The organism is Dyella sp. PARNA 12/25 (genome assembly GCF_055702865.1).
Genome location: NZ_JBVQCI010000016.1, coordinates 1 through 49,906 on the forward strand (window position 1 = coordinate 1; position 49,906 = coordinate 49,906).

The window sequence follows — 49,906 nt, forward strand, 5'->3', positions numbered from 1 at the left end:
TTTGGGCCAGCAAAAGAAAAGTGACTCGGCCTTCGGCAGAAGGTCGAAACGCCCGCTGCGTAGGCGGCACGCTGGCGAGATCGCTAGATTCAAGGCCGAGAGCAAAGTCGCTGGACCCCGGCCTACGCCGGGGTGACGGCGAGGAAAATCAGCGGTCTCGCAAGCCCCCAGCACAAGAACAACAACCATGTAAGCTGCCCCTTCCCTGCCCCGGATCACCACCCATGGAACGACGCCAATTCCTGCGCCAGGCGGGCGCCACGCTCGCGGTAGCCTCCACGGCCGGCCTCGCCGCCTGCACCGGGCAGCAAGTAAAACCTCAACCAGCCTCATCACGCTCAGCACTAACGCTAGCCCCCATCCGCGCCAGCATCGACCGCATCACCGGCGTATACGTCTGCACCCGCCCCTTCCGCGCCGCCGGCCCGCGCATCGAAACGCAAAAGCTCGGCAACAAAACCATCGTGCACAACTACGGGCACGGCGGCAGCGGCTGGTCGTTGTCATGGGGCTCGGGCACGCTGGCCCTGCAGATGGTGCAAGGCACGGATGTACGCGAGCTAGGTGTGATCGGTTGCGGCGCCATCGGCCTCACCACCGCACTGTTGGCGCAGCGTGCAGGACTCGCCGTGCGCATCTACGCCAAAGCCCTGCCGCCAGATGTTTTCTCCATGCGTGCCTCTGGCCTGTGGACACCCGACTCGCGCATCTGCGATGCCGCGCACGCACCAGCGCTGGCTGATCGATGGGAAATGATGACGCGCATTTCCTATGCGCGTTACCAGAGCATGCTGGGCTTGCCAGGCAATCCCATTGAATGGATCGACGGCTATTCGCTGTCCGACGCACCGTTCGGCACCTTCCATGGCGAGGTGCCCGATGAACCGGAGTACGGCGATTTCGCCGACCGCGTTCGTGACCTGACGCCACGGCCAGTCGAGTTGGCGCCGGGAAGCCACCCGTTCCCCGAGCCTTACGTACGACGCTACAGCACCATCATGTTCAACATCAGCAGTTACGCCAACATGCTGATGGCGGAGTATCTGGCGGCAGGCGGCAAGATCGAAGTGCGCGAATTCCAGCATGCGGAAGAGCTGCAAAAACTGCCGGAGCACACGCTGGTCAACGCCACCGGCTATGGCGCGCGCGCTCTGTTCAATGACGAGTCGGTGATTCCCGTGCGCGGCCAGACGGCGCGACTGATTCCGCAGTCGGAAGTCACCTATGGTCTACGTGCGAAGAATTTCAGCATGGTGCCGCGTAGCGACGGCCTGATGGTGCAGGTGATCGGCGATACCGGCAATTTCAACAATCCCGACACCACGCCGCATCGCGAAGCCTCCGAAGCTGCGGTGCAGGAACTGGCAGACCTGATGGCACACATGCGATCTGCCTGAGCCCATCGCAGCGCGCAGCTGAAAGCGCGCTGACGAACGTTGACATCACGCAGACGTTCGCGGGATCGGTTCGCGGCATACTGGCGCTTCACTTAGCCGGATTTGGCGCCACGGGAGTCCCAGCATGAACGCAGTCGCGGCAGCCATGACAAGGCGGCCCCGCCCGTGGCGACGCTGGTTGGCTTTGGCTTTCCTCGCTGCCCTGCCCTTGCACGTGGCGGCACAGATCCAGATCACGCCTATACCCGAAAGCAAACACGCGGCGGTGGCGCAGCTGGGTGCCGCCGAGCTCAGCGCCGCCGACCTGCAAACCTGGCTGGGCCCCGACATGAGCGGTGTCCTGCAGAAGGGCGCGGTGGGCGGTGCCGTGGTGGTGGTAGTGAAGGATGGCGAGGTGGTGTTCTCCAAGGGCTACGGCTATGCCGACCCGGAGACAAAGAAGCCCGTCGATCCTGCTGTCACGATGTTTCGTGTGGGAGCGATGTCCGGGCTAGTGACGTCAACCGCGGTCATGCAGCTGGTGGAGCGGAACAAGCTTGACCTCGATGCCGACGTCAACCACTACCTGGATTTCAATATTCCGCCGCGCGATGGCAAGCCCATCACGCTGCGCGATCTCATGACGAATACCTCGGGTTTCGAGGATGCGATCAGGCGCGTGTACCTCACCAATGCAAAGGAGTTGGAGGACACCGAAGGTTGGCTCAAGCACTGGGTGAGAACGCCCGCTCGCATCTATTCGCCCGGCGAAGTGCCTGCGTACTCCACTTACGGCATGGCGTTGGCCGGTTATGCCGTGCAGCGAGCATCGGGACAACGCTTCGACGAATACGCTGAGCGGCATGTTTTCCAACCACTCGGCATGCAACATGCCACGTTTGACCAGTCGTCGCCGCTATGGAAGAACATGGCGTCCAATGCTGTCCTCGGGGGAGCGGCAACGCCTTTGAGGAAGCTGGTACTCCCAACACCAGCACTCGGACTAGCCATCAGCGGCGAGGACATGGCCCAACTCATGATCGCCCACTTGCAATACGGTCGCGCAGGCAATGCACAGCTGCTTGAGCAGGCCACCGTCCAGGCGATGCAGAACTACCATCGCAACGCCATCCCGAGCCTGCCCGGCATGGCTTTGGGCTACGCACGCATGGACCGCGATGGTCAGACCATTCTTGGCCAGAGCGGTAATTTCAACGGTTTCCACAGTCTGCTTGCACTGTTTCCAGAACATCACAGCGGTATTTTCATCGCCACGGCGGGCGGCGATGCAAGCCAGCTTTTACGGCCCTTGTTCGAACATTTTTCCGACCGCTATTTCCCGCCGCTGCCCCAGCTAAAGCAACCCACACTCAAGACGGCGACGGTCCATAGTGCGCAGCTGACGGGCCGCTATGGTTCCAGCATCACCTCGCAAAGCAGCGTGCTCGCGCTGCGCAACCTGTTCCGGCAAAGCACCATCACCATGGCGGCCGACGGTTCGCCGGTCACGCCCATGTTCGGTACGGCGCACTGGCGCGAGGTGAAACCGTATCTGTGGATCGATGACGCGACGGGCCGGCAGCTCGGTGCGGTCGTTCGCGATGGCAAGGTACAGATGCTGTCGATCAACACCCTGTCGCCCACCGAGGTGTTTCTGCCCGCCACCGGCACATCGCCCGCGACCATCAAGAGCATCATCGTGCTGCTGCTTGTCGTGTTCGCGCTGATCACGCTGTCGTGGCCGATCACGGCATGGTTGAGCCGTCGCCATGCCTCGCTGGTGCTGCCGGAACAGGACGAACGCTGGTATCGCCTGAGCCGCCTCACGGCGGTGCTCTATCTGCTGTTTGCCGGTGGCTGGTGTCTGCTGTTGCCCCGATTAGGTGGGACGCATCTTGAAATGCGTCAGCTACTGCTCTTCCTGATCGGTGTACTAGCCGTCATCTGTACGCTGGCCGTCGTGATGGAGAACTGGCGGGCATGGCGTGGTGGCAGCTGGTGGCGACGAATCAGCGGTGCCCTTCTGCTGCTGGCCTGCCTTGGCGCCATCGCGTTCATGATCTGCTGGCATCTGTTGAGTCTTGACCCCAACTTCTGAGTCACCTTGTAGGAGCGCACTTGTGCGCGACCGCGGAACACCCGTATGCCCCGGTCGCGCACAAGTGCGCTCCTACAGTAAAAGCCTCGGTGGTCCCGGGCCGGTACAATAGGCAGGATGGATGTCTCCCACCTGATCGATAAGCTCAACGACGCGCAGCGCGAAGCCGTGTGCGCTACTCCCGGCCATTACCTGGTTCTGGCTGGCGCCGGCTCCGGCAAGACCCGTGTGCTCACCCACCGCATCGGCTGGCTCACCCAGGTCGAGGGCGTACCGCCGTGGGCCATTCTCGCCGTCACCTTCACCAACAAGGCCGCCGGCGAAATGCGTGCGCGTCTGGATCAGCTGATCCCGGGCGGCACGCAAGGCCTCACCGTGGGTACCTTCCACGGCATCGCCCATCGTCTGTTGCGCCGGCACTGGCGCGAGGCTGGCCTGCCTGAGGGTTTCCAGATTCTGGATGCGGACGACCAGCAGCGCATCATCAAGCGCGTGGTCACCGGGCTAGGCCTGGACGAGGCGCGTTTTCCGCCGCGTCAGGCCACCTGGCAGATCAACCAGTGGAAGGACGAGGGCAAACGCCCGGACAACATCGAGCATCGCGATCACCCGATGACGCGCACGATGGTGCAGATCTACCAGGCCTACGAAGACGCCTGCCGTCGCGCCGGACTGGTGGACTTTGCCGAGCTGCTGCTGCGCGCGCACGAGCTTTGGCTGAACAACCCGCTGGTGCTTGAGCATTACCGCGAACGCTGGCGCTACCTGTTGATCGACGAATTCCAGGACACCAACACGCTGCAGTACGCGTGGATTCGCGTACTGGCCGGCAACACGGGGCAAGTGTTCGTGGTGGGCGACGACGACCAGGCCATCTACGGCTGGCGTGGCGCCAAGGTGGAGAACGTGCAGCAGTTCCTGCGCGACTTCCCGGGCGCGAAGACCATCAAACTGGAGCAGAACTACCGCTCCACCTCCACCATCCTCAAGGCCGCCAACAGCGTGATCGCCCGCAACGGCGGTCGCCTCGGCAAGCAGCTGTGGACGGATGGCGGCGAAGGCGAGCGCATTGCGCTGTATGCCGCGTACAACGAACAGGACGAAGCACGCTTCGTCATCGAGCGTATTCGCGAATACATCTCTGAGCACGGCGAAGCGCGCGACTGCGCGATTCTCTATCGATCCAACGCCCAGTCGCGCAACTTCGAAGAACAGTTGATGCAGCGCGATGTCCGCTTCCGTGTCTATGGCGGCCAACGCTTCTTCGACCGCGCGGAAATCAAGGACGCGTTGGCCTATCTGCGCCTTTCTTCTAATCGCCACGATGACGCCGCCTTTGAGCGCGCAGTGAACACGCCGCCGCGCGGCATCGGCGATCGCACGCTGGATGTGCTGCGTCGACGCGCCCGCGCCGAAAACAGTTCCATGTGGGAAGCCACGCTCAATGAACTGAGCGGCGGCAAGGAATTGGCTGGCCGCGCCAAGAATGCGGTGAAGGCGTTCCTGGTGATGATCGAGGATATGGCGCGTTCGTTTGCGGGCACCGATACCGGTGATGCGCTGGCACTCGCCGAGCAGATCGACCACGCCATCAACCACACCGGCCTGCGCGACTTCTACGAGAAGGACAGCCGTGGCAACGCTGAATCGCGCGTGGAGAACCTGGACGAACTGGTCAATGTGGCCAGTCGCTTCGAACTCACGCCCGACGATATCGAAGCGGGCCTGAGCGAACTGGCCGCCTTCCTTTCGCATGCGGCGCTGGAAGCGGGCGAAGGTCAGGGCGAAGCGTGGGATGACTGTGTACAGCTGATGACGCTGCATTCCGCCAAGGGCCTGGAGTTCCCGGTGGTGTTTCTGGTTGGCATGGAAGAAGGGCTGTTCCCCAGCCAGCGCTCGGTTGAAGACGAAGGCCGCCTCGAAGAAGAACGCCGCCTCGCCTACGTGGGCATCACGCGTGCACGCGAGCGGTTGTTCATCACCTACGCCGAGTCGCGACGCATGCACGGCGTGGAGATGCTGGCGCGCCCGTCTCGCTTTTTGTCGGAGATTCCGCCTGAGCTGATCGACGAAGTGCGTCCGCGCGTGCAGGTGAGTCGCCCGCTGTATGGCGGCCGTTCGAGCGCCAGCAGCGGGTCGATATCGCTGGAAGAAAGCATGCCGCTCAAGCTTGGCCAACGCGTGAGTCACCCCAGCTTCGGCGAAGGCACCGTGGTCAGCGCGGAAGGCAGCGGTGCGCATATGCGCATCCAGGTGAATTTCGCCAGCAGCGGCAGCAAGTGGCTGGTTTACGCCTATGCCAACCTGTCGCCGTTGTAAGCGCCTTCACCATGAGACGTCGACAGCCAGTACGCGACAACCTCCGGCGCCTGCGCGACGTCGAGCAACGCCTGGACTGGTTCTATCAACGGCTGCCGTGGACGCAGCGAACCCTCAAGGGGCTATGGCAGGCATTGCTTGCCTTGGTGGCGGCGAGCGCCGCCTACGGCCTGGGTCTGCTACTGCATAGCCAGCAGGCGTTCTGGGCAGTATTGACCGCCATTGCGGTAACCCAGCAGAGCTATCTCGACACACGTGCCTCGTCGCGCGACCAGATCATCGGTGCCACCGTGGGTGGTGTGGTCGGACTGGGCACGGCCCTGCTCTGGGGTGAGCACTACGGTGCTTACGCCGGGGCCATCGTGACTGCCATCACCGCCTGCTGGATGCTCGGCGTGGGTAGCGCCGGACGCCTCAGCGGCACCACCACCACCATCGTGATGCTGGTGCCCCACACCGGCCCGTTCTGGCTGATCGCGTTGACGCGTATCGGCGAGGTCGCCCTGGGCATTGCCTGCGCCCTGGTCGTGGTCGGCGTGGCCGAACGCCTGCAACGCCGCTGGGTGCAGCGCGCCGAGCCGGTTGACAGTCCCGTCGCTTAACGCAAGTTCTGGCTGCGGGAACCTGCGCCGAACGCGCGGGCTCCATGTTTTCATCGGTTCACTGGATCAGGCATGGTTATGACAGCGCAATCTCTCGAGGACGCCCCGGAGCGCCCCCGCACGCGGTTGGATCACGATATCTGTGTGCACATCTTCACTGCCTCGGCCGCCATGGTCGGCGTGTGCCTCACCGTCATCGGCATCCTTCGCGTGGTGATCTCGCTGCGCAAGGAAGACCTGCTCGGCGACGACCTGCTGGCGGTGAATTCGATGCTCTATCTGGCTTCGTGCCTGCTGTCGTACTGGGCGCTGCGTACACGCAGCGTCCGACGCAATCATCGGCTGGAGCAGATGGCCGACATCATCTTTCTCACCGCATTGGTGTTCACCGCAGTCAATGCCGGTTTCATCACCTGGGCGATTTCAGCGAGCTGATCGAGCGAATTCGGCAGGCAACAGACGAGCGAATCTGACTCATTCGGTCAAGAGCGTGTGGTGCCAGCACGAGTGGATATCCGCGACCCATATCGCGAGAACAGCGCCTCTCCTTGGCACACCTCGCTCGGGCTTGACCTCGCGACGCCACGCACGCTTCCCGCTATGGGCCAAACCTGAAAATCTTGAAGGCCTTTGACGCCCTGGTGAATGGCTTGCATCACCACGCACCCGGGCAACCTATCCTCGCCACTTAATGAAGCCGCAACCCCGCATCAGGGCGCAACCGGCAACCATTGTGAGTGAGGTGACCGAGCATGTTTCGCTACATCCTTTTCGACTCGTGCCAGTACGTAAGATTTCACCAGCGACTACAACAGTGGGGCGCACCCTATGGCTCCTTGTTTGGCGGCCATGCCGAAGAAGCATTTCCAGAATTGGCGCCATTGCTGATTGACGTCAGCATCGAGAACGAGACCACCCGAAAAGTCATCGCGGAAACAGCGCGCATCGGGCAACTGAAACCATGCGTGAGCAAGCTCGAAGCCACCTTGCCGCTGCATGAGCTCACGAAGCAGCTTGCGGCTTTCCACCTGATCAACATGCCAGATGGCCGAGACATGCTGATGCGATGGTATGACACGCGCATCCTGCCCCTGTGGCTGGATGTGCTGCATCCAGAGCAGCGCGCCTACTGTGCGCGAAACATTACGCGCTGGATCAGCATTGATCGCTTTGGCGTCGAGCAGGAGCTGGATATGCCGAGCGAGTCTGCGTGGCCATCGCCAATCGCGGGTGCGCCTCTTAGCCTTGACCAGCACCAGGCAGAGCAGCTGTTTATCGGCACCGAACCGGATGCCTTGATCTATGACCTGCGTAAAACGCTCCGCGAAGAGATGGATCGCGTAGCGCATGGCACGCTCTATCCCTTCGTCCACACCCACTGGCAGATAGCGCGACAGCATGGTCTGAGCGAAAGGATCGACCAATCCAGGTTCGTCCGGTTGGCACTACATACCTCAGGTTCCTTCATGGAAGACCCCAAGGTATCTGCGCGTCTGGCCTCGCCTTCGTTGACGCATGAACAGTCGTTTGCAGAATGGTTCCGATCCTTACCGGAAAGTACATGGACTCTCGGCAAACCGCTTTGGGACACGCAGCTGCTGGAAGCCGACGAGGCCGCGTCGTAATGCTCAATCCTTTCGCAAGGAGTGCGTCATGCGATTCCCCCTGAACCCTCCCGAGCCGCTGTCTGCTGAGGGCTACCGCTCCATGGCGCGCGTGCAGTGGATCACGCGTGTCTTTGTCGCCACGCTGCTATGTCTGCTGCTGTCGAGTTGCCACGCTGGCGAAGAAACCATGGGGCTCGATGTCGTGGGCTATAACCACACCGATCAGGATATCGGCAGATTCTCCGTCGCTAACGGTGGCGGTGGCTTCCTGATCGAACACGGGCAGGGTGGTTTTGCCTGCTGTGCAGTTATCCCCCGCATCTACAAACCTGGCATGACTGTGACAGTGCGCTGGGGCGGAATCGCCATGGGAAGGGAAGAAGAACGCACCGTCGTTGTTCCGCCCTATACCCCTGAAGACGGCGGTGTGCTGGCCGTCCATTTTCTGCGCAATGGCGACGTCAAGGTTTTCGTCACCATGTTCGGGTTACGACATCCCAATTACCCCCTGAAGGGCGACGAGGCCAAGTTATGACGCCCTTTTATTTCGCAAGGAGTGCGTCATGCGATTCCCCCTGAACCCTCCCGAGCCTCTGCCCGCTGAGGGCTATCGCCCCACGTTGCGCTTGCCATGGCTCGTCCGTGTATTCGTCGCCACGCTGCTATGTCTGCTGCTGTCGAGTTGCCACGCTGGCGAAGAAACCATGGGGCTCGATGTCGTGGGCTACAACCACACCGATCAGGATATCGGCTCCTTCACCGTGGCTCATGGCGGCGGTGGCGTTGTGATGAAACACAAACAGAAGGGAGCTTCCTGCTGCGCAATCATCCCCCGCATTTACAAGCCGGGCATGACCGTCACAGTGGGCTGGACCGACGAGGCCGGCGAACACCCGCAAGAACGCACTGTCGTTGTATCGCCCTATACCCCTGAAGACGGCGGTGTGCTGGCCGTCCACTTTCTGCGCAATGGCGACGTCAAGGTTTTCGTCACCATGTATGTCTTTCTAAGTCATCCCAATTACCCATTGAAGGGCGACGAGGCCAAGTTGTAACGCCCTTTTATTTCGCAAGGAGTGCGTCATGCCATTCACTCTGAACCTTCCCGAACCGCTGTCTGCTGAAGGCCATTGCCCCACGTTGCGCGTGCCATGGCTCGTGCGTGTACTCGTCGCCACGCTGCTATGCCTGCTGCTGTCGAGTTGCCACGCTGACGAAGAAACCATGGGGCTTGATGTCGTGGGCTACAACCACACCGATCAGGATATCGGCAGATTCTCCGTCGCTAACGGTGGCGGTGGTTTCCTGATCGAACACGGGCAGGGCGGTTTTGCCTGCTGCGCAGTTATCCCCCGTATCTACAAACCCGGCATGACAGTGACCGTGCGCTGGGGCGGAATCGCCATGGGTAGAGAGGAAGAACGGACCGTCGTCGTTCTGCCCTACACGCCTGCGGATAGTGGTCATCTTGCCGTTCATTTTCTGCGCAATGGCAATGTGAAGGTCTTCGTAACCAAGTATTACCCGAGACACCCCAACTACCCCCTAAAGGGCGACGACGCCAAGTTGTAATGCTCGTTTATTTCGCAAGGAGCGCGCTATGCCATTTGCTTTTAGCCTTCCCGAGCCTCTGCTTGCTGAGGGCTATCGCCCCACTTTGCGCGTGCAACGGCTCGTGTGTGTACTCGTCGCCATGCTGCTGTGTCTGCTGCTGTCGAGTTGCCACGCTGGCGAAGAAACCATGGGGCTTGATGTCGTGGGCTACAACCACACCGATCAGGATATCGGCTCCTTCACCGTGGCCCATGGCGGCGGCGGTTTCCTTATCGAACACGGGCAGGGCGGCTTTGCTTGCTGCGCGGTCATCCCTCGCATCTACAAACCTGGCATGACTGTGACGGTGCGCTGGGGCGGAATCGCCATGGGCAGGGAGGAAGAACGCACTGTCGTCGTACCGCCCTACACCCCTGAGGACGGCGGTGTGCTGGCCGTCCACTTTCTCCGCAATGGCGAAGTCAAAGTCTTCGTCACGATGTACGTCTATCTAAGTCATCCCAATTACCCATTGAAGGGCGACGAGGCCAAGCTGTAACGCCCAATCATTTCGCAAGGAGTGCGCTATGCCATTTACTTTGAACCTCCCCGAACCGCTGCCCGCTGAGGGCTATCGTCCTCTGTCCGCGCGCGAGTTATCCATGCGGGCCGACGCCATGGCCTGCATCCACAGCAAGGCATCCACCCAATGTCAGGGCCAGGTTTTTGCAACGCTCTTTTTCGATGGCACCGGCAACAATATGGACTGGATCGGGCGCCACGCCCAGAAGACCCAGCAAGGCCTCGGCAAACACAGCAACATCGCCCGGCTCTACCGCGCGGCCATCGCCGAACCGGAGAACGGGTTCTTCCCCTATTACGTCCCCGGTGTCGGCACGCCGTTCGACAAGATTGGTGATCTGGACGGCGGCTATGTGCTTGGCAAACCGGCGGGTGACATTGGCGGCTATATGGGCGCGGACCGTATCAATTGGGGCATTACGCGCATCTACAACGCAGTCCATGCGTATGCAACTCAAGGCGCGGTGCTGATTAATAACGACCAGGCCAAAACCATTGTCAACAACATCAGTTCATCGGTTGGTGCGCTTTCATTCGACGGCAGCTATCGACAGATGGTGTTGCGCAACTGGGAGACCACGCTTGCCTCCGTCGTGAAGAAGAGCCAGCGCCAGATCACGCAGATCAATGTGGCGGTGTTCGGTTTTTCGCGCGGTGCAGCGCAGGCACGCACGTTTGCCCACTGGCTGACCCAGCTTACAACACAGAAGGACGGCACCTACGCGCTGGCCGGCGTGCCCTTGCGCATCTATTTCATGGGACTGTTTGACACGGTGGCCTCGGTGGGCCTGGCCAACATGGTGCCGGGCATTGAGGGCCATTTGGCGTGGGCGGATGGCAACATGTCCATTTCCGACGCGGTGGAACAGTGCGTGCACTACATGGCACTGCATGAGCAACGCGCCTGTTTTCCGTTGGAGATGGCGGCAAAGGTCCGTCAGGTGGTGTACCCCGGCATGCACTCTGATGTGGGTGGCGGCTATCTGCCCACCGAGCAGGGCAAGAAGGCGCAGTTGTCGCAGATTCCCTTGAACGACATGCACAACGAGGCGTTCAAGGCTGGGGTGCCTTTGTACTCCTACAAGGAGATTAACGATCGTGCAGACTTGGAGAGCGACTACTTCATCCCTCCGGATCTGATCGAAGCCTATAACGCTTACTGGCGCGACTGCGGCATTGGCGCAGCATCCGGCAAGGCGGCTGCGCTGGACACGGTGCGCCAACATACCCGGCAGTACCTGCAATGGCGAGGCGAGTTGCTGGAGCGCTGGCGCAACCTTGACACGCGCACGTTTTACCAGCGCGCGAATGCCAAGGACCAGAAGGAGCTGGCGGATACTCAGGAGGATTTCGCGCAGCAGATGACCGAACTACACCAGCGGTTGCGTCTTGAGGCGGAAAGCGTCAGCCACCGGCCGCTGCTCACGCCCTCGATGGCTGACTACCCCCTGGCCGATCACGACATGACGCTACCGGTGGACACGACCACTCGTGAGTTGCTCGACGCCGTGCAGAGCCCGCGCGATGTGCCAGAGGCCGTGCGCCGGCTGCTGGACGATTACGTGCACGATTCGCGCGCCGGGTTTCGCGACGACCGCAAGCATGAGCTGGTGGAGTCGAGTCGCTTGACCGGCGGTTATCTGCGTTACCGGAACGTTTTCCAGAATGAACGCAAGGCGCCGAAGGTGGCCTCGGCTGCTGTGGCGCCTCCGGCATGAGGAAGCTGGACGTTATGTTGCCCCGATGGTGCGCGGCGCCACGCGGGGCCTGCATCCAACGCATTGGCACGCCTGCCACCCCGGGGGGCGCCTGCGACTTCAACTGGCTACGTGGCCAGATCCCACCAAGTTCGGCAAAGCCCACCTTTGGCCCATGATTCCCGCAAAGGTGGGAACCCAGCGCCTTGGTATTTTAGGCGCTTAAAGACACTGGATTCCCGCCTTCGCGGGAATGACGCTTGGTACTGTTGGTAGCTTTCCAAGTTGGAATGGGTTCTAAGAGCTCACTCCGGCAGGCGCGGTACACCGTGTTCGCTGCGCTCTTCCATCGCAATGGGGCGCGTGTCCAACCGCCCGGAACGCGCACTCTGCGGCAACTCCTGAATCGGTTCGCCACGTGCCAATGCTAGCGCGTTGCGATAGCAGCGCTGGGCGAGCGTGGCATCGTTTTGTCCCGCGTACACATCACCCAACGCTTCCCAGGCACCGCTGCTGGGCGTCAGTGCCAGTGAACGCTCCAGGTACTGCGAGGCCTTGCCCCACAGGCTCAGCCGTACGCACATGCGGCCCAGCGTGAGCAGCAGGTTCGCGTCATTGGGGTGGGTATCCAGCCAGGATTCGGCGCGACGCAGACGCGCTTCGATATCGTCGCCACCCAGTGCGCCGTAGGTTTCAATCAGCAGCGGCGACCATTCGCGACGCAGTGCCGATTCCACTTCGTCCATTGCCGGCAGCACCATGCCGAACGAGGCAGCCTGGCGCGCATACGCGTCGATGGCGGCCGGCACGCGACGTTGCGCCTTCGGGAGCTGTGACCACAGCGTGTTGAGTGCGGCCGCATCAGGTGCTGCACGCAATGAAGCAGACAGCACCTGAGCTTCCAGTGCAGCAAAACCGCGTGAGCCAAGGGCGCCACTCTTCTGCAGCGGCTCCAGCGCCTGACGTGCGCGACGCATGTCACCAGCGTCCAGCGCAGCCAGCGCGAGTTCGCGCCAACCGCCCGGCGTGAGGTGACCGCTTTCGGCATCCGCGGCCAACAGGTTCACTGCATCGCCGGACTTGCCTTCGCGTCGTAGTACACGTGCGCGCAGTACACGTGCTGCACGTGGTGACACCTGCCCCGCTTCGTCCAGTGTGGCGAGCGCGCGATTGTGTTCGCCACGACGCGAGGCCGCTTCGGCGGCGGCGAGCAAGGCCGGCCCGCGCAGTACATCCAGGCGAGAGGCGCGGTGCAGGTCACGTTCGGCGTCGCCGTGGCGGCCTTCCATCAACGCAACCAGGCCTTCGCTCATTTTCTTCCGGCTGAGCCGGCGATGACGGCGCGTCAACGCACCAAACGGCCAGCGCACGGCAAACCACACGGCTCCGAAGATGGCCCAGGCCAACAGCAGGATGACCACGGCAGCGACCACGGTGGTCTCCGCCTGCCAGCCGCGCAACTGCACCAGCACGTAACCCGGATCTTCCGCCACCCAATGCCAGCCGAAGGCGGCTAGCGCAGCGACGATCACCAAGAACAGCAACCAGCGCCACAGCTTCATGACTTGGCCCCGGCCGAAGTGCTGCTGGCAGGTTTAAGTGCATGCACCGCGCGCAGATTGCGCAACTCGTTCAAGGCCGCACCCAATTGCACCGGGGTGGACGGCTGCTGCGCCTTCAATGTCGCAAGCTGTTCGCGCGCCTGTTTCACGGCAGGCGCATTCACATCGAATTGCGCGGCAATACCTTCATCGGCGCGCTTGAGCGCCGCAACGTAGGCGTCGCGGTCCGAGGCCAGCAAGGCCGCCTGGGCCTGGGCCAGATCGATCGCCGCCAGTTCACGGGCGAAACGTGCATCGGCCACTGACAACGGTGCGCCGTTGGTGCGTTGCACCTTCACCACGTTGTTCAATGCCCCGACGACACGCGACCAGCCGCTGGCTATCTCGCCTGTCGCGGAAGGCTCATCGAGCGGCTTGAGCGGCAGTTCCATCATGGAGGCACGCAGATTGGAAAGCGCTGACAGGGTGGTGTCGAGCCCCACCGGCTGGCTCTTGGCCAGCGCTTCACGCTCGGCGCCGATGCTCTGGCGCAGGCCGGAGAACGCGCCGTCGTTCACCGCCGCGAGTGTCTGGTCGGCCAGCCCATAGGCAGTCAGCGCGCCTTGCGCATCGTGGAACAGCTCGTAGCGCTCTTTGGCCATGCGCAGCAGCGATTCGGTTTCATCGAGCAGCATGGCGTCGTGGCCGGACAAGGTCTTTTCGGACAGCTTGGCCACGGCATCTTCAAGGTTGCGCGTGCGCTCGGCCTGACTCAGCAGTTCTTCGCGCAGCGAGCGATTGACCTGATCGGCGTCACCCAGGCGCTGACGCAGCAGATTGCGTTCGCTTTCGCTGGAGGTGGCCAGCGTTTCCAGACCACTGACACGCTGCTTGAGTGCGTTGAGGTCCGCACTGTCGACAGCGCTGCCCTGCTCGTGCTGCCACTGTCGCCAGCCCACGTAGCCAGCGCCACCGACGGCGACCAGCGAAAGCAGCAGGGTGACCGCCAGTGTGCCGCTGCCACGGCGAGCCGCCGGGGCCGGCCGGGCGGTGCGGGTGGAAGAGGCGTCGGGTTGCGCGTTCGTGGACGCGCCGGTATCGGGGATGGAGTCGTCGTGGCTCATGCACGACATGCTAACAGCCCTCGGCGGTGGGCTCGCATCAAGCGGACGTGAAGAAGCGGCGTTATGTGGTGTCAGGCTTGGGCTTATCGATCAACGTGCTGCGGCAGCCAACAAATCGGTAGACAACGCCGAGGCCGCCACTACCACTTTGCTGAACCCGCCCGCACGCGCCGCATCGGCCAGCCGCTCGCTGCTCACCACGGCCACGGCCGCATGAAGTCGCGCATAGCCCGATGCAGGCAAGCCTTGGCGCAAGTTGTCGAGGGCCTCGGCACTGGACAGCAACACACGCGCATCAGGCGGCAGCTGTGCGAGCGCATCAAGCTGATGGCGTTGCCAACGAGGCGTGCCGCGTCGATAGACGTGGATCTCGCGCAGTTGCGCACCGCGCTCGGCCAGTTCGGTACGCAACACACCGCGTCCGCCGGGCGCACCAATCAATGCAACGCGACGGCCCTGCAGATTAGCCAAGGCGTGGTGATCGAGCAGGCCTTCGCTGTCCTGTCGTTGCACCGGCGCAAGCGGCTCGCCTACGCCGTGGCGACGCAGGGCACGAGCGGTGCCTTGCCCCACGGCCAGCACCACGGCCTTTGTGCGCAGCGGAGCGAGGCGGGCCGCGAAGCGCACGGCGGCGGGGCTGGTGAACACCAGCAGCTCTTCCCCCAAGGCGGCCCGCAAGGCGTCGGCAATCTCCTCCGGCCGATCAGCGCCATGCAGCGACAGACCCGGCAGCAGCAGTGGCACCCCGCCGAGCCGGCGCACCTGCCGCGCCAAGGGCGACCCTGTGCCCGCCGGGCGCGTGATGACCACGGTACGGCCGTTCAGGGCTGGCCCGGCAGTGGTCGTGGATCGCGTGGTCATGGGCCTCTCCGTGGGAACGGGAGCAGTGTAACGGCGACGGTGGCAACGGTCCTGCGCATCGGGGGTGCGTACACTACGCATTCCCCAACCGTACCCCACACCGATGAGCAACACCGAACGACAAACGCTCGCGCGCAAGCTGGTCACCTTCATGCGCGACGAAATTCCACTGGCGCAGACCATGGATCTGGGCCTGTACAGCTGCGACGAACGGCAGCTCTCCATCGCCGCGCCACTCGGGCCCAACATCAACGACAAGGGATGCGCATTCGGCGGCAGCCTGGTGAGCACCATGACGCTGACCGGCTGGGGCCTGGTCGAGCTGGAGCTGCGCATGCGCGGACTGGACTGCGACGTGTTCGTGGGCGAGTCGACCGTGCGCTATCTCGAACCGGTCTGGACCGACTTCATCAGCGAAGCCCGCCTGGGCGAGGGCGCAGACTGGGCCACCTTTTTCGACACGCTCGCCACACGCGGCCGCGCCCGCATCGAGGTGGCATGCCAGGTGCCGGGCACGGGCGAGAAACCGGCCGCCACGCTGACCGCCCGATTCGTCGCCAAACAGCGCTCGCCCGACGCCGTATGAAAACGCCGCGGCCCTTGGGCACAATGCAAACCTCGTCAAGGGGAACTTCTATGCGCCGCATCCTGATCTCGCTGGTCACGCTCTCCATGCTTTCGCTCGGCGGCTGCGCCACCGACCAGCGCAATGACTTGCTCACCACCACGCTCAACTCCTACGCGCATACGATGCGCTGGGGCGACTTCAATGCCGCCCAGCAATTCGTCGACCCCAAGGTGCGTGACGCCCATCCCGTGTCCGCATTGGAGATGTCGCGCTACCAGCAGTACAAAGTGAGCGAGTACGACGAGGGCAAGGGCCCGACCCACAACGGCGAGTTTGAAGTGAGCCAGGACGTGCAGATCAACCTGGTGAACGTGAACACCCAGTCCGAGCGCAGCGTGACCGATCACCAGAAGTGGCGCTATGACACCGAAAGCAAACACTGGTGGCTGGTGAGTGGGTTGCCGGATATCAGTCGGCAGTAAGGTCGCCTCATCGAAGGCGTCATTCCTGCACATTTAAATGGCGAGGCTAGATTGGCCCCTCACCCCAGCCCTCTCCCCGGAGGGGAGAGGGGGAAGTGCAGTGCGTCGCGCGATCCCTAACCACCAAGGCGAGTGACCGCCTTAAGTCCTCTTCGCGATGGCGCGTTGCGGTGTAGCCGTACCACGTGTCGTGCGATCGTGACGATCCGGGCTTCATCAGCGCCAAGGCTCTTATTCAACACGACGCTACGGCAACCTCGCTCTAAAGGCCGTTTTCTTTGGGTTACTTTTCTTTTGGGCCAGCAAAAGAAAAGTGACTCGAGCGTCGGCAGACGATCGAAACGCCCGCCGCGTAGGCGGCACGCTGGCGGGATCGCCACGTTCAGGGCCGAAAGCAAAGTCACTGGATGACCAGCTTCGCTGTTGTAAAGCGCCTCCCACTTGACCAGCCGTCGGCTGTTGAAGAGCGCCTCGCGGGGATGACGGTGAGGGGGTATGCGACGGTGAGGGGAATACACGCTTTCGCGAGCACTAGCTTCTTCGGTGCCGCCCTGCAGGCGTTCTGCGCGCTTCGTGCTTGTCCGGGCCGCGCCGGGTGACGAGCCACCCGGCGAGATGCCAGAACGAAGCCCCCGGCAGCGCGCCACCCCACCACCCCGTATAATCCCCCGTTCACTCCAACCCACGCGGGCCCTGCCCGCGCCTGCGGAAGCTTTCGAATGAGCGATATCCTGCACAAGCTGCCTGAGTTCATCGGCAACCATCTCGCGCTGGTAGCGCTGTTTTTTGTCCTGCTGCTCGCCGTCATCGTGGTGCAGCTGATGTCGCTGTTCCGCAAGTACAAAGAACTGACCCCGGCCGGCCTGACCCTGCTGATCAACCGCGAAAGCCCGCTGATGGTCGACCTGTCCGCCTATGCGGACTTCGAGAAGGCACATGTGCCGGGTTCGCGCCACGTGGCCATCAGCCAGTTCGATCCCGAGCAGAAGGACCTGGCCAAGGCCAAGGACCTGCCGGTGGTGCTGATCGACAAGGACGGCCGCGGCGCCAGCGACAAGGCTGCCCAGCGCCTGGTCAAGGCCGGCTTCGCCAAGGTCTACACCCTGGGTGGTGGCGTGGCGGCGTGGCAGCAAGCGCAGCTGCCGGTAGCCAAGGGCAAGAACTAAAAAGCAGAAGTGAGAAATGAGAAGTGAGCAGTGAGAGAGAGCCGGGCACCGCCACTCTCACTGCTCACTCCTCTTCACTCACTTCTCGCTCCAAGATGCCTGCGCGACCGCCCAGGATCTGCGCCAGCACGTCCGGCGCGTAGTCGAACGAGTCGTAGTAGAGCCGGTCTTCCGGCAGGTTCGCGTCGATAAACAGCTTGCGGCCGGCATCGATCATCGCCGGCGGGCCGCTCATGTAGACGTCGTAGCCTGCGAGATCCGGCTGGTCTTCCAGCACCGCTTCATGCACCAGGCCGGCGCGCAGTCCGCTGTTGGCGGCCTGTTCGGGGTCGGAAATCACCGCGTGAAACAGCAGGTCGTGCGCTGTGCGCGTCCAGCCCTCGGCCATCTCGCGAAGGTAGAGGTCGGCGATGTTGCGCGCGCCCCAGTACACCCGCATGGGGCGTCGGGTGCCCAGCGCCAGGAAATGTTCCACGATAGCCTTCACCGGCGCGAAACCGGTACCACCGGCCATGAAGATCATCGGCCGCTCGGAATCTTCGCGCGGCACAAAAGTGCCCAGCGGCCCCTCGATACGCAGCGCATCGCCTTCCTGCAGCGCGTCGCTCACCCATGAGGTAAAACCGCCGCCAGCCACGTGCCGCACGTGCATCTCGATGGTGCCGTCCGGCTGGGGATGGTTGGCGATGGAGAACGGGCGCCGCCGCCCCTCGTCCAATAGTACGTCGAGGTATTGACCCGGCAGCCAGGTGAGCCGCGCCTGCCCCGGCGCCGGTTTCAGCTGCAGGCCCACTACATCCGGCGCCAGCATCCATTTGCGCGACACCACCACGTCGAGCTGGCGGCGCACGATGTCTTCCACCGAGGTCACCTCACGCGCTTCGATGCGAAGGTCGCCACAGGGCACGGCCTGGCACAGCAAAATGGCGTGCTGCGAGGGCGCGGTGCCACTCAGTGCCAGCGGTGGGTTGCGTGGATAAATGCAGTCGCCTTCCAGCAGCGTGGCCTTACAGCTGCCGCACACGCCGGCGCGACAGGAGTACGGCAGGGCAATACCGGCCCGCTGCGCGGCTTCCAGCACAGTTTCGCCGGGCGCCACGGGGAACTGCCGGCCTGAAGATTGAATAGTCACAGTAAACACAGACACATTGTCGCGGCTACAACGGTCGAACGACAATGCGGTCCCCTTTGCGAGAATCAACCGCCATGGCCATTTGGAAGCAGGATCAGTCGCTCGAACGCCTCAACGCTATGAGCGCCAATACCATGATCGAGGCGCTGGGCGTCCGCTTCACCGAAGTCGGGGAAGACTGGCTGCGCGGCACCATGCCGGTGGACCACCGCACCCACCAGCCCTACGGCCTGCTGCACGGCGGCGCTTCGGTGGTACTGGCGGAGACGATGGGCAGTATGGCGGCCATGCTGACGCTCGACCCTTCGCAGGAAGCGGCGGTGGGACTGGATATCAACGCCAACCATATCCGTGGCGTGCGCAGCGGCACGGTGACCGGTACGGCGCGCGTGGTGCATCTCGGCCGCAGCACGCAGGTGTGGGAAATCCGCATCGAAACCGAAGCTGGCGAACTGGTGTGCATCTCGCGCATCACCATGGCTGTTATTCCCTCTCGCGTGGTGGCGCCGCGTTGAGTATCGAAGCCCCGTACGCAGCGCTCGACCCTGATCGCGTTCTCGACGCCGTCACCGCGTGCGGCCTTTGGCCGGACGGCCGCCTGCTTGCACTCAACAGTTACGAAAACCGCGTATGGCAGGTGGGCATCGAGGATGCTTCACCCATCATCGCCAAGTTCTATCGCCCCTATCGCTGGAGCGACGCAGCCATTCTGGAAGAGCACGCCTTTGCGCTCGAACTGGCCGCCGACGAGATACCCGTGGTCGCACCGCTGGTGTTCGGCGGCCGCACGCTGCTGCACCACGGCGGCTTTCGCTACGCCCTCACACCACGGCGTGGCGGTCGTGCGCCTTCGCTGGAATCTGCCGAGCAACTGGAATGGCTTGGACGCCTTATTGCGCGCATTCACAACGTCGGCGCAAAGCAACCGTTCCAACATCGCGGCCGCATCGATCGCGCCACGCTGATCGAGCAACCGATGAGCGCCGTACTGGCGTCATCGCTGCTGCCGCCCTCATTGCATTCCGCGTATCGCGCTGCCGCCGAACGTTTGGACCAGGCGGTTGCAAGTCGCATGGAAGCCGTGGGCCCCGTACGTCAGCTGCGTTTGCACGGTGATTGTCACCCCGGCAACGTGCTGTGGACCGACGCCGGCCCGCACTTCGTCGATCTCGATGACGCACGCACGGGCCCTGCCGTGCAGGACCTCTGGATGCTGGCGAACGACGACGCGGCCATGAATGCCCTGCTCGATGGCTATCAGCAATTCCGCGAATTCGACTTCGGCGAACTCGCCCTGGTGCCCGCCCTGCGTGCCATGCGCCAACTGCACTACGCCGGGTGGATCGCCACCCGCTGGCACGACCCTGCCTTCCCCGCGGCCTTCCCCTTCGTGGCCGAGTCGCGCTGGTGGGAGCAGCACATCACCGACCTGCACGAACTTGCGGACGATTTGTAAGGCAGCGCCGCGCCGGGTATCAGCCGATGACCCGGCCAACGGAACCTTCCGCTATCGCCATCGATTTGCCTCAATTCACCCCTTGTTTGTTCGCCGGCTCTGCCTAAGATGCGCCCCTACGCCCTCACTATTGCAGGAAGCAGTTATGGCATTTGGCAAACGCTTGCCCTTGTTCGCGCTGGCGCTCCTCGCCGCCGGCTCCGTCTACGCCACCGATTCCCGGGTCCAGGTGCTCAGCGCCACGGTCAAAGACCAGAAGATCGCCGGCGCCTCGATTACCCTTCAGAAAAACGGTGAGCAGTCCGTCACCAGTGTCACCGACACACAGGGGCAGGCCAGCCTCGACCCGGCCCAGCTGACCGACAGCTCGTCGCTGATCATCATCAAGAAGGACGGCTATTCGAACCTAGTGGCGAAGTGCCCCTGTGCAGGACTGACCTACGCGCTGAGCCCGGTCATGCACAATCTCGACGGCTTGCGCGTCGTGCTGACCTGGGGCAACACGCCCCAGGACCTGGACTCGCACATGGCGTATCCGGCGAGCCATGTGTACTGGCGCAGCAGGCGCGGCGCCGACGCACTGCTCGATGTGGACCAAACGCAGGGCTATGGCCCGGAGACCGTCACCCTCGAGCGCAAGCACCAGGGCGAGACCTACGTGTACGCCGTGCACGATTACTCCGACCGCGAGCGCCCCACTACCTCCGCGCTTTCCGCCAGCCAGGCCAAGGTGTTCGTCTACGTGGGTGAGTCGCTGGTGCGCACTTACTACGTGCCGCAAAACCAGCCGGGCAATCTGTGGACGGTGTTCCGCATCACTGGTGAAGGCGAGTTCCAGGACATCAACACCATGCGTGGCGTGACGGTCGACGCGGGCGACGTGCTCGGCACGCTGAGTGAAGTCAGCAACGAGCAGAATCGCATCGTGGCCGCCAACCAGGCGCCGGTGGACACTACGCGTGCCCGTTCGCTCAACCAGTCGGGCGAAAAGGCCTATCACGCCGGCCAGCTCGACGATGCCATTGCGCTCTACGGCCAGGCGATCGAGCAGGATCCGAACTACGGGCAGGCATACAGCAACCTGGGCCTTGCCTACCAGAAGGCCGGCCGCAGCGCCGAAGCAATCTGGGCCAATCGCAAGGCCATCGCGCTGGCCAGCGGCGCCACCGCCGCCACCGTGCGTGCCAGCTCCTACTACAACATCGGCAGGATGTACGAAGACGCCAGCCAATTCGGCAGTGCACTGGAAAGCTATCAGGCGGCGAAGCGTGAGAGGGCTAACCCGGTCTACGACAAGGCCATCGAACGCGTCAGCGGTCGCCAGTAATTCATCAAAGCCCCCGTCGAGTACGGGGGCTTTTTTTGCCGGGACATTCCTATGCGTAATACGCTAGCCCTGCTGGGTCTCCTGCTGGCGGCCAGTACCCCACTGCACGCAGCCGGCCCCAGCGCCGTCGCTTCCATCGATCGGAGCCTCTGGCCGGAGAACATCGACCAGAAGGCATCCTTTGATCGCGCCTCGCGCGCTGAACTGCTCGCTTTTGGTCACGCGCTCGCCGAGAGCGAGCAGATGAGCGACGACGCGCTTCGCGAAGAGCTGAAGCTGAAGGAACTCGATCGCGCCGCGGTCGACCACATGCGTGCCACCTATTGGCATCGCCTCGCCGCCAACTACCAGCTCGCCTCGGTGGGCTGCCGTGCAGGAGAGGCTTTCTGCGGGAAGGTGGCCAACGAAGCCGACTTCCGCAAGGCTGCCGCCGGCTTCGACGTGGCAGCCAGCGATGCGCACGCCGCATGGTTCCAGTCGGCGCGCGTCTTTCACCACACCTACCTCAACGAGCAGCTGCGGCTGGCCTCATTGTTTCCCAAGATCAGCAGCGAGATTGATACTTATACGCCGCACGAACTCAGCGGCAACGAACTGGCCGACCGCCACTTCCTGCTCACTTTCGATGATGGTCCGACCCGCGCCGACGGCAACACCGACAAGCTGTTGACTGTGCTGCGTGAGCAGCACCTCAACGCGACGTTCTTCCTGCTCGGTGACGCCTTGCTGCAGCGGCTTCAGCAGACGTCGGCGGAAAGGCTGAGTGCCAGCTACGCGGGCATGTGTGTCGGCGCACATGGCTGGGAGCACAAGTCGCATAGCGCGATGCCCGACTGGCAGGGCTCCATCCAGCGCAGTATCGCCCTGGTAAAAGACACCATGCCGGCCAGCTACACACCCTTGTTCCGCCCACCCTATGGGCAGCGTCGCTCCGACAGTGAAAGCTTCTTCCAGGCGCAGGGTCTGCGGGTGGCGTTATGGAACATCGACTCACAGGACTGGAGCAGCAAGGTCGATGCCGACCAGGTCAAGCAGCGCGTGCTGACCCTGATGCTGCTCTGGCGCCACGGCGTGATCCTGTTCCACGACATCCATGCCAAGGCTCAGACCGCCGTGCCCTGGCTCGTGTCCCATACCCAGGGCACCGATGTGCAATGGATCGATTGCCACGATTTTCCCTCACGCTGAGCGCTTTATGACGGGGCCGGCCGCGCCTGTCGGTCCGGCCTCATTCCAGCACGGGCCAATCCGCTAAGCTCGTGGCTTTGGACTCCGGGGCCTGGCACGTGCGCAATTTCCTCTTCCGACTGATCGGCATCCTCGAAGTGGCTGGCGGCTTCTTCGGCATGGTGGCCATGCTGCGCCGGCTGCTGCCCTTTGGGTCACACGATTCGCTAGTGGCGGTGATCGGTCTGGTGCTGTACGTGTTCGTGATGGTGGCGGGCGTGTTGCTGCTGGAGGGCAGCGAGCGCGGCGTATCACTGTCGGGGTGGGCGCAGTTGCTGCAGTTGCCGCTGATCGCGACGCCGATCCTGAGTTATGCGTTGTATTCGGGTGGCTTTGTGAATGTCTACGCCACGCTGCATTTGCCGGTGAGCCTTGGGTTGGACTGGCACTTTGGCAGCGAGGGTTTCCTGCTGGCGGTGGCAGGGCCCTCGACATCGAGGTTGGGCATCAACCTGCTGGCGCTGCTGTCCTGGCTGGCGTTGCGCATCCGTTGAGCTGTCGGCCGCCTGCCTTTCTGTAGGAGCGCACTTGTGCGCGACCGCAGCGCTAGGTTCTTGCTCCTGGGGTGGTGGGCGCGATAAGCGGGCACCGCGGCAACAACATGGCTCCACGGTCGCGCACAAGTGCACTCCTACAGTGGGGCATGGGCCGTAATCGGAGCCCCGGCGAGGCCACAGCCCCACACCGGTTATCATGGGCAGATGAGTACCCCTGATTCCCCCCTCCCCGTCATCCGCCTCAAAACCGACCGCGCCCCCGGCCACCCCTGGGTGTGGTCCGCCCAGGTGCACAAGCCCGAAACCCGCCTGCCGCCCGGCTCCGTCGTCGATGTGGAAGACGCGAAGGGCCGTTTCGTGGGCCGCGGCTTCTGGAACGGCCACGCACGCATCGCGCTGCGACTGCTGACCACGGACCCGACCGAAGCCATCGATGCCAGCTGGATCACCGCCCGTATCGACCGCGCCGTAGCCTTGCGCCAGGAGTTGTTGCAGCTGGATCGCGTGAGCGATGCGTGGCGCGTAGTGCACAGCGAAGGCGACGGCCTCTCGGGCCTGGTGGTGGATCGCTACGCCGATATCCTGGTGATCGAATACTTCGCCGCTGGCATGTGGCGTTTCCGCGAGGCGATTCATGCCGCGCTGCTGAGCCATTTCCCAGGCGCGCGCCTGTACTGGTTCGCCGAGACCCATGTGCAGAAGCAGGAATCCTTCGACTGCCGCGCGGCCGAAGCGCCTGCGCCGGTGGAGGTGCACGAGCATGGTCTGCGCTTCCACGCCGCGCCGGGCTACGGCCACAAGACCGGCTTTTTCGCCGATCAGCGTGAGAACCGCCACCACTTCGCCCGACTCGCCAAGGGTCGCCGTGTGCTCGATCTGTGCTGCAACGCCGGCGGTTTTGCCGTTCACGCGTTGGCCTCCGGCGCGCGCGAAGCGATCGGCGTGGATATGGACCCGGGCATTCTGGAAATCGCCCGTGCCAACGCCGCCGCCAATGATGCACCTGCGCAATTCGAGCAGGCTGACATCTTCGAGTGGCTGCGCAACGCCGTGGCGCGTGGTGAGCAGTTCGACGCGGTGATTCTGGACCCGGCCAAGCTGACGCGCGATCGCAACAAGGTGATGGACGCGCTGAAGAAATACTTCGCGATGAATCGCCTTGCGCTCGACGTGATCCCACCGGGCGGCCTGCTGCTGACCTGCTCGTGCACGGGCCTGGTCAGCGAGGCGGATTTCCTGGAGATGCTGCGCCGCGTGGCGCTCAACGCGGGACGCGAAATTCAGGTGCTGCACGTCGCCGGCGCGGGTGCCGACCACCCGTTCCGCAGCGATGTGCCTGAAGGGCGTTACCTGAAGGCTGTGTTCTGCCGAGTGATGTAACCACCTGCCCGTGGAGGACGTGACATGATCGATGTCGTCGAAGCCATCCGCAGTTACAACGCCAAACGTGATCCCGACCGTTTGCAGCGCAAGTACACCGCGATGCGCCACGATCCGTTCACGTTTCTCCGCGGCACCTGCCATCTGTTCTACGCACAGCTGCCCGAGGCCAAGGTGCTGGCCAAGTCGCCGCGCACCTGGGTGTGCGGCGACTTGCACCTGGAGAACATGGGCAGCTACAAGGGCGACAACCGGCTCGTCTATTTCGACCTCAACGATTTCGACGAGGCGGCGCTGGCCCCCTGCACCTGGGAGCTGGTCCGGCTGCTGACCAGCGTACACATGGCGACCGGCGCCCTGTCGCTGAGTCGCGATCAGGCCAACCAGCTGTGCCGCCATTTCCTCGACGCCTATGTGAGTGCCCTGCGTAACGGCAAGGCGCGCTGGGTCGAGCGTGACACCGCCACCGGCATGGTCGGTGACCTGCTGGGCGGCCTACGTGGTCGCCTGCGGCCACATTTCCTCGACAGCCGCACCGAACGCAAGGGCAAGTTGCGCAAGCTGCGCCTCGACGGCCGTCGTGCGCTGCCAGTGACGGACAAGCAGCGCGAAAAAGTCACCACGCTGATCCACAAGATCGGCGCGCGACAGCCCGAGCCGGATTTCTACAAGGTGCTGGACGTGGCGCGGCGCATTGCCGGCACCGGCAGCCTGGGCGTGGATCGCTACGCCATCCTGGTGGAGGGCAAGGGCTCGCCGGACGGCAACTACCTGCTGGACCTCAAGCAGGCCATGCCGTCATCGCTGACGCCGCACCTCGACATCGTGCAGCCGGAGTGGGCCACCGAAGCAGAGCGTGTCGTGTCGGTACAGCGACGCATGCAGGCCATTTCACCCGCGTTCCTCCAGGCGGTGACCATGGGTCGCAAGAGCTACATCCTGCGCGGCTTGCAACCCACCGAAGATCGCGTGGCGCTCACCGAATGGCACGGCAAGCTGGAACGACTGGAAGGCGTGCTGGAGACCATGGGCAAGTTGGTGGCTTGGTCCCAGCTGCGCAGCAGCGGCCGACAAGGCTCGGCGACGACCGACGAGCTGATCGCTTTCGGTGAGAAAGCCCGCTGGCCCAGGCAGTTGCGGGAGGCCGCCCAGGAGAGCACCAAGCAGGTGCGGCGTGACTGGAAAACCTACTGCAAAGCTTACGACCAGGGCGCTTTCAAGGTCTGATACCGTCGCGCTGCCGAAAATCCCGGCATCTGAGACGTCAACGCGTACACTTGGCCCCCTGTGCTGCCAGGTATTGCCATGTCCGTCACCGAGATTCTTTTGATCGTGCTTGTTCTCGCCGTACTGGCGATGATCGCGTTGCAGGCGCTGAGCTTGCTGCGCCAGCGTGACGACGGTGGCCTTACCGCCAGGCTGGACGCCCTGAAGGACGACAACCGTCACCTGCGTGATGCGCTGGCGCAGGAGCAGCGTGCCGGGCGCGGCGAAATGAGCCAGTCAATGGGCCAGTTCCGCTCGCTGATGCAGGAACAGCTCAGTGGCATGAGCACGCAGCAGCACGAGCGCATTGCCCAGTTCGGCCAGCGGCTTGACGTGCTCACCGAACGCACCGACGGCGGCCTGCAGCAGCTTGCCCAGCGCCTCACGGAAGACGCGCGCCACAGTCGCGAGGAACTGACACTCACGCTCAATCGGTTCGGCGAGCAACAGCAGCAGCGCCTTGCAGCGCTCACGGCGGACAACGAAAAACGCCTCAACGAAGTGCGCGCCACGCTGGAAACCAAGCTCAAGTCGATCCAGGACGATAACGCCGCCAAGCTGGAGCAGATGCGCGCCACGGTGGACGAGAAACTGCAGGCCACGCTGGAAACGCGACTGGGTCAGTCCTTTGCGCTTGTCTCCGAACGACTGGAGCAGGTGCAGCGCGGTCTGGGCGAAATGCAGAACCTCGCCACCGGCGTGGGCGATCTCAAGCGCGTGCTCACCAATGTAAAAACTCGCGGCATCCTGGGTGAAGTGCAGCTTGGCGCACTGCTTGAGCAGTTGCTCACCAACGAGCAATACGAATCGAATGTCGCCACCATTCCCGGCAGCGCCGAGCGCGTGGAGTTTGCCGTACGCATGCCAGGCCCCGGCGATGAAGCCCCACTCTACCTGCCCATCGATGCGAAATTTCCGGTGGAGGATTACCAGCGTCTCCTCGACGCTCAGGAAGCGGCTGATGCCGATGCCGCCACGACTGCCGGCCGTGCGTTGGAAGCCCGCGTACGTGAAGAGGCAAAGCGCATCCGCAGCAAGTACGTGGCACCGCCGCATACGACCGATTTTGCCGTTCTGTTCCTGCCCACCGAAGGCCTGTATGCGGAAGTGATCCGCCGCCCGGGTCTGTTCGAATCACTGCAGCGTGATCATCACATCACCGTGGCCGGCCCCACCACACTCACCGCCCTGCTCAACAGCCTGCAGATGGGCTTCCGCACGCTGGCCATCGCCAAGCGCAGCAGCGAGGTGTGGACCCTGCTCAGCGCGGTGAAGTCCGAGTTCGGCAAGTTCGGCACTGTGCTGGAGAAAACCCGCAAGCAGCTGGATACGGTGCGCAACAGCATCGACAGCGCCGGCCAGCGCACCCGCGCCATCGAGCGCCGCCTGCGCAGCGTGGAAACGCTCTCGGGTGAAGATGCCAAGCAATTGCTGGGTGACAGCCTGCCAGCCATCGAGGATGCCGATGAGGACGACGTCGAGGTTTAACGCATGACGTCGCGGCTCAGGCCGAGGCGCTGACCAGCGCGCCGCTACTGGCGTTACCTTCGGCCAACAGCGCTGCGGCCAGCGCATTCACCGCAACCATGAGTTGACCGTTGGTGGTCGTCACCGCGGACTGCAAAGCGGAGATTTCCGACATGCTTGCCAGGTCCGAGCCTTTGTTTCTCTCGGTGGCAGCGCGCAGTGCCTGTTCCTGCAGCTTGAGCAGCTTCTGCAACTGGGCGATCTCGCGTTGCAGGGCCTGAATTGTCGGGCTCGCGCCCTGGCTGCTTTCGCTGCCGGAGCTCCCTGACGCTGCGGCATTTCCGCGGACGCCTTTCACGATAGTCGTTGTGCCCTGCACCGCCGTCGACGATGAGGCCTCCGTGGTGTCCGAGGTCGTGGCGGATAGACCGCCGATGCTCACCGGTAGGGTGGAGGTATCCCGATGGATGCCGATGCTCACGCGAAATCCTTTTTGAGTGATCCACATTGGCTTCGGCCGCTACCGAAAGAACTTGAGGCGGTCCGACTGCCTCTTCGCCTAACCCCATTCGTCGCCTTGCGTCGTTCTACGTAGGCATCGGTTATCGATGCTTGCCAGGGTCGTCGCCATGAACATCGTCGGAAAAGTGGTTCTAGGACTCGTCGTGCTGGCCGGCAGCGCACAAGCTGCCGCTGTTGGTCAACTGGTGGATCTGGCCGTCTACGACCGCACCACGCAACAGGAGCTGCCCGTATATCGCTATGAGGGCCGCTACTACATTGCCGGGCAGCCCGGTCACCGGTATCAGATCCAGTTGCGCAACCACGAAGACAACCGCGTGCTCGGCGTCCTTTCCGTGGACGGCGTCAACGTGCTCTCTGGCGACACTGCCGACTGGTCGCAAACCGGTTACGTGCTCGATCCTTACGCGGCATCCGATATCCGCGGCTGGCGCAAGAGCCTTTCGGAGGTGGCTGACTTCGTGTTCGCCGATGCCTCGCGCAGCTACGCCGCACGCACCGGGCGCCCCGACAACGTGGGCGTGATCGGCATGGCGGTTTTTAGCTCACGTCCCTACCGACCGATCCCCCTTCGGCCCATGGCCGTGGCACCGACCGGCCAGGCAGCGGAACGGATGGCCGCACCGGTCCCGGCACCAGCTGCCCCGGTTGAACCATCGGCAATGGCACAAGCGCGCGCGGATCTTGGCGGCCCCATAGGCACCGGGCACGGGCCGCGCGAGACATCGGAGGTCAGCTATACCGACTTCCAGCGCAGGTCCTCCGCCCCCGATGAGGTCATCACGCTGTATTACGACACGCGCGAGCGCCTGGTGGCACAGGGCGTGATCCCCGCGGCCGACCACACGGCATCGACGCGACCCGACCCCTTCCCTGGTGGCCATTTCGTGCCCGATCCAAGATAACGCCAGCGCGTTCAACTTCCGGCAGGCCGGCGCATGGCAGCATTCGTGTGGTGCGCCATCGACGGAATCCCCTCATGCCGAATGCTTTGCACAGCCTGATCGGCGATCTTGAGAATGATCGCTCGCTGGAACAGCCCACCCGATGGCGCGAGCGCATCGATGCGCTCGATCGCATCGAGGATCTGCTCGTCTACGCGGCGGAAGAAACGCCTGCAACGGCCGCCCTGCATGAACGCGTGCGGCTTCTGCAGGCGAGGCTGGAGAGCATTCAGCACCGCTTGTGCGAAGCCATTCGCACGGCGATCGTGCAAGGTGCCGGCGCACAGGCCTTGCAGGGCTGGGGTTCCACTTGCGATGACGCCGATCCGCAGAGCTATGACCACCTGGATGCGCTGATCAGCGACGTGTTGTCGTTCGATGAACCCTCGAGCGACATCGCCGCTCTGGACGACGAAATGGTGTTCTACCAGCCCACGCCTGCCCGTCATGTGTTCGACCTGATCGAACGTGCCGGCGTCGGCCCGCACGATGTGCTGCTCGATCTGGGTTCGGGCCTGGGGCATGTGCCCTTGCTGGTATCGATCTGCACCGGGGCGCGCTGCGTCGGCATCGAGCGAGAGGCTGCCTATGTCACAGCCGCACGCCTCAGTGCAGAGCGCCTGAAGCTGCGTAACGTGACTTTCATCGCGCAGGACGCACGCGAGGCAGATCTGTCACTAGCCACCGTGTTCTACCTCTACACGCCCTTCACCGGCAGCATCCTGCGCGAAATGCTCGACCGGATCAGAATCGAAGCGGGCAAGCGCGCCGTTCGCATTGCCACGCTGGGGCCATGCACGGCCATGGTGGCGGCCGAACCCTGGCTGGTACCGGTTGGCGTGCAGGACGCCAACCGCATCACCCTGTTCAAACCACTCAGAGAGTGACAGCTAGTACGACGCCTAGCTGCCGCTCAACGTGGTTTTCAAGCGCAGGCTTGCGTTCCCGGTGTGCAGCGCGCCGTCTGGCACCGCGTCGGGTGCCTCATGCGCCAGGTCGGGACTGACCCAGGGAGCACTTTGGCGGGATCCAGGGATATACGCACTCCAACTACCGTAGGGCGTTACTTTCTCCGGAGTGCCCCACTGGCGGAGATTGAAGTTCACCGGTACGCGAACCACCCAGTAAGGATCATCAACAGCCTTGCCTCGGGTAGGCAGGTCGTAAGTCCACTGTTTGGCCGCATCGATGGAGGCGTCTGCCAGCACCTTGCGATACAGCTTCATGGCCTTTTCATCGCCGTACTGATCGAGATTGACCTGTTCGGTGAATACTTCCTGCACCAAACCGTCGCGGCCAATGCGCAACAGCAAGTACACCGTACCGCTCACTCGCGCATCAATCGCCTTTTGCGGATAGCGCGGCGTTGGCAGACGCGACTTGAAATGCACGTAGTCGCCAGTGTTGCTTCCATCATCGCCAAAAGAAGCACCTGAGATGCTGATATTGAAGGCGTCGCTTCCTGCCGGCTTTGCCAGGATACGGAGACTCATCTTGCTCTTCACCACTTCGGCAGTGGGAGCGGAGAGGGAGAATTCCCAGTGCGCCAGATTCTTTCCAATGACGTCGATGACTGCGGGGGCAATTTTCTCGGAATGATCGAGGCTGTAACCGTGCAAGCTACCATCCGGATTGACCTCCACCATGCCCGTCACCAACATGCTGGCCTCGGCAGTCTTGCGAACCTCGGCAGCCCCTGCTGTCCCCGTGGCTTCTACTCCCCCTGTTGCGCAACCCAGCAGCGCACAAAACCAGACAGCCGTTCCAAGCTTCATGGGTATGCCCCTCCAGTGACGAGTAATGAAGTGTAATGAATAGCCTTGGCTCGGCAATCCGGCATAGCTGCCATCCTCAGGGAACTGCAGACAACTCATTGACTGCAATGGGTCTTTACTGGCGGGTCGGCTCAAAGCTTGACGGTAGCGTTACACTGGCGCGTCTGTGCTGTAAGCCCCCGAAGGAACCCGCATGAGCGAGCGTCACGAACCGACCGAAGTCACCCGCGAACAGGCCGAGGAGGCCGTGCGCGTCCTGCTGCGCTGGTCGGGCGAGGATCCCAATCGCGAGGGTCTGCTGGATACCCCTAAGCGCGTGGTGAAGGCGTATCGCGACTGGTTCTCCGGTTACCAGATCGACCCGGGCGAGTATCTGCGCCGCACTTTCGAAGAAGTTGCCGGCTACGACGAAATGGTGGTGCTGCGCGACATCGAGTTCGAAAGCCACTGCGAGCACCATATGGCGCCGATCATTGGTCGCGCGCACGTCGGCTACCTGCCGACCAACCGTGTGGTGGGCATCAGCAAGCTGGCCCGTGTAGTCGACGCCTATGCACGCCGCTTCCAGGTGCAGGAGAAGATGACCGCGCAGATCGCGCAGTGCATCCAGGAAAACCTGCAGCCGGCCGGTGTGGCCGTGGTGGTCGACGCCAGCCATGAGTGCATGACTACGCGCGGCGTGCACAAACGCGGCGTGTCGATGATCACCAGTCAGATGCTGGGTGCATTCCGCGACGACGCGCGCACGCGTTCGGAATTCCTGCAGTTCATCGGCATCCGTGGCGGCAACCGCTGACGCCGCCTGTTTGATGCATTCCATCGCTAGCGCAGACGCCGACGAGCGTCTGCAAGACGTACTGCGCGACGGCGTCACCGCCGAAGACCTTCCTGCCGTATTTCCGCTACTGCGCGGCCGCTCGCTGCTGCGCGCCTTCAGCGCCCTGTTCCATGGCGGCGAAACGCAGGTGGTGCTGCGCCTGCTGGTGCTGCGCACGTTGGGCGCACGCGCGCATGCGCCGGAGTGGACGCCTGCCGAGATCCGCGACCAGCTCGCCTTTGTCGAGCCGGTGAAGCTGGAAACCGTGGTGCAGCGCCTGAAGGAGCACGAGCTGCTCACCTGGGACAACGAAACGCTGCGCTATCGCGTAAGCCCATTGGGCCGCAAGGCACTCGCTGCCGTCACCACGCTGCTCGAATTCGAGCGCGATGACGAGGATGGCCTGGGCTACATCACCGCCCAGCTCGCGGCCGGACAAGCGGTAGGCCGCATTTCCGCCGACGAGCTGGGGCACCTGCTGTCACGCCTGTCGGAATTGAAGGAAGACTTCGACCGCGCCGTGCTGTCCGGTTCCGAACACCGCATTCGCCGGGCAGCGCACCGCCTGGAATCGGTGTGGACCTGGGTGGAGAAAGGCACTGAGGTGGTAAGCACCATCGCGGACAGCGAAGAACTCGATCCGGCCACGCATCACCTCGCGCAGGCGGTTGGCCGCGCACAGAGTGCGCTGCTGCGTCAGGCGGGTGTATTCCAGCGCGAGCTCAACAAGATCGATCAGCACCGTGTCCATCTGGGTCGCACTGGTCTTTCTTCGTCGGACCTCGTGGCCTGGCTTCGCTCGCTGACGCCCGATGCACTGGCGCAACACGCCGACGAAGCCGCGTTAATGCCGTTTCAGCCGCCCTTCCTGCAAGACCAGATTGCGCTGGACGTGGCCGAGTACGAGCTATTGGAACGCGAGCGCGCCGCCACCGAAAGCACCGCGCTGCCATCAGCAGAAGACACGCCGACCACGCACGACCTGCCAATCGACGAGGAAGATCTGTCGCCACTACTGGCCTGGCACAGTGAACTGGCATCTGTGCGCGAGCCACTGGAGTTGACCGATGCACTTCGCGGCGACGACTACGCTTTGAGTGCCTATCGGCTCTCGCTGCTTGGTTTGCTCGGCGATCCCGAATCCTCCGCTTTGCAAGGGGCGACCGCCGATCTCGCTCGGTTGCCGCTGAAGCTGGAAATTGAACCACGCCTGATCGACCCGGGCCTGGCGACGATCGCGCTGGTCAGCGCGGGTCGCCTGCATCCACGCAAGGAAAAGACATCCGATGCATGACGAAACCGCCGCGCTAGTTGCGCGTCTTTTGTCACAACGCTGGCTGCCGCGCGATGACGCGCAGGCACGCAAGGCGCTGCTCGACGAAACCTTCCGCGAAGAACTGGATCGCCGGCTTGCTGCCGTTGGACTGGAACTGCGCGAACACCCCTACTCCGCCTATATCGGTGTCGCCGCGGCGCGCGCCAACGAGAAACACGTGTTCGGTGGCAGCGACAGCTGGATCTCCAACACACTGCAATTGGATCGCGACGCGGTGGCACTGCTGGTGGTGCTGTGGGCGTTGATCGTGTTGCCCAAGCGCCAGCGCCAGCTCGAACGTCAACAGGCCGAAGCGGATGCCTCGCAGACGTTGATGTTTGCCGAAGCCAAGCCGATTTCGCGCGATCCCTCGCTCTCGCCGCTGGTCGCCGAGCGCACCCTGCTCGCCGACTTCGGCGACAAGCTCGGCGGCAAGACGCGCGTGAACTTCAACCTCGGCCTGCTCTCGCGCCACGGTTTCATCGTGCGCCGCAAGGGTGAGCTGGCCGAAGGCCCGCTGCTCGACCTGGTGTTCGACTACGAGCGCACCGCACGCCGCATTCTCGACGGCGCGCTGGGCGATCTGCTCGCCGGCCTGACCCCTCGCGAAGACAGCAACGACAGCAATGAACCCTTGTACGACGATACCGACGAACTCGAAGACAGCGAAGTGACCGACGATGTTTGATTTCCGCAGCCTCGAAGTCATTCACTGGGACTACTGGCAGCGCTTCAGCCTGCCGCTGGATACCAACATCGTCACCGTGGTGGGCCCCAACGGCTCGGGCAAGACCACGCTGCTGGACGCGCTGCGTACGCTGCTCACCATCGATTGCGCCGGCAACCGCGACTACAAGAGCTATCTGCGCCACAACGGCAAGCCGTTCGCGTGGCTGCGTGCCCGGGTAGGCAACATCCCCGGCCCGCGCGGCGAGCGTCCCTTCTTCCCGATTATGGACAGCGAAGTGACGCTGGCTGTGCGCATCCAGAAGAAGGGTGGTGAATGGCAGCGGCAGTACGCCGTGCTGGGCGGCGATGTGAGCGTGGACGAAATCGAGGCGCGCAACGACTTCCTCGGCCTGCGCGAATACCGCGTGCGCCTCGAGGGTGCCGGCCTCTCGCAAGCCATCCGCCGCGTGCTCACGCTGGAACAAGGCGCCACCGACAAGCTCTGCCAGATGCCGCCCAAGGCGCTGCTGGACCTGGTGTTCGACGTGTTCGGTGACAAGATCGTGCTGGAGGATTACCAGCGTGCGCGCAATGAGCAGGCCGAGGCCGACCGTGAACTGCACGGACTGGAACATCAGCTGTCGCTGATCGGCGTGAGCTTGCAGGAGGCCGAAGGCCGTGTGCGCTCCTGGCAGGAGTGGGACGCACTGAAGAGCGAGCACGCCGACCTCGTTGCGGAAACGCTGCCGCGCACCGAGCTGGCGGAACTGCACGCCGCGATCCGCGGCGCGCGTCCGCAACTGCTCGGCCTCAAGCGCAAATGCCGCGATTTGTCGGCACGCGATGTGGAATTGCAACTGCAGCTGCAGACGCTCGATGCCCACGAAGAGCATCTGCGCGGCGAACAACACGCCGCTGACCAGACCCGCCAGCAGGCCAAGCAACAACTGGATGAGGCGCGCCGCGCCGAGACTGAGAACGCCACGCTGCTCAAGCAAGAGCAGCACCTGCGTAAGCTGGTCGCCGAACAGGATGGCGCCGATCACGAGAAGCAAGGCAAGCAGCTCGTGGAAGCGCGCAGCCAACTGGGCCGCCTGCAGATAGACGAGACCCGTCTGCGCGACCAGCTGTCCACACTGACCGCACAACTGGGCGCGTGGCGTCGCGGCCAGCGTTACACGCCGGAGTTTGAGCAAACGTTCCGGCGCGCGCTGGATGATGCCGGCATCGGCCACAGCATGCTCAGCGAAGTCGTGGAGATCAGCGATCCGCGCTGGCAGGGTGCGGTCGAAGCCGTGTTGGTGGGCTATCGCCACGTCGTGCTGCTCGACCACCCGCGTGATCGCGAAGCGGCGTGGCGGCTGGGCGAAGAACATCGTTACAAGCATTTCGTGGTGGCCGACCGTGCGCCGACCACCGCCCCCACGCGCGGCTCGCTACTGGAAGTGGTGGATTTCAACGCCGCCGCACCGGAGTGGCTGCTGCGCCAGCTCGACCGCATTCGTCGCGTCGACGATGTGGTGGATGGCGCAAAGCTGGGAAAGGATCAGGACTGGATCACGCCGCAAGGCTATTTCCGCGAACGTCGCGGCGGCCGCCATCTCGGCGTCGACGACGTCTATTTCGGCAGCGCCGCGCGCGAGCGCCAGCTGCGCGAGGGCGAGGCACGCTTGCAGCAGATTGAAAAGCAGCTGCGCGACATCGGCGAGAAGCGCAAACAGCTGCAGGAGCAGGCCAGCGACGCCGAGAGCCTGTTGCGCGGCGCCAACGCCAGCAATCAGCTGATCGATCGCGCCGATGAATTCGCCGCCGCGCATGAAGCCCAGGCGTCGCTGCAGGACGATGTACAGCGCTGCGCCGACAGCTATGCGGCGGCTGAAGCACACTACGAAGGCGTTCGCGAAAAGCGCCAGCAGAACTCGCGCCAGCGCGACAACGAGGCGCGCGAGCACAAGCAGGCCCAGCAACAACTGGCCGACAGCGCACGTCAGTTCAATCAGTCCCGCAACGAGCAGATCGACCGCCTCAAGGCGTTTCGCCACAAACGTAGCCACGTGCGCCCGCTTCATCGCAGTCGCCGCGCCATGCTCGAGCTGCGCGAACGCTACGAATCGCCTGCCGCGGTGCGTCGCGAGATCGACCGTATCGAACGTCGCCTCAACGAGGGTCACTGGGAAACCGACGAAGGCTGCCTGCCGCTGCGCGACAAATACGCCAACGACCACGAAGGCCTGAGGGACGACTTGCAGCGTCGTCGCGTACATCTCGAACGCGCCGGCCGCATCACCACCGAGGCGCGCGGCGCTTACCTCAACGTGTTGCGCAATACGGTCAAGCGCTACGCCCGCAACCTCAAGGTGCTGGCGGACTTGGCCGGCATCGGCGTCGAAGTGGATCTGCCCGAGCTGTCGAACGAAGACCTGGCGCTGGCACAGGCCGGCCTCACCGTGCGCTTCGAATTCGACAAGAAGGGTTGGATCGGCATGGACGACGGCGAAGCCTCCGGCGGCCAGCAGGTGATGAAGTCGCTGTTGCTGCTGGTGGCACTGATGCGCGACGAAGACCGCCCCGGCGGCTTCGTGTTCATCGACGAACCGTTCGCCCATCTGGACATTTTCAACATCGACAAGGTGGGCGCCTTCCTCAAGTCCACCCGGGCTCAGTACATTCTCACCACCCCGGCCACGCACAACATCAACGTGTTCCAGCCCAGCGACCTGACCCTGGTCACCAGCAAGCGCCGTCCCGGTGCCACCTGGGCGCAGCCGTTGGCCGTGCTGCGTCGACGCACCGAGGCTGCATGATGTTGCGCCGGCCAGCCTCGCTCTTGCGTAGCGGCGCAATGCTGGCTGGTTTGGTTTTGATACCTTGCGTCACCCTGGCGCAGAGCACGCCTGAGGAGTATCTGCGCACCTTCGATACCGATGGCGACGGCAGGGTGAGCGAGGCGGAGTATGTCGCCCATCTCAGCGAGGGGTTTTACCGGCTGGATCGCAATGGCGACGGTGTGCTGGATGCTGACGAGCTGCCGGGTGGCCACGGCAAGCCGGTGACGCTGAAGCAGTTCCAGGAGAATTTGCGGCGGCAGTTTCACAAGCTGGACCGCAACCACGACGGCTATCTCGATGCGCGTGAGCTGACCCAGCCACCGCAAGGCTGAAGCCCACCCCCCTCTGTAGGGGCGCACTTGTGCGCGACCGCAACGGTTCGGGTGTGGTGTCCCCTATCGTTCCTTCCTGCAGCTCACGGGTCGCGCACAAGTGCGCTCCTGCAGAGAGGACCAGGGGCGCCAGCCCCCGCCTGGAACGGGAGCGCCCGGATCTACTGCACTGCACACGCCCGGCCAGCCGCAATCAGTTATCGTGCGTACTCCCCCGCGAGTCTGGTCTCATGGATCAACCTGCCCCCACCGAACTTCACCCGCGCCGTCGCGCCGCGCTCGCGCTTATCTACGTGACCGTGGTGCTGGACATGCTGGCGTTTGGCATCGTCATCCCGGTGCTGCCTCACCTGATTGAGCAGCTGGCCGGCGGCGGCATCTCCAATGCAGCCTGGTGGGTGGGCGTGTTCAGTACGGTATTCGCGCTGGTGCAGTTCGCCTTCTCACCGGTGCAAGGGGCGCTTTCCGATCGCTTTGGCCGGCGGCCGGTGATCCTGATTTCCAATGCCGGCCTGTCGCTGAATTTTGTGCTGCTGGCACTGGCGCCCACGCTATGGCTGTTGTTCGTGGCGCGTGTGTTGCTGGGCATGACCGCCGCCAGCTTCACCACGGCCAATGCTTACATCGCCGATATCACGCCCAAAGAGAAACGTGCCGCGGCCTTCGGCATACTCGGCAGCGCCTTTGGGCTCGGCTTCATCATCGGCCCCGGCGTCGGCGGCTTCCTCGGGCACTACGACCTGCGCCTGCCGTTCTGGGTGGCCGCGGTGTTGGCTGCGTGCAATTTCCTGTATGGCTTGTTTGTGCTGCCGGAGTCGCTGCCCAAGGAGCGACGCACGGCGCGTTTTGAAATGCACAGCGCCCACCCATTGGGCTCGCTGAAGCTGCTACGCCGTTACCCGCAGGTGCTGGAACTGGCGGTGGTGATGTTCCTGGTGTATCTGGCCCATTACGTGCTCCAAACCACGTTCGTGCTGTACGCGGATTACCGCTACAGCTGGGGTCCGCAGGAAGTGGGTTATGTGCTGATGCTGGTGGGCGGCTGTGATGGTTTTGTGCAGGCCGTGCTTACCCGCCGCCTGGCGCCCATCCTGGGCGAGCGACGCCTGATGATCAGCGGCATGCTGTGCGGCATTGGTGCGTTCATGGTGATGGGCCTGGCCAATACCGGCACGATGTTTCTGCTCGGTATTCCCTTGATGGCGCTGTGGGGGTTGTCACAGCCTCCGATTCAGTCATTGATGACGCATCAGGTCGACCCGTCCGAGCAAGGGCGATTGCAGGGGGCAATCAGCAGCCTGGCCAGCTTTGCCGGCATTTTTGGCCCGTTCCTGTTTGCCCAGGTGTTCTCTTTTTCAATTTCGCCGGCCTCGCCTTTGCACTTGCCAGGCCTCGCGTTTGTGTTGTCCGCGGTATTGCTGGCCATCGGCGCGGTGATTGCCTGGCGAGTGACCAAGCACACGCACGACCTCGCAAAAGCGGAAGATGTCCCTGTCCCAACCTCGGCGAACGAGCTTTCCTCGGTCGCTACGCTGCAAGGCACCGTCACATCCACTGAAACAACGGAGCATTCCCCATGACACTGTCGATGTACCAAGCCTCGGCTCCCGTTTTTCTGCGCGCGCTCAGCAATCTCCAGCACGTGCTGCGCAAAGGCGAGGCACATGCCGAGGCACGCAAGTACGAGCCGTCTCTGCTGCTGCAGTCGCGCCTGACCGTGGACATGCTGCCGCTGACACGTCAGATACAGATCGCCACCGACATGGCCAAGAACTGCTGCGCCCGCCTGGCAGGCGTCGAGCCGCTGAAGTTCGAGGACAACGAAACCAGTTTTGCCGAGCTGCATGCCCGCATCGATCGTGCGGTCGATTACATCAAGAGCTTCAAGCCGGACCAAATTGACGGCAGCGAAACGCGCTCCATCACGCTCAAGCTGCGTAGCGGCGAGCAGCATTTCGAAGGCCACGGCTATCTACTTCATTACGTGATTCCCAACGTGTTCTTCCACTGCACCACTGCCTACGCGATCCTGCGTGAGGCCGGCGCGGATCTCGGCAAGGCCGATTTCATCGGCAAGCCGTGAGAGCGAGAGAAATGGGGTAGAGAAGTGAGAGGTGAGAGTGGCAAACCCGCTCTCTCTCACTACTCACTCCTCTCCACGCACTTCTCAACGGGCCCTTGATTCAGGCGGCTGCCGCTCCCACTAACAGACAACCGCCTTACGCCAGAGCCCCCACCATGACGGCCCCCACTCCCATCAAGATCGACTTCGTCTCCGACGTGGTGTGCCCGTGGTGCGCCATCGGCTTGAAGTCGCTGGAGCGAGCACTGGAGCGCATCGGTGATGGCGTCTCGGTGGAGCTGCACTTCCAGCCGTTCGAGCTGAACCCGCAGATGGTCGCCGAGGGCGAGGACATCGGTGAGCACCTCGCGCGCAAGTACGGCGGCACCCCGGAGCAGATGCGCAAGAATCAGGACGTGATTCAGCAGCGCGGCGCTGAGCTTGGTTTCACCTTCGACATGGGCAAGCGCAACCGCATCGTGAACACCTTCGATGCACACCGCCTGCTGCACTGGGCCGCGCTGGAAGGCAACCAGGCCGAGCTCAAGCAAGCCCTGTTGGCCGCCTACTTCACCGAAGGGCGCGATGTGAGCTCGCGCGATGTGCTGGTGGATGTGGCTAGCCGGGTGGGGCTGGACCCCATCGCTGCCCGTCACGTGCTGGATGAGGATCGCTATGCGCAGGAAGTGCGCGCGCAGGAGCAGTTCTACCAGTCACAGGGCATCCAGGCGGTGCCATCGGTGATCGTCAACGATCGCTACCTGATCCAGGGCGGCCAGCCGCCGGAAGTGTTCGAGCAGACACTGCGCAAGATTGCGGCGGAAGGCTAAGAGCGGGTCGCGCACAAGTGCGCTCCTACAAGGGTTTCCAACTGTAGGAGCGCACTTGTGCGCGACCGCAAGCTCCCCGGCGTCTCACCGCCCAGCCATGCGAGAATAGCCAGCCGCCCCTGACCGCCGCTCCGCATGCTCCGACTCACTGATATCAAGCTCCCTCTGGACCACGCCGACGGTGCCATAGAGGCGGCCGTTCGCTCAAAACTGGGGCTTGGCAAGGACGCCTTGCGCGGCGTCACGGTGTTTCGTCGTGGCTACGACGCTCGCAAGCGTGGCGCCATCCAACTGATCTATACGCTCGATGTGGATGTGGCGGATGAGGCCGGCCTGTTGAAGCGGCATGCCGACGACAAGCACGTGCAGCCCACACCGGACACGAGCTATCACTTCGTGGCGAAGGCACCGGAACAGCTGCAGCAGCGCCCCATCGTGATCGGCCTGGGCCCCTGCGGCCTGTTCGCCGGGTTGTTGCTGGCGCAAATGGGCTATCGCCCCATCATCCTCGACCGTGGCAAGGCGGTGCGCGAGCGCACCGTGGATACCTGGGGCCTGTGGCGCAAGAAGAAGCTGGAGCCCGAATCCAACGTGCAGTTCGGCGAAGGCGGTGCGGGCACGTTCTCCGACGGCAAGCTGCACAGCCAGATTTCCGATCCGCGCCATCACGGCCGCAAGGTGCTTACCGAGTTTGTGCAGGCGGGTGCGCCGGAGGAAATCCTCTACGTCAGCAAGCCGCATATCGGCACGTTCCGCCTGGTGACCATGGTGGAGAACATGCGCGCGACCATCGAGTCGCTGGGCGGCGAGATCCGCTTCAGCCAGCGCGTGGACGATCTGCTGGTCGACACCGCCGCCGACGGTGCGCGGCAGCTGCGCGGCGTGGTGCTGGCCAATGGCGAGCAGTTGCTCAGCGACCATGTGGTGCTTGCCGTGGGCCACAGTGCGCGCGACACGTTCTTCAGGCTGCACGAGCGCGGCGTCTATATGGAGGCCAAGCCGTTCTCCATCGGTTTTCGCGTGGAGCACCCGCAGTCGATCATTGACCAGGCACGCTTCGGCGCGCAGGCCGGCCACCCGCTGCTCGGCGCGGCCGACTACAAGCTGGTGCACCACTGCAAGAATGGTCGCTCGGTCTACAGCTTCTGCATGTGCCCAGGCGGCACGGTGGTGGCCGCCGCATCTGAACCGGAGCGCGTGGTCACCAATGGCATGAGCCAGTATTCGCGCAACGAGCGCAATGCCAACGCGGCCATCGTGGTGGGCATCGAGCCCAAGGATTTCGCCGCGTTCGACGATAGCGGCAGCCCACTGGCCGGCATTGCCCTGCAGCGTGCGCTGGAGTCACGCGCTTACGAACTCGGCGGACGCGACTACAGCGCACCAGCACAGCTGGTGGGCGACTTCATCGCCGGCAAGCCGTCGAGCGAGTTTGGCAGCGTGCAGCCCTCCTACAAGCCGGGTGTGCACCTCACGGATCTGGCGCCTGCCCTACCCGACTACGCCGTTGAGGCGATTCGCGAGGCGCTGCCCGCCTTCGATCGCCAGATCAAAGGCTTCGGCATGCACGACGCTGTGCTGACAGGCGTCGAAACCCGCACCTCCTCTCCCGTGCGTATCCGCCGTGGCGAGGATTACCAGAGCCTCAATACGCGCGGCCTGTACCCCGCGGGGGAGGGCGCCGGCTATGCCGGGGGCATCCTCTCCGCAGCGGTCGACGGCATTCGGGTAGCCGAAGCACTGGCGCTGGCCATCAACGCGTCGCACTGACCCCACCGAGGGGTCAACCCAAACCAGGTATCCACCTGGTAGCCAGGCCATGGCTGCCAACGGGAGCCTGTGCCGGACAGGCCGGGCGCGCAGACGTCAGGCACACCCCAAGGCCAAAACAGTCATGCCAACCATGACTTGTCACCTATCGCCTCTATGAAATTACGTTTCGTCAGTTTTGCGTAAGTCAATTGTGATCGAATCGTAAAGTCTTGCTGCTACCCCGCGGCAAGTTCCTCAGCCGACGACTGTCCCCGATTGACGTTGTGAGACGTCGGCGCCCCATAACTCTATGCCCCGTAAGGGAGACGGTTGCATGAAGAATTCAAATTACACCCGCAAACTGCTGGCTCTGGCCTGCTTGGCCGCTATCGCTGGCCCGGCCATGGCGCAGGATGCTGCGAAGAGTGACGCCCCGGCGGCTGACGCCAGCCAGGCGACCAAGCTGGAAACCGTAACGGTTACCGGCACCCGCATTTCCAACCCGAACGTCATCTCGCCGACCCCGGTTGCTGTGATGACCGCCGCCGAAATCAAGGCGACGGGTGCGATCAACATCGGCGATCTGATGACGACGATGCCGCAGGTGGCCTCCACTTTCACCATGGGTAATTCGGGCCGTTTCATCGGCACCGCCGGCGTGGCCGAATTGGACCTGCGCAACCTAGGCACCAGCCGCACGCTGGTGCTGGTCAACGGTCGTCGTTTTGTGGGTTCCAGCGCGGGTGACACCGGCGTCGACGTGAACCTGATCCCCGCCGACTGGATCGAGCGCGTGGAAATCATCACCGGTGGTGCTTCGGCGGTGTACGGTGCCGACGCGGTAACCGGCGTGATCAACTTCATCCTCAAGAAGAACTACCAGGGCGCCAACCTGCATGCGCAGCTCGGCACCTCGCAGCATGGTGGCTTCAAGAAGGGCCTGTTCTCGCTCACCGGCGGCATGAACTTCGACAACAACCGCGGCAACATCGCGGCGTCGGTGGAGCATAGCGACCAGGACGAGCTGATGTTCCGCGACCGTTTTGGCCACGAAGCCTACGCGACCATCAAGACGCCCAATGGCCCGACCAACACCGCTTTGTTCGACAACGCAGGCGGCTACACGCGTGTCGATGCCGGTACGTTCTCGATCGGCAGCGCCACGGATATCTCCAAGCGTTACGTGTTCAACCAGGATCACACCATCCGCAAGCAGCAGTTCAACGGCATCTATGACAACGCCGGCTACTGCCAGGATTGCGATCGCTCGGACAACAACCAGTACGTGCAGTTGCAGCCGAAGTATGGCCGCACCACGCTGAGCACCATCGCCAGCTATGACCTGACGCCGGATCACAAGCTGTACTTTGAAGGCACCTACAGCCACGTCGACGTGACGCAGGCTTCGTCGCCAGCCTTCGACAGCACCCGTGCAAAGGGTAACGGCTACGTGATCATGCGCGACAACGCGTACATCACGCCCGACCTTGCCGCACTGATGGACGCCAACAAGCTGAAGTCGATCCGCGTCTCCCGCATCGACGGCGATGCTGGCGTGCGTGGCGAAGACACCAAGCGCGACACCGCACGTGCCGTATTCGGCGCCAACGGTGTGATCGCCAGCGACTGGCAGTACGACGCTTCGGTGAACTACGGTGTGACGGACGAAACCCGTCATAACCTCAATAACCGCATTCATGACCGCTTCTTTGCGTCCATCGATGCAGTGAAGGACGCCAACGGCAATATCGTCTGCCGCTCCAGCCTCAATCCGAACTACGTCAACCCGAACCACATCAATGTGGCTCAGAACAACCGCGGTGGCGTACTCAACCCGATCGCGCTGGGTGGCGGCTGCGTGCCCACCAGCATCTTCGGCGCGGGCGTCATCAACCCGGCGGCGGCACAGTGGTTCAACACCACCACCACCACCACTTCGCACCTGACGCAGTTTGTGGGTGGCGGCTCGGTCACCAACAACAACCTGTTCCAGATGCCGTTCGAAGCTGGCGCTGCAAGCATGGCCGCCGGCATTGAGTACCGTCGCGAAACCAGCAGCCAGACGACCGATCCGCTCGATCAGCAGGGCCTGACCTTCCTCAATGCCATCCCGAGCTCGGGCGGCGCGTACAACGTGAAGGAAGGCTACATCGAGACGGCGTTGCCGCTGATCTCGGGCCGTCCGTTCGCGCAGAATCTGACTTTTGATGCAGCGGCCCGCTTCTCCGACTACAGCACCATCGGCCACACCAAGGCATGGCGTTGGGGCCTGGACTGGTCGATCATCGATGACCTGCGCCTGCGTGGCACCATGTCCAGCGCAGTTCGCGCGCCGAACATCGGTGAGCTCTTTGGCGGCCTGACCCAGAACTTCTTCACGATCAACAACGACCCTTGCTCGTCCGACCAGCTGAAGAACGGTGCAAGCATGGCCGTGCGCGCAGCAAACTGTGCCGCTCTGGGCATTCCTGGCAACTGGCAGTCCACGCGCACTTCCTCCGTGCAGGGCCTTTCGGGTAGCAACCCGGACCTGAAGCCGGAACAGGGCCGTACTTGGACCGCTGGCATGGTTATCACGCCGCGCTTCATCGACAACTTCGGCCTGACCCTGGACTACTGGAACATCAGGCTGACCAACGCAATCACGGCACCGTCCGGCCTGGACATCGTTGATCGCTGCGTGGACACGCCGAGCGGCATCAACAACATCTACTGCCTCAATGCCCAGCGTGATCCGGTGACGCATGAGCTGGTGTCGATCCGTTCGGTCAACCAGAACATCAGCGCCCTGAGCACCTCGGGTGTGGATATCGGCGCGTACTACAGCGCCGAAGTCGGCGGCGGCAACCTGAAGTTCAACCTCAATGTCACCAAGGTGATCGCGTTTACCGAGCATCCGTTCCAGGACGACCCGGAATCGGCCATCCAGGACAATGGCACCGCCACCACCAGTGGCGCGTTCCCGAAGTGGAAGTCCACGCTGTACACCACGTACGGCTGGCACAACTGGGTGTTCAACTGGAACATGCGCTACTTCTCCTCGATGCTGCGCGTGAGCAACGAGAGCTACGCGGCGAACCCGATTCAGACCACTCCGATCAAGACGGGTATCGGCTTCTACAACGACGCCAAGGTCAGCTACTCGATTCCCAACAGTGGCTGGCAGGTGTACGGCGGCATCACCAACGTGTTCGACCGCAATCCGCCGGTGAACTACTTCGGTACCGGTGCTGCAAGCGGTATCTTCGACGCAGTCGGCCGCGCCTACTACGCGGGGTTCAACTACAACTTCTGATCCTGAGTGGCAGCTCAGGAGTTTGGGGTGAAAGGGCCGGCCTAGCCGGCCCTTTCTTTTTTCCGACACCTAAAAGAAAGGCCCCCTTGCGGGGGCCTGGGGTCGGACCTGGGGGGAGGGAGTCCGACCCGGTTGCTCCCCGTAGGTGGGCACGGGGGACATGTCCAGGGAGCGCAGGCAGATTGCCGTGTGCAAGACCTTTCGCCTATCGGCGACTTCTGATAATCGTGTCGTTTGTGCGCTCTCAGCACTGCGCCTTTGTGAGGGGTGCAAATCCATGGCTCACTTTCAGATTTGTCTTATGTTTTGTCGCTAGCCCGACGCCTAAAGTCACACCTGTCCCACGTGAGCAGGGATTGCACACGGGCCCGCGGTGACGCGCGCGACGAGTCCGGGGATAAGGCTCCTGCCCCCTTTGGAGCCTGGATACGCCGGGACATTTAATCAATTCGGTGATGGGGAAGAGCGGATGATCTGGGTCATCCGCTCTTTTTTTGCCCGGAGAAAAAAGCAGGCCCACGGATGCCCCACCCGGCATGCGAGAATGGTGGTCCGACGCGACCGTACGCGCCCGACCCGCCCCATGCTGACTGACACCACCAAAGACGCGATTCGCGCCGCTTATACGCGGCTCAAGGATGGCCTGCCCGGCTTCCGGGCACGCGCGTCGCAAGGAAAGATGATTGCCGAGGTGGCGAAAGCCCTGGCGCAGGAGGGGGGCGCCGCGGTCATCGAGGCGCCTACTGGCACCGGCAAATCCATGGCCTATCTCATCGCCGGTGTCGAGGTGGCGCGCGCCCATAAGAAAAAGCTGCTGATCGCTACCGCTACCGTGGCGCTGCAGGAACAGCTGGTTCAGCGCGATATTCCGCTTTACCTCAAGCTCAACGGCACCGAAGCGAAGGTGGCGCTGGCCAAGGGGCGCGGGCGTTATCTGTGCCCGCGCAATCTCGCCATGGCCAGCAACAGCCTCAACGAAACGGCGCAGATGGGTCTTGGTTTCGACGCCGATCTGGCGTTGTGGACCAAGCCGCCACAGGAACGTGACAAGAAGGCGCTCTCCAAGCTGGCTGGCCTGTTTGATCGCAACGAATGGAGTGGCGATATCGATGCCGCGCCGGAACCGATCAGCGACGTGCTGCGCCCGATGATCACCACCAGCGCCGGCGGCTGCACGGGCCGCAAGTGCGCTCAGTTCATGAACTGCCCCTTCTTCGCGGCGCGCCGCGCGGTGGGTGATGCTGACATCATCGTAGCCAACCAGGATCTGGTGTTGGCCGACCTTACGATGCCGCGCGAAGAAGATGGTTTTGGCGGTGTGATCCTGCCCAAGCCTGACGAGACGCTATACATCTTCGACGAAGGCCATCACGTGCCGTCCAAAGCGATCGACCGAGGTGCCGCCGAGGTCTACATCAATGCGGCAGTTCGGCAGTTGAGCCGTCTTGGCCGGCAGATTCATGCCGCTTACTCGCTCACCGACAAAGAAGTGATCGGCAAGCTACCGCTCGATGCGGGTGACCAGAAGCTGCAGGAACTCAGCGATGCGCTGGAAGAGCTGGAGAAGGAGATCCGCCTCAGCTGGTTGCCATCGCCCGATGACGATGAACCCATGTATCGCGGCTCGCTCGGTCAGCTCCCCGAAGCATGGGTGGAACACGCACGCGCGCTCTACGTGTTCACCGGCGAGGTGGAGCGTTGGGTGGGGGCTGTTCGCCGCGCCGTATTGGAGATGACCGAAAGCGGCCCGACCCACGAGGCCCTGTCTCGCGAACTCGGCATGGCGCTCGAGCGCATCGATCGCCAGGTGCGCACATGGCGCGCCTGGTCCGCGACCGACGGCGAGAATTCGCCGCCGCTGGCACGCTGGGTCACGCTCAGCCCGGATCAGCAGTTGATTTGCCATGCATCCGCCGTCTCTGCCGGCGGTTTGCTGCGTAGTGTGCTTTGGGGCAATGCGAGCGGGGTCGTGATGACTTCGGCCACGTTGAGCGCCGGCGGCAATTTCCGTGGTTTCGCCGACGCGGTGGGTTTGCCGGATGATTCCGTGACGCTCAGCCTGCCCTCGCCGTTCGATCTCGCCTCGCAAGCACGGCTGGAAGTGCCAGCGATGCGCGCCCTGCCCGACGCACGCGAAGAGCATGTGCAGGAAATCTGCGACTGGCTCGCCGAGCATTTGGATTGGGGGGCAGGCAACCTGGTGCTTTTCACCTCACGCGTGAAGCTCGATCGCGTGCTGCAAAAGCTGCCGATCGAACACGTGCGCAAGGTTCGCGCGCAAGGTTCACTCGGCAAGGCGCAACTGGTGGCCGAGCACATTGCCGATGTGGAAGCAGGCAAAGGCAGCACGCTGTTTGGCCTCGCCTCGTTCGGCGAAGGCCTGGATCTGCCGGGCAAGCTGTGCGAAACCGTAGTGATCACGCAGCTGCCGTTTGCCGTACCAACCGACCCCGTCGGCGCCACGTATGCAGAATGGCTGGAATCACGCGGACGCAACCCCTTTATTGAAGTCACTGTGCCGGAAGCCACGCGCTTGCTTACCCAGTATTGCGGTCGCCTGATCCGCACCGAAACCGATCATGGCCGCATCGTGCTGCTGGATCGTCGCGTGGTACTCAAACGTTACGGCGAGCGCATGCTGAAGGCTTTGCCCCCATTCACCCGCGTCATCGAGAAAGTCGCATGAGTTTTCACATCATCCGCGCCGCCGACACCAAGACGCAGCCGAGGAAGAACGGCATGGGTACGACGCGCGAGATCGCACGCTTCCCTACCGATGCGGGCAACGATGAATTCCTGTGGCGCGTGAGCGTGGCCGAGGTGAACAGTGCGGCGCCGTTCTCCGCCTTTCCCGGCATCGACCGACAGATTGCGCTGCTCGATGGCGAGGGTTTCAGCATGACCCTTGATGGCCGGCAAGCGCATGCACTGACCACACCTTTTGCGCCGTTTGCATTTCCTGGTGAAGCCCACGTGGACGTGGCCATGGCCGGTGGAGCGACGCGCGACTTCAACCTGATGGTGAGGCGCGCATGGGGCAAGGGCCATGTTCAAGTGAAGACACAGACAGGTAGCCATGTACCGGATCCGTCCTGCGTACTGGTCTACGTGGCGCGTGGCACGGCGACGACGATCGACGGCGACCTGCTTGCGGGCGATGCCTGGCAGCCCGACCGCAGCCCCTTCGAGTTGGGTGAGAACAGCGTAGCGCTGTTGGTCATCGTGGAGCCTCGCTAAAACGCTCTTCTGTGGGAGCGCACCCTGTGCGCGACAACCCCACGTCATGAAGTTCCTGCGGCTCCGCGGTCGCGCACAAGGTGCGCTCCTACAGTAGGGCCGCTCTCCACAGGGACGTCACCCCAGCGCCAGCCACACCGACTATCATCAGCGCGTCCGCCCAACCCCAAGGTGAGCCCATGGCAGTGCTGATCCTCGGTCTGGTGTTGTTTCTTGGCGTGCACTCCGTACGCATTTTTGCCAACGACTGGCGTAGCGGCCAGGTGGTCCGCCTCGGCGAGAAGCGATGGAAGGGCATCTACTCGCTGGTTTCCATTGTCGGCTTCGTGCTGCTCGTTTGGGGCTTCGGCCTGGCACGCCAGCACCCGGTGCTGCTGTACGTACCGCCCATCTGGCTGCGCCATCTCAATTCGCTGTTTACGCTGGTGGCCTTCATGCTTGTGATAGCCGCCTATGTGCCCCCCAATCACGTGAAGGCCAGGCTGGGTCACCCGATGCTTGCCGGTGTGAAAACCTGGGCGTTTGGCCATCTGTTGGCCACCGGCATGCTGCATGACGTGGTGCTGTTTGGCGCTTTCCTGGTGTGGGCCGGGGTCGATTTCGTGGTCTGTCGGCGACGTGACCGTGCCGCTGGCGTCACCTACCCCGCAGGCACCATGAAGGGGGACATTATCGTCATCGTAGCCGGCGCGGTTTTCTGGGCGATTTTCGCGTTCTGGCTGCACCCCTGGCTGATTGGCGTCAATCCGATGGGGTGAAGTTAGTCATCTACGCGGCGCCCTGTCGCTGAGCTAGAGTGGCGCCATTGTCTGAACGAGGATTCGGCTATGGCCGGCTTTCTGCTCTGGCTTTTGCTGCTGGTGGTCTGCTGGCCGATCGCGCTGCTGGCACTCGTGCTTTATCCCATCGTATGGCTGCTGATGCTGCCGTTTCGCCTGATTGGCATCACGGTGAGTGCGGTGTTTGCATCGCTTGCCGCCATGCTGATGCTTCCCGCGCGGGTGTTGCGCGGGCGACCGGTTTAAGTGGAAAAACCCAGCGCCCCATCCTGTGAGCGCAACCGCGATCCCATCCTCGACGTGTTGCGCACGCATTTCGCCGATCGCCGGCAGGTGCTGGAGATCGGCAGCGGCACCGGACAACACGCGGTACATTTCGCGGCGTCACTGCCGCGTCTGCAATGGCAGTGCACGGATCGCGCGGAAAATCTTCCCGGCATCCGCATGTGGTTGGACGAGGCGGGCCTGCCGAACACCCCGGCCCCCATCGCGCTGGATGTAAGCGGCTCGTGGCCATCGCATCACTATGACGCGGTGTTCAGCGCCAATACGCTGCACATCATGGGCTGGGACGAGGTCGAGCAACTGTTTGAGCATCTCGCCGACGTCACCACCGAGGACGCCATCCTCGCCATCTATGGCCCCTTCAACTACGGCGGTCGCTACACCAGCGACAGCAACGCCTCGTTCGATCAGTGGCTACAGGCACGCGGCGTCCACATGAGCATTCGCGACGCCGAGGCAGTGGACGCGCTGGCTGAAATCGCCGGGTTCGACCTGATCGACGATATCGCCATGCCGGCCAACAACCGCACCCGGGTCTGGCAGCGCAGCCGCTGAGCGGTTCGGCATTGGCATTTGGTCCGGAAGGCGGCACGATGTAGCCACGGGCCATCGCCGCCCTTGATCCGGACCATGCGACCCTACGTGCAAGCCATCGATACGCTAACCCCCTGCCCTTGTGGCAACGACGCCGGCTATGCCCGCTGCTGCGGGTTACTGCACGATGGCGGCGTAGCGGCAACCGCCGAACAACTGATGCGTTCGCGTTACAGTGCCTACGTGCTCAAGCGCGAGGATTACCTGCTTGCGACCTGGCATGACAGCACTCGCCCCGCGCATCTGAAGCTAAGCGCGCAGCAACCCGCGCCCACCTGGCTGGGGCTCACCGTCAAGCATCATGAGACCGATGGCGACCGCGCCACCGTGGAGTTTGTCGCCCGCCTGCGCTACGGCGGCGGCAAGGCACAGCGCATGCATGAAATCAGCCGCTTCGTGCGCGAAGGCGGACGTTGGTTCTATGTGGACGGCGAGTTCCCGGAAGAATCGGCTGACTGACCGACCTTTGTAGGAGCGCACTTGTGCCCATCATCGGGTAGATGAAGCCTTCGAATTGCGCTTCGGCCACCGGCTTCATGCCCTGGGCGGCCATGCCGACCGT

Annotated in this window: 46 protein-coding genes; 40 read left to right on the top strand and 6 right to left on the bottom strand. The window is 63.2% G+C overall.

The features are described 5' to 3' along the window. Nucleotides 1-224: 224 nt before the first annotated feature. From AC0GUR_RS20290 to AC0GUR_RS20340, 11 genes are all read left to right on the top strand, one after another. A complete protein-coding gene (locus tag AC0GUR_RS20290; RefSeq protein ID WP_472879329.1) occupies nt 225-1,397 on the top strand; it encodes an FAD-dependent oxidoreductase in 1,173 nt (390 codons plus the stop codon). A 124-nt stretch (nt 1,398-1,521) separates the two neighbouring features. After that, nucleotides 1,522-3,474: a serine hydrolase domain-containing protein gene (locus AC0GUR_RS20295; protein ID WP_472879330.1), complete on the top strand. Its 1,953-nt coding sequence runs from the start codon at nt 1,522-1,524 to the stop codon at nt 3,472-3,474. Between the two features lie 117 nt (nt 3,475-3,591). Next, nucleotides 3,592-5,793 (top strand): DNA helicase II, encoded by a 2,202-nt coding sequence (gene uvrD, locus AC0GUR_RS20300; RefSeq protein ID WP_472879331.1) that lies wholly within the window; start codon nt 3,592-3,594, stop codon nt 5,791-5,793. Between the two features lie 11 nt (nt 5,794-5,804). Next, nucleotides 5,805-6,395, top strand: coding sequence for an FUSC family protein (locus AC0GUR_RS20305; RefSeq protein ID WP_472879332.1), 591 nt, complete (start codon nt 5,805-5,807; stop codon nt 6,393-6,395). Between the two features lie 78 nt (nt 6,396-6,473). Continuing rightward, nucleotides 6,474-6,830: a hypothetical protein gene (locus AC0GUR_RS20310; protein WP_472879333.1), complete on the top strand. Its 357-nt coding sequence runs from the start codon at nt 6,474-6,476 to the stop codon at nt 6,828-6,830. A 317-nt stretch (nt 6,831-7,147) separates the two neighbouring features. Beyond that, nucleotides 7,148-8,020 carry a DUF4123 domain-containing protein gene (locus AC0GUR_RS20315; protein WP_472879334.1) on the top strand — a complete coding sequence of 291 codons (873 nt, stop codon included), beginning with the start codon at nt 7,148-7,150 and terminating at the stop codon, nt 8,018-8,020. A 28-nt stretch (nt 8,021-8,048) separates the two neighbouring features. Beyond that, nucleotides 8,049-8,537, top strand: a complete 489-nt coding sequence (locus tag AC0GUR_RS20320; RefSeq protein ID WP_472879335.1) for a DUF3304 domain-containing protein — start codon at nt 8,049-8,051, stop codon at nt 8,535-8,537. A 28-nt stretch (nt 8,538-8,565) separates the two neighbouring features. After that, on the top strand, nt 8,566-9,057 hold the full coding sequence (locus AC0GUR_RS20325; RefSeq protein WP_472879336.1) for a DUF3304 domain-containing protein: 492 nt from the start codon (nt 8,566-8,568) through the stop codon (nt 9,055-9,057). A gap of 28 nt (nt 9,058-9,085) precedes the next feature. After that, nucleotides 9,086-9,574 carry a DUF3304 domain-containing protein gene (locus AC0GUR_RS20330; RefSeq protein WP_472879337.1) on the top strand — a complete coding sequence of 163 codons (489 nt, stop codon included), beginning with the start codon at nt 9,086-9,088 and terminating at the stop codon, nt 9,572-9,574. Between the two features lie 28 nt (nt 9,575-9,602). Beyond that, complete coding sequence (locus AC0GUR_RS20335) at nt 9,603-10,094, top strand: DUF3304 domain-containing protein (RefSeq protein ID WP_472879338.1); 492 nt, start codon at nt 9,603-9,605, stop codon at nt 10,092-10,094. Nucleotides 10,095-10,122: 28 nt separating this feature from the next. Beyond that, a complete protein-coding gene (locus AC0GUR_RS20340) occupies nt 10,123-11,835 on the top strand; it encodes a T6SS phospholipase effector Tle1-like catalytic domain-containing protein (RefSeq protein WP_472879339.1) in 1,713 nt (570 codons plus the stop codon). A 284-nt stretch (nt 11,836-12,119) separates the two neighbouring features. On the opposite strand, the gene AC0GUR_RS20345 is transcribed toward AC0GUR_RS20340, so the two are convergent. The 3 genes from AC0GUR_RS20345 to AC0GUR_RS20355 form a co-directional block, all read right to left on the bottom strand. Continuing rightward, a complete protein-coding gene (locus tag AC0GUR_RS20345; protein ID WP_472879340.1) occupies nt 12,120-13,376 on the bottom strand; it encodes a heme biosynthesis HemY N-terminal domain-containing protein in 1,257 nt (418 codons plus the stop codon). After that, nucleotides 13,373-14,479, bottom strand: coding sequence for a uroporphyrinogen-III C-methyltransferase (locus AC0GUR_RS20350; RefSeq protein WP_472879341.1), 1,107 nt, complete (start codon nt 14,477-14,479; stop codon nt 13,373-13,375). Before AC0GUR_RS20350 ends, AC0GUR_RS20345 begins: the two co-directional genes overlap by 4 nt. Nucleotides 14,480-14,569: 90 nt before the next feature. Then, complete coding sequence (locus AC0GUR_RS20355) at nt 14,570-15,340, bottom strand: uroporphyrinogen-III synthase (protein WP_472879342.1); 771 nt, start codon at nt 15,338-15,340, stop codon at nt 14,570-14,572. 103 nt (nt 15,341-15,443) lie between these two features. Between AC0GUR_RS20355 and AC0GUR_RS20360 the strand changes: the two genes are divergently transcribed. The 3 genes from AC0GUR_RS20360 to AC0GUR_RS20370 all read left to right on the top strand — a co-directional run bounded on the left by AC0GUR_RS20360 (nt 15,444) and on the right by AC0GUR_RS20370 (nt 17,556). Next, nucleotides 15,444-15,926 carry a YiiD C-terminal domain-containing protein gene (locus tag AC0GUR_RS20360; protein WP_472879343.1) on the top strand — a complete coding sequence of 161 codons (483 nt, stop codon included), beginning with the start codon at nt 15,444-15,446 and terminating at the stop codon, nt 15,924-15,926. Nucleotides 15,927-15,976: 50 nt separating this feature from the next. Further along, nucleotides 15,977-16,390, top strand: coding sequence for a hypothetical protein (locus AC0GUR_RS20365; RefSeq protein WP_472879344.1), 414 nt, complete (start codon nt 15,977-15,979; stop codon nt 16,388-16,390). 719 nt (nt 16,391-17,109) lie between these two features. Beyond that, nucleotides 17,110-17,556, top strand: a complete 447-nt coding sequence (locus tag AC0GUR_RS20370) for a rhodanese-like domain-containing protein (RefSeq protein WP_472879345.1) — start codon at nt 17,110-17,112, stop codon at nt 17,554-17,556. Nucleotides 17,557-17,620: 64 nt separating this feature from the next. On the opposite strand, the gene AC0GUR_RS20375 is transcribed toward AC0GUR_RS20370, so the two are convergent. Further along, nucleotides 17,621-18,697: a 2Fe-2S iron-sulfur cluster-binding protein gene (locus AC0GUR_RS20375; protein ID WP_472879374.1), complete on the bottom strand. Its 1,077-nt coding sequence runs from the start codon at nt 18,695-18,697 to the stop codon at nt 17,621-17,623. A gap of 65 nt (nt 18,698-18,762) precedes the next feature. On the opposite strand from AC0GUR_RS20375, the gene AC0GUR_RS20380 reads away from it, so the two are divergent. The 8 genes from AC0GUR_RS20380 (at nt 18,763) to AC0GUR_RS20415 (ending at nt 27,329) form a co-directional block, all read left to right on the top strand. Continuing rightward, entirely contained in the window at nt 18,763-19,203 is a 441-nt protein-coding gene (locus tag AC0GUR_RS20380; RefSeq protein ID WP_472879346.1) for a hotdog fold thioesterase, read from the top strand. Further along, entirely contained in the window at nt 19,200-20,144 is a 945-nt protein-coding gene (locus AC0GUR_RS20385; protein WP_472879347.1) for a serine/threonine protein kinase, read from the top strand. Before AC0GUR_RS20380 ends, AC0GUR_RS20385 begins: the two co-directional genes overlap by 4 nt. A 145-nt stretch (nt 20,145-20,289) precedes the next feature. Continuing rightward, nucleotides 20,290-21,471 carry a YfaP family protein gene (locus AC0GUR_RS20390; protein WP_472879348.1) on the top strand — a complete coding sequence of 394 codons (1,182 nt, stop codon included), beginning with the start codon at nt 20,290-20,292 and terminating at the stop codon, nt 21,469-21,471. 51 nt (nt 21,472-21,522) lie between these two features. Next, nucleotides 21,523-22,659, top strand: coding sequence for a polysaccharide deacetylase family protein (locus AC0GUR_RS20395; protein ID WP_472879349.1), 1,137 nt, complete (start codon nt 21,523-21,525; stop codon nt 22,657-22,659). 98 nt (nt 22,660-22,757) lie between these two features. Beyond that, on the top strand, nt 22,758-23,192 hold the full coding sequence (locus AC0GUR_RS20400) for a hypothetical protein (RefSeq protein ID WP_472879350.1): 435 nt from the start codon (nt 22,758-22,760) through the stop codon (nt 23,190-23,192). A gap of 207 nt (nt 23,193-23,399) precedes the next feature. Continuing rightward, nucleotides 23,400-24,575, top strand: coding sequence for a class I SAM-dependent rRNA methyltransferase (locus tag AC0GUR_RS20405; RefSeq protein ID WP_472879351.1), 1,176 nt, complete (start codon nt 23,400-23,402; stop codon nt 24,573-24,575). A 24-nt stretch (nt 24,576-24,599) separates the two neighbouring features. After that, nucleotides 24,600-25,802, top strand: coding sequence for a DUF2252 domain-containing protein (locus AC0GUR_RS20410; RefSeq protein WP_472879352.1), 1,203 nt, complete (start codon nt 24,600-24,602; stop codon nt 25,800-25,802). A 78-nt stretch (nt 25,803-25,880) separates the two neighbouring features. Then, nucleotides 25,881-27,329 carry a DNA recombination protein RmuC gene (locus AC0GUR_RS20415; RefSeq protein ID WP_472879353.1) on the top strand — a complete coding sequence of 483 codons (1,449 nt, stop codon included), beginning with the start codon at nt 25,881-25,883 and terminating at the stop codon, nt 27,327-27,329. Nucleotides 27,330-27,345: 16 nt separating this feature from the next. On the opposite strand, the gene AC0GUR_RS20420 is transcribed toward AC0GUR_RS20415, so the two are convergent. After that, the gene (locus tag AC0GUR_RS20420; protein WP_472879354.1) at nt 27,346-27,789 is read right to left on the bottom strand and encodes a hypothetical protein; all 444 of its coding nucleotides are present in this window, start codon (nt 27,787-27,789) and stop codon (nt 27,346-27,348) included. A 148-nt stretch (nt 27,790-27,937) separates the two neighbouring features. Between AC0GUR_RS20420 and AC0GUR_RS20425 the strand changes: the two genes are divergently transcribed. Both AC0GUR_RS20425 and AC0GUR_RS20430 read left to right on the top strand, forming a co-directional pair. Then, entirely contained in the window at nt 27,938-28,735 is a 798-nt protein-coding gene (locus AC0GUR_RS20425) for a hypothetical protein (protein ID WP_472879355.1), read from the top strand. A gap of 74 nt (nt 28,736-28,809) precedes the next feature. Beyond that, entirely contained in the window at nt 28,810-29,661 is an 852-nt protein-coding gene (locus tag AC0GUR_RS20430) for a methyltransferase domain-containing protein (RefSeq protein WP_472879356.1), read from the top strand. A gap of 15 nt (nt 29,662-29,676) precedes the next feature. On the opposite strand, the gene AC0GUR_RS20435 is transcribed toward AC0GUR_RS20430, so the two are convergent. After that, nucleotides 29,677-30,648: an energy transducer TonB gene (locus tag AC0GUR_RS20435; protein WP_472879357.1), complete on the bottom strand. Its 972-nt coding sequence runs from the start codon at nt 30,646-30,648 to the stop codon at nt 29,677-29,679. 94 nt (nt 30,649-30,742) lie between these two features. Here AC0GUR_RS20435 and folE point away from each other — a divergent pair, with 94 nt between their 5' ends. The 16 genes from folE (at nt 30,743) to AC0GUR_RS20515 (ending at nt 49,803) form a co-directional block, all read left to right on the top strand. Then, nucleotides 30,743-31,345, top strand: a complete 603-nt coding sequence (gene folE / locus AC0GUR_RS20440; protein ID WP_472879358.1) for a GTP cyclohydrolase I FolE — start codon at nt 30,743-30,745, stop codon at nt 31,343-31,345. Between the two features lie 13 nt (nt 31,346-31,358). Further along, complete coding sequence (locus tag AC0GUR_RS20445; protein WP_472879359.1) at nt 31,359-32,660, top strand: hypothetical protein; 1,302 nt, start codon at nt 31,359-31,361, stop codon at nt 32,658-32,660. Next, nucleotides 32,653-33,369, top strand: coding sequence for a hypothetical protein (locus tag AC0GUR_RS20450; RefSeq protein ID WP_472879360.1), 717 nt, complete (start codon nt 32,653-32,655; stop codon nt 33,367-33,369). Before AC0GUR_RS20445 ends, AC0GUR_RS20450 begins: the two co-directional genes overlap by 8 nt. Beyond that, nucleotides 33,362-36,154, top strand: coding sequence for an AAA family ATPase (locus tag AC0GUR_RS20455; RefSeq protein WP_472879361.1), 2,793 nt, complete (start codon nt 33,362-33,364; stop codon nt 36,152-36,154). Before AC0GUR_RS20450 ends, AC0GUR_RS20455 begins: the two co-directional genes overlap by 8 nt. Further along, a complete protein-coding gene (locus AC0GUR_RS20460) occupies nt 36,151-36,510 on the top strand; it encodes an EF-hand domain-containing protein (RefSeq protein WP_472879362.1) in 360 nt (119 codons plus the stop codon). The genes AC0GUR_RS20455 and AC0GUR_RS20460 overlap by 4 nt, the downstream gene beginning before the upstream one ends. 230 nt (nt 36,511-36,740) lie before the next feature. Continuing rightward, nucleotides 36,741-38,090, top strand: a complete 1,350-nt coding sequence (locus AC0GUR_RS20465) for a TCR/Tet family MFS transporter (RefSeq protein ID WP_472879363.1) — start codon at nt 36,741-36,743, stop codon at nt 38,088-38,090. Continuing rightward, nucleotides 38,087-38,593 (top strand): DUF1993 domain-containing protein, encoded by a 507-nt coding sequence (locus AC0GUR_RS20470; protein WP_472879364.1) that lies wholly within the window; start codon nt 38,087-38,089, stop codon nt 38,591-38,593. Before AC0GUR_RS20465 ends, AC0GUR_RS20470 begins: the two co-directional genes overlap by 4 nt. Before the next feature lie 155 nt (nt 38,594-38,748). Next, nucleotides 38,749-39,402 carry a DsbA family oxidoreductase gene (locus AC0GUR_RS20475; RefSeq protein ID WP_472879365.1) on the top strand — a complete coding sequence of 218 codons (654 nt, stop codon included), beginning with the start codon at nt 38,749-38,751 and terminating at the stop codon, nt 39,400-39,402. Between the two features lie 135 nt (nt 39,403-39,537). Continuing rightward, nucleotides 39,538-41,172, top strand: coding sequence for an NAD(P)/FAD-dependent oxidoreductase (locus AC0GUR_RS20480; RefSeq protein ID WP_472879366.1), 1,635 nt, complete (start codon nt 39,538-39,540; stop codon nt 41,170-41,172). Nucleotides 41,173-41,488: 316 nt separating this feature from the next. Then, nucleotides 41,489-44,449, top strand: a complete 2,961-nt coding sequence (locus AC0GUR_RS20485) for a TonB-dependent receptor domain-containing protein (protein ID WP_472879367.1) — start codon at nt 41,489-41,491, stop codon at nt 44,447-44,449. A 583-nt stretch (nt 44,450-45,032) separates the two neighbouring features. Continuing rightward, on the top strand, nt 45,033-47,135 hold the full coding sequence (gene dinG, locus AC0GUR_RS20490; RefSeq protein ID WP_472879368.1) for an ATP-dependent DNA helicase DinG: 2,103 nt from the start codon (nt 45,033-45,035) through the stop codon (nt 47,133-47,135). Beyond that, complete coding sequence (locus AC0GUR_RS20495) at nt 47,132-47,686, top strand: HutD/Ves family protein (RefSeq protein ID WP_472879369.1); 555 nt, start codon at nt 47,132-47,134, stop codon at nt 47,684-47,686. The genes dinG and AC0GUR_RS20495 overlap by 4 nt, the downstream gene beginning before the upstream one ends. A 179-nt stretch (nt 47,687-47,865) precedes the next feature. Next, on the top strand, nt 47,866-48,444 hold the full coding sequence (locus tag AC0GUR_RS20500; RefSeq protein ID WP_472879370.1) for an NnrU family protein: 579 nt from the start codon (nt 47,866-47,868) through the stop codon (nt 48,442-48,444). 69 nt (nt 48,445-48,513) lie between these two features. Further along, entirely contained in the window at nt 48,514-48,711 is a 198-nt protein-coding gene (locus AC0GUR_RS20505; RefSeq protein WP_472879371.1) for a hypothetical protein, read from the top strand. Continuing rightward, entirely contained in the window at nt 48,712-49,305 is a 594-nt protein-coding gene (locus AC0GUR_RS20510) for a DUF938 domain-containing protein (protein ID WP_472879372.1), read from the top strand. A gap of 75 nt (nt 49,306-49,380) precedes the next feature. Further along, entirely contained in the window at nt 49,381-49,803 is a 423-nt protein-coding gene (locus AC0GUR_RS20515) for a YchJ family protein (RefSeq protein ID WP_472879373.1), read from the top strand. Nucleotides 49,804-49,906 lie beyond the last annotated feature (103 nt).

Coding starts and splice junctions, on each gene's coding strand:
- AC0GUR_RS20290 (WP_472879329.1), top strand. CDS start 225: ATGGAACGACGCCAATTCCTGCGCCAGGCGGGCGCCACGCTCGCGGTA.
- AC0GUR_RS20295 (WP_472879330.1), top strand. CDS start 1,522: ATGAACGCAGTCGCGGCAGCCATGACAAGGCGGCCCCGCCCGTGGCGA.
- uvrD (WP_472879331.1), top strand. CDS start 3,592: ATGGATGTCTCCCACCTGATCGATAAGCTCAACGACGCGCAGCGCGAA.
- AC0GUR_RS20305 (WP_472879332.1), top strand. CDS start 5,805: ATGAGACGTCGACAGCCAGTACGCGACAACCTCCGGCGCCTGCGCGAC.
- AC0GUR_RS20310 (WP_472879333.1), top strand. CDS start 6,474: ATGACAGCGCAATCTCTCGAGGACGCCCCGGAGCGCCCCCGCACGCGG.
- AC0GUR_RS20315 (WP_472879334.1), top strand. CDS start 7,148: ATGTTTCGCTACATCCTTTTCGACTCGTGCCAGTACGTAAGATTTCAC.
- AC0GUR_RS20320 (WP_472879335.1), top strand. CDS start 8,049: ATGCGATTCCCCCTGAACCCTCCCGAGCCGCTGTCTGCTGAGGGCTAC.
- AC0GUR_RS20325 (WP_472879336.1), top strand. CDS start 8,566: ATGCGATTCCCCCTGAACCCTCCCGAGCCTCTGCCCGCTGAGGGCTAT.
- AC0GUR_RS20330 (WP_472879337.1), top strand. CDS start 9,086: ATGCCATTCACTCTGAACCTTCCCGAACCGCTGTCTGCTGAAGGCCAT.
- AC0GUR_RS20335 (WP_472879338.1), top strand. CDS start 9,603: ATGCCATTTGCTTTTAGCCTTCCCGAGCCTCTGCTTGCTGAGGGCTAT.
- AC0GUR_RS20340 (WP_472879339.1), top strand. CDS start 10,123: ATGCCATTTACTTTGAACCTCCCCGAACCGCTGCCCGCTGAGGGCTAT.
- AC0GUR_RS20345 (WP_472879340.1), bottom strand. CDS start 13,376: ATGAAGCTGTGGCGCTGGTTGCTGTTCTTGGTGATCGTCGCTGCGCTA.
- AC0GUR_RS20350 (WP_472879341.1), bottom strand. CDS start 14,479: ATGAGCCACGACGACTCCATCCCCGATACCGGCGCGTCCACGAACGCG.
- AC0GUR_RS20355 (WP_472879342.1), bottom strand. CDS start 15,340: ATGACCACGCGATCCACGACCACTGCCGGGCCAGCCCTGAACGGCCGT.
- AC0GUR_RS20360 (WP_472879343.1), top strand. CDS start 15,444: ATGAGCAACACCGAACGACAAACGCTCGCGCGCAAGCTGGTCACCTTC.
- AC0GUR_RS20365 (WP_472879344.1), top strand. CDS start 15,977: ATGCGCCGCATCCTGATCTCGCTGGTCACGCTCTCCATGCTTTCGCTC.
- AC0GUR_RS20370 (WP_472879345.1), top strand. CDS start 17,110: ATGAGCGATATCCTGCACAAGCTGCCTGAGTTCATCGGCAACCATCTC.
- AC0GUR_RS20380 (WP_472879346.1), top strand. CDS start 18,763: ATGGCCATTTGGAAGCAGGATCAGTCGCTCGAACGCCTCAACGCTATG.
- AC0GUR_RS20390 (WP_472879348.1), top strand. CDS start 20,290: ATGGCATTTGGCAAACGCTTGCCCTTGTTCGCGCTGGCGCTCCTCGCC.
- AC0GUR_RS20395 (WP_472879349.1), top strand. CDS start 21,523: ATGCGTAATACGCTAGCCCTGCTGGGTCTCCTGCTGGCGGCCAGTACC.
- AC0GUR_RS20405 (WP_472879351.1), top strand. CDS start 23,400: ATGAGTACCCCTGATTCCCCCCTCCCCGTCATCCGCCTCAAAACCGAC.
- AC0GUR_RS20410 (WP_472879352.1), top strand. CDS start 24,600: ATGATCGATGTCGTCGAAGCCATCCGCAGTTACAACGCCAAACGTGAT.
- AC0GUR_RS20415 (WP_472879353.1), top strand. CDS start 25,881: ATGTCCGTCACCGAGATTCTTTTGATCGTGCTTGTTCTCGCCGTACTG.
- AC0GUR_RS20425 (WP_472879355.1), top strand. CDS start 27,938: ATGAACATCGTCGGAAAAGTGGTTCTAGGACTCGTCGTGCTGGCCGGC.
- AC0GUR_RS20430 (WP_472879356.1), top strand. CDS start 28,810: ATGCCGAATGCTTTGCACAGCCTGATCGGCGATCTTGAGAATGATCGC.
- AC0GUR_RS20435 (WP_472879357.1), bottom strand. CDS start 30,648: ATGAGTTGTCTGCAGTTCCCTGAGGATGGCAGCTATGCCGGATTGCCG.
- folE (WP_472879358.1), top strand. CDS start 30,743: ATGAGCGAGCGTCACGAACCGACCGAAGTCACCCGCGAACAGGCCGAG.
- AC0GUR_RS20445 (WP_472879359.1), top strand. CDS start 31,359: ATGCATTCCATCGCTAGCGCAGACGCCGACGAGCGTCTGCAAGACGTA.
- AC0GUR_RS20450 (WP_472879360.1), top strand. CDS start 32,653: ATGCATGACGAAACCGCCGCGCTAGTTGCGCGTCTTTTGTCACAACGC.
- AC0GUR_RS20455 (WP_472879361.1), top strand. CDS start 33,362: ATGTTTGATTTCCGCAGCCTCGAAGTCATTCACTGGGACTACTGGCAG.
- AC0GUR_RS20460 (WP_472879362.1), top strand. CDS start 36,151: ATGATGTTGCGCCGGCCAGCCTCGCTCTTGCGTAGCGGCGCAATGCTG.
- AC0GUR_RS20465 (WP_472879363.1), top strand. CDS start 36,741: ATGGATCAACCTGCCCCCACCGAACTTCACCCGCGCCGTCGCGCCGCG.
- AC0GUR_RS20470 (WP_472879364.1), top strand. CDS start 38,087: ATGACACTGTCGATGTACCAAGCCTCGGCTCCCGTTTTTCTGCGCGCG.
- AC0GUR_RS20475 (WP_472879365.1), top strand. CDS start 38,749: ATGACGGCCCCCACTCCCATCAAGATCGACTTCGTCTCCGACGTGGTG.
- AC0GUR_RS20480 (WP_472879366.1), top strand. CDS start 39,538: ATGCTCCGACTCACTGATATCAAGCTCCCTCTGGACCACGCCGACGGT.
- AC0GUR_RS20485 (WP_472879367.1), top strand. CDS start 41,489: ATGAAGAATTCAAATTACACCCGCAAACTGCTGGCTCTGGCCTGCTTG.
- dinG (WP_472879368.1), top strand. CDS start 45,033: ATGCTGACTGACACCACCAAAGACGCGATTCGCGCCGCTTATACGCGG.
- AC0GUR_RS20495 (WP_472879369.1), top strand. CDS start 47,132: ATGAGTTTTCACATCATCCGCGCCGCCGACACCAAGACGCAGCCGAGG.
- AC0GUR_RS20500 (WP_472879370.1), top strand. CDS start 47,866: ATGGCAGTGCTGATCCTCGGTCTGGTGTTGTTTCTTGGCGTGCACTCC.
- AC0GUR_RS20505 (WP_472879371.1), top strand. CDS start 48,514: ATGGCCGGCTTTCTGCTCTGGCTTTTGCTGCTGGTGGTCTGCTGGCCG.
- AC0GUR_RS20515 (WP_472879373.1), top strand. CDS start 49,381: ATGCGACCCTACGTGCAAGCCATCGATACGCTAACCCCCTGCCCTTGT.